This window comes from Vreelandella neptunia (assembly GCF_022489065.1).
In the GTDB taxonomy this organism is placed as follows: domain Bacteria; phylum Pseudomonadota; class Gammaproteobacteria; order Pseudomonadales; family Halomonadaceae; genus Vreelandella; species Vreelandella neptunia_A.
Genome location: NZ_JAKVTW010000002.1, coordinates 113,649 through 171,319 on the forward strand (window position 1 = coordinate 113,649; position 57,671 = coordinate 171,319).

The 57,671-nt window shown below is 55.6% G+C and carries 55 protein-coding genes (2 of these 55 cut by a window edge); 35 read left to right on the forward strand and 20 right to left on the reverse strand.

Annotated features, from left to right (window positions below):
- From mutM to ald, 4 genes are all read left to right on the forward strand, one after another.
- On the forward strand, positions 1–346 hold the 3' end of the coding sequence (mutM, locus tag MLE19_RS04710) for a bifunctional DNA-formamidopyrimidine glycosylase/DNA-(apurinic or apyrimidinic site) lyase (RefSeq protein ID WP_240716917.1). It extends 494 nt beyond the left edge of the window; only the last 346 of its 840 coding nucleotides appear in the window; its start codon lies off the left edge, out of view; it ends in the stop codon at positions 344–346.
- 60 nt (positions 347–406) lie between these two features.
- Positions 407–1,597, forward strand: coding sequence for a class I SAM-dependent rRNA methyltransferase (locus tag MLE19_RS04715; protein ID WP_240716918.1), 1,191 nt, complete (start codon positions 407–409; stop codon positions 1,595–1,597).
- Between the two features lie 46 nt (positions 1,598–1,643).
- Positions 1,644–2,078 (forward strand): acyl-CoA thioesterase, encoded by a 435-nt coding sequence (locus MLE19_RS04720; protein ID WP_240716919.1) that lies wholly within the window; start codon positions 1,644–1,646, stop codon positions 2,076–2,078.
- A gap of 175 nt (positions 2,079–2,253) precedes the next feature.
- Positions 2,254–3,372 carry an alanine dehydrogenase gene (ald, locus tag MLE19_RS04725; RefSeq protein ID WP_240716920.1) on the forward strand — a complete coding sequence of 373 codons (1,119 nt, stop codon included), beginning with the start codon at positions 2,254–2,256 and terminating at the stop codon, positions 3,370–3,372.
- A gap of 59 nt (positions 3,373–3,431) precedes the next feature.
- Here ald and MLE19_RS04730 read toward each other — a convergent pair whose 3' ends face one another.
- A complete protein-coding gene (locus tag MLE19_RS04730; RefSeq protein ID WP_240716921.1) occupies positions 3,432–3,680 on the reverse strand; it encodes a SlyX family protein in 249 nt (82 codons plus the stop codon).
- 112 nt (positions 3,681–3,792) lie between these two features.
- On the opposite strand from MLE19_RS04730, the gene MLE19_RS23005 reads away from it, so the two are divergent.
- Positions 3,793–4,338: a cold-shock protein gene (locus MLE19_RS23005; protein ID WP_276322333.1), complete on the forward strand. Its 546-nt coding sequence runs from the start codon at positions 3,793–3,795 to the stop codon at positions 4,336–4,338.
- A gap of 94 nt (positions 4,339–4,432) precedes the next feature.
- Here MLE19_RS23005 and MLE19_RS04740 read toward each other — a convergent pair whose 3' ends face one another.
- From MLE19_RS04740 to map, 7 genes are all read right to left on the reverse strand, one after another.
- The gene (locus MLE19_RS04740) at positions 4,433–4,822 is read right to left on the reverse strand and encodes a hypothetical protein (protein WP_240716922.1); all 390 of its coding nucleotides are present in this window, start codon (positions 4,820–4,822) and stop codon (positions 4,433–4,435) included.
- Positions 4,819–5,991: a succinyl-diaminopimelate desuccinylase gene (gene dapE / locus MLE19_RS04745; protein WP_240716923.1), complete on the reverse strand. Its 1,173-nt coding sequence runs from the start codon at positions 5,989–5,991 to the stop codon at positions 4,819–4,821. Before dapE ends, MLE19_RS04740 begins: the two co-directional genes overlap by 4 nt.
- Positions 5,978–7,003 carry a 2,3,4,5-tetrahydropyridine-2,6-dicarboxylate N-succinyltransferase gene (gene dapD, locus MLE19_RS04750; protein WP_240716924.1) on the reverse strand — a complete coding sequence of 342 codons (1,026 nt, stop codon included), beginning with the start codon at positions 7,001–7,003 and terminating at the stop codon, positions 5,978–5,980. Before dapD ends, dapE begins: the two co-directional genes overlap by 14 nt.
- 62 nt (positions 7,004–7,065) lie before the next feature.
- Positions 7,066–7,410: a Spx/MgsR family RNA polymerase-binding regulatory protein gene (locus tag MLE19_RS04755; protein ID WP_240716925.1), complete on the reverse strand. Its 345-nt coding sequence runs from the start codon at positions 7,408–7,410 to the stop codon at positions 7,066–7,068.
- A 26-nt stretch (positions 7,411–7,436) separates the two neighbouring features.
- The gene (gene dapC, locus MLE19_RS04760) at positions 7,437–8,633 is read right to left on the reverse strand and encodes a succinyldiaminopimelate transaminase (protein ID WP_240716926.1); all 1,197 of its coding nucleotides are present in this window, start codon (positions 8,631–8,633) and stop codon (positions 7,437–7,439) included.
- An 89-nt stretch (positions 8,634–8,722) separates the two neighbouring features.
- Positions 8,723–11,398 (reverse strand): [protein-PII] uridylyltransferase, encoded by a 2,676-nt coding sequence (locus MLE19_RS04765; RefSeq protein ID WP_240716927.1) that lies wholly within the window; start codon positions 11,396–11,398, stop codon positions 8,723–8,725.
- Positions 11,398–12,189 carry a type I methionyl aminopeptidase gene (gene map / locus MLE19_RS04770; RefSeq protein WP_240716928.1) on the reverse strand — a complete coding sequence of 264 codons (792 nt, stop codon included), beginning with the start codon at positions 12,187–12,189 and terminating at the stop codon, positions 11,398–11,400. The genes MLE19_RS04765 and map overlap by 1 nt, the downstream gene beginning before the upstream one ends.
- Before the next feature lie 2 nt (positions 12,190–12,191).
- Between map and MLE19_RS04775 the strand changes: the two genes are divergently transcribed.
- The 19 genes from MLE19_RS04775 to tilS all read left to right on the forward strand — a co-directional run bounded on the left by MLE19_RS04775 (position 12,192) and on the right by tilS (position 33,501).
- On the forward strand, positions 12,192–12,347 hold the full coding sequence (locus MLE19_RS04775) for a hypothetical protein (protein ID WP_240716929.1): 156 nt from the start codon (positions 12,192–12,194) through the stop codon (positions 12,345–12,347).
- 177 nt (positions 12,348–12,524) lie between these two features.
- Entirely contained in the window at positions 12,525–13,274 is a 750-nt protein-coding gene (gene rpsB, locus MLE19_RS04780) for a 30S ribosomal protein S2 (RefSeq protein ID WP_240716930.1), read from the forward strand.
- A gap of 276 nt (positions 13,275–13,550) precedes the next feature.
- Positions 13,551–14,420: a translation elongation factor Ts gene (tsf, locus tag MLE19_RS04785; protein ID WP_240716931.1), complete on the forward strand. Its 870-nt coding sequence runs from the start codon at positions 13,551–13,553 to the stop codon at positions 14,418–14,420.
- A gap of 121 nt (positions 14,421–14,541) precedes the next feature.
- Entirely contained in the window at positions 14,542–15,324 is a 783-nt protein-coding gene (gene pyrH, locus MLE19_RS04790) for a UMP kinase (RefSeq protein WP_240716932.1), read from the forward strand.
- Position 15,325: 1 nt separating this feature from the next.
- Positions 15,326–15,883, forward strand: a complete 558-nt coding sequence (gene frr, locus MLE19_RS04795; protein WP_240716933.1) for a ribosome recycling factor — start codon at positions 15,326–15,328, stop codon at positions 15,881–15,883.
- A 93-nt stretch (positions 15,884–15,976) separates the two neighbouring features.
- A complete protein-coding gene (uppS, locus tag MLE19_RS04800; RefSeq protein ID WP_240716934.1) occupies positions 15,977–16,765 on the forward strand; it encodes a polyprenyl diphosphate synthase in 789 nt (262 codons plus the stop codon).
- Complete coding sequence (locus MLE19_RS04805; RefSeq protein ID WP_240716935.1) at positions 16,758–17,588, forward strand: phosphatidate cytidylyltransferase; 831 nt, start codon at positions 16,758–16,760, stop codon at positions 17,586–17,588. The genes uppS and MLE19_RS04805 overlap by 8 nt, the downstream gene beginning before the upstream one ends.
- Positions 17,585–18,796 (forward strand): 1-deoxy-D-xylulose-5-phosphate reductoisomerase, encoded by a 1,212-nt coding sequence (gene ispC / locus MLE19_RS04810; RefSeq protein WP_240716936.1) that lies wholly within the window; start codon positions 17,585–17,587, stop codon positions 18,794–18,796. Before MLE19_RS04805 ends, ispC begins: the two co-directional genes overlap by 4 nt.
- Positions 18,797–18,843: 47 nt before the next feature.
- Positions 18,844–20,202, forward strand: a complete 1,359-nt coding sequence (gene rseP / locus MLE19_RS04815) for an RIP metalloprotease RseP (RefSeq protein WP_240716937.1) — start codon at positions 18,844–18,846, stop codon at positions 20,200–20,202.
- A gap of 100 nt (positions 20,203–20,302) precedes the next feature.
- Positions 20,303–22,654, forward strand: a complete 2,352-nt coding sequence (gene bamA / locus MLE19_RS04820; RefSeq protein ID WP_425356798.1) for an outer membrane protein assembly factor BamA — start codon at positions 20,303–20,305, stop codon at positions 22,652–22,654.
- 122 nt (positions 22,655–22,776) lie between these two features.
- Positions 22,777–23,277 (forward strand): OmpH family outer membrane protein, encoded by a 501-nt coding sequence (locus tag MLE19_RS04825; RefSeq protein WP_240716938.1) that lies wholly within the window; start codon positions 22,777–22,779, stop codon positions 23,275–23,277.
- Between the two features lie 53 nt (positions 23,278–23,330).
- Positions 23,331–24,365, forward strand: coding sequence for a UDP-3-O-(3-hydroxymyristoyl)glucosamine N-acyltransferase (gene lpxD, locus MLE19_RS04830; protein ID WP_240716939.1), 1,035 nt, complete (start codon positions 23,331–23,333; stop codon positions 24,363–24,365).
- A gap of 159 nt (positions 24,366–24,524) precedes the next feature.
- On the forward strand, positions 24,525–24,968 hold the full coding sequence (gene fabZ, locus MLE19_RS04835; RefSeq protein ID WP_240716940.1) for a 3-hydroxyacyl-ACP dehydratase FabZ: 444 nt from the start codon (positions 24,525–24,527) through the stop codon (positions 24,966–24,968).
- Complete coding sequence (lpxA, locus tag MLE19_RS04840) at positions 24,965–25,732, forward strand: acyl-ACP--UDP-N-acetylglucosamine O-acyltransferase (RefSeq protein WP_240716941.1); 768 nt, start codon at positions 24,965–24,967, stop codon at positions 25,730–25,732. The genes fabZ and lpxA overlap by 4 nt, the downstream gene beginning before the upstream one ends.
- A 17-nt stretch (positions 25,733–25,749) precedes the next feature.
- Complete coding sequence (gene lpxB / locus MLE19_RS04845; protein WP_240716942.1) at positions 25,750–26,922, forward strand: lipid-A-disaccharide synthase; 1,173 nt, start codon at positions 25,750–25,752, stop codon at positions 26,920–26,922.
- Positions 26,912–27,589, forward strand: coding sequence for a ribonuclease HII (gene rnhB / locus MLE19_RS04850; RefSeq protein ID WP_240716943.1), 678 nt, complete (start codon positions 26,912–26,914; stop codon positions 27,587–27,589). Before lpxB ends, rnhB begins: the two co-directional genes overlap by 11 nt.
- 37 nt (positions 27,590–27,626) lie before the next feature.
- Positions 27,627–31,133: a DNA polymerase III subunit alpha gene (gene dnaE, locus MLE19_RS04855; protein WP_240716944.1), complete on the forward strand. Its 3,507-nt coding sequence runs from the start codon at positions 27,627–27,629 to the stop codon at positions 31,131–31,133.
- Between the two features lie 120 nt (positions 31,134–31,253).
- A complete protein-coding gene (accA, locus tag MLE19_RS04860; RefSeq protein ID WP_240716945.1) occupies positions 31,254–32,210 on the forward strand; it encodes an acetyl-CoA carboxylase carboxyl transferase subunit alpha in 957 nt (318 codons plus the stop codon).
- Positions 32,191–33,501: a tRNA lysidine(34) synthetase TilS gene (gene tilS, locus MLE19_RS04865; protein WP_240716946.1), complete on the forward strand. Its 1,311-nt coding sequence runs from the start codon at positions 32,191–32,193 to the stop codon at positions 33,499–33,501. The genes accA and tilS overlap by 20 nt, the downstream gene beginning before the upstream one ends.
- Here the strand turns inward: tilS and ppx are convergent.
- Positions 33,464–35,017, reverse strand: coding sequence for an exopolyphosphatase (ppx, locus tag MLE19_RS04870; protein ID WP_240716947.1), 1,554 nt, complete (start codon positions 35,015–35,017; stop codon positions 33,464–33,466). The two genes, tilS and ppx, sit on opposite strands and share 38 nt — an antisense overlap.
- Positions 35,018–35,548: 531 nt before the next feature.
- Here ppx and rho point away from each other — a divergent pair.
- The 8 genes from rho (at position 35,549) to MLE19_RS04905 (ending at position 42,424) form a co-directional block, all read left to right on the forward strand.
- The gene (rho, locus tag MLE19_RS04875; protein ID WP_007111700.1) at positions 35,549–36,808 is read left to right on the forward strand and encodes a transcription termination factor Rho; all 1,260 of its coding nucleotides are present in this window, start codon (positions 35,549–35,551) and stop codon (positions 36,806–36,808) included.
- A gap of 100 nt (positions 36,809–36,908) precedes the next feature.
- Positions 36,909–38,399, forward strand: coding sequence for a 4-hydroxy-3-polyprenylbenzoate decarboxylase (gene ubiD / locus MLE19_RS04880; protein WP_240716948.1), 1,491 nt, complete (start codon positions 36,909–36,911; stop codon positions 38,397–38,399).
- 64 nt (positions 38,400–38,463) lie between these two features.
- Complete coding sequence (locus MLE19_RS04885) at positions 38,464–39,204, forward strand: NAD(P)H-flavin reductase (RefSeq protein WP_240716949.1); 741 nt, start codon at positions 38,464–38,466, stop codon at positions 39,202–39,204.
- 59 nt (positions 39,205–39,263) lie between these two features.
- On the forward strand, positions 39,264–39,392 hold the full coding sequence (locus tag MLE19_RS23010; RefSeq protein WP_276322334.1) for a hypothetical protein: 129 nt from the start codon (positions 39,264–39,266) through the stop codon (positions 39,390–39,392).
- Positions 39,393–39,779: 387 nt separating this feature from the next.
- Positions 39,780–39,941, forward strand: a complete 162-nt coding sequence (locus MLE19_RS04890; protein WP_240716950.1) for a hypothetical protein — start codon at positions 39,780–39,782, stop codon at positions 39,939–39,941.
- A 2-nt stretch (positions 39,942–39,943) separates the two neighbouring features.
- Complete coding sequence (locus MLE19_RS04895; protein WP_240716951.1) at positions 39,944–41,038, forward strand: 3-deoxy-7-phosphoheptulonate synthase; 1,095 nt, start codon at positions 39,944–39,946, stop codon at positions 41,036–41,038.
- Between the two features lie 78 nt (positions 41,039–41,116).
- Positions 41,117–41,629, forward strand: coding sequence for a DUF3087 family protein (locus MLE19_RS04900; RefSeq protein WP_240716952.1), 513 nt, complete (start codon positions 41,117–41,119; stop codon positions 41,627–41,629).
- Between the two features lie 63 nt (positions 41,630–41,692).
- Positions 41,693–42,424: an MliC family protein gene (locus tag MLE19_RS04905; protein ID WP_240716953.1), complete on the forward strand. Its 732-nt coding sequence runs from the start codon at positions 41,693–41,695 to the stop codon at positions 42,422–42,424.
- 20 nt (positions 42,425–42,444) lie between these two features.
- Here the strand turns inward: MLE19_RS04905 and MLE19_RS04910 are convergent, their stop codons facing one another.
- Positions 42,445–43,515 carry a metal-dependent hydrolase gene (locus tag MLE19_RS04910; RefSeq protein WP_240716954.1) on the reverse strand — a complete coding sequence of 357 codons (1,071 nt, stop codon included), beginning with the start codon at positions 43,513–43,515 and terminating at the stop codon, positions 42,445–42,447.
- Between the two features lie 127 nt (positions 43,516–43,642).
- Here MLE19_RS04910 and gloA point away from each other — a divergent pair, with 127 nt between their 5' ends.
- Both gloA and MLE19_RS04920 read left to right on the forward strand, forming a co-directional pair.
- On the forward strand, positions 43,643–44,083 hold the full coding sequence (gloA, locus tag MLE19_RS04915) for a lactoylglutathione lyase (protein ID WP_240716955.1): 441 nt from the start codon (positions 43,643–43,645) through the stop codon (positions 44,081–44,083).
- 92 nt (positions 44,084–44,175) lie between these two features.
- Positions 44,176–44,631: an META domain-containing protein gene (locus tag MLE19_RS04920; protein WP_240716956.1), complete on the forward strand. Its 456-nt coding sequence runs from the start codon at positions 44,176–44,178 to the stop codon at positions 44,629–44,631.
- A gap of 11 nt (positions 44,632–44,642) precedes the next feature.
- Here the strand turns inward: MLE19_RS04920 and MLE19_RS04925 are convergent, their stop codons facing one another.
- The 9 genes from MLE19_RS04925 to MLE19_RS04965 form a co-directional block, all read right to left on the reverse strand.
- Positions 44,643–45,782, reverse strand: coding sequence for an FAD-dependent oxidoreductase (locus MLE19_RS04925; protein ID WP_240716957.1), 1,140 nt, complete (start codon positions 45,780–45,782; stop codon positions 44,643–44,645).
- A gap of 32 nt (positions 45,783–45,814) precedes the next feature.
- Positions 45,815–47,215, reverse strand: a complete 1,401-nt coding sequence (locus MLE19_RS04930) for a GGDEF domain-containing protein (RefSeq protein WP_240716958.1) — start codon at positions 47,213–47,215, stop codon at positions 45,815–45,817.
- 167 nt (positions 47,216–47,382) lie between these two features.
- Positions 47,383–49,521: an FAD-dependent oxidoreductase gene (locus MLE19_RS04935; protein ID WP_240716959.1), complete on the reverse strand. Its 2,139-nt coding sequence runs from the start codon at positions 49,519–49,521 to the stop codon at positions 47,383–47,385.
- An 86-nt stretch (positions 49,522–49,607) separates the two neighbouring features.
- Positions 49,608–50,240 (reverse strand): TIGR04282 family arsenosugar biosynthesis glycosyltransferase, encoded by a 633-nt coding sequence (locus MLE19_RS04940; RefSeq protein ID WP_240716960.1) that lies wholly within the window; start codon positions 50,238–50,240, stop codon positions 49,608–49,610.
- Positions 50,230–50,955, reverse strand: a complete 726-nt coding sequence (locus MLE19_RS04945; RefSeq protein WP_240716961.1) for a TIGR04283 family arsenosugar biosynthesis glycosyltransferase — start codon at positions 50,953–50,955, stop codon at positions 50,230–50,232. The genes MLE19_RS04940 and MLE19_RS04945 overlap by 11 nt, the downstream gene beginning before the upstream one ends.
- A complete protein-coding gene (locus MLE19_RS04950; RefSeq protein ID WP_240716962.1) occupies positions 50,915–51,553 on the reverse strand; it encodes an ATP-binding cassette domain-containing protein in 639 nt (212 codons plus the stop codon). The genes MLE19_RS04945 and MLE19_RS04950 overlap by 41 nt, the downstream gene beginning before the upstream one ends.
- A gap of 11 nt (positions 51,554–51,564) precedes the next feature.
- Positions 51,565–53,238 carry an ABC transporter permease gene (locus tag MLE19_RS04955; RefSeq protein ID WP_240716963.1) on the reverse strand — a complete coding sequence of 558 codons (1,674 nt, stop codon included), beginning with the start codon at positions 53,236–53,238 and terminating at the stop codon, positions 51,565–51,567.
- Positions 53,239–53,241: 3 nt separating this feature from the next.
- Positions 53,242–54,474 carry an ABC transporter substrate-binding protein gene (locus MLE19_RS04960; RefSeq protein WP_240716964.1) on the reverse strand — a complete coding sequence of 411 codons (1,233 nt, stop codon included), beginning with the start codon at positions 54,472–54,474 and terminating at the stop codon, positions 53,242–53,244.
- A 29-nt stretch (positions 54,475–54,503) separates the two neighbouring features.
- Positions 54,504–55,547: an aminoglycoside phosphotransferase family protein gene (locus MLE19_RS04965; protein WP_240716965.1), complete on the reverse strand. Its 1,044-nt coding sequence runs from the start codon at positions 55,545–55,547 to the stop codon at positions 54,504–54,506.
- Between the two features lie 314 nt (positions 55,548–55,861).
- Here MLE19_RS04965 and MLE19_RS04970 point away from each other — a divergent pair, with 314 nt between their 5' ends.
- Positions 55,862–56,140: a hypothetical protein gene (locus MLE19_RS04970; RefSeq protein ID WP_240716966.1), complete on the forward strand. Its 279-nt coding sequence runs from the start codon at positions 55,862–55,864 to the stop codon at positions 56,138–56,140.
- Between the two features lie 64 nt (positions 56,141–56,204).
- Here MLE19_RS04970 and MLE19_RS04975 read toward each other — a convergent pair whose 3' ends face one another.
- Positions 56,205–57,671 carry the 3' portion of a valine--tRNA ligase gene (locus MLE19_RS04975; RefSeq protein ID WP_240716967.1) on the reverse strand. It continues 1,380 nt past the right edge of the window, so the window shows 1,467 of its 2,847 coding nt (coding positions 1,381–2,847); its start codon lies off the right edge, out of view; the stop codon is at positions 56,205–56,207.

Here is a 57,671-nt window from a genome sequence, read left to right on the forward strand (position 1 = left end):
GCCCTTTCTGATGGATAACCAGGTAGTAGTGGGGGCCGGTAATATTTATGCTGCAGAAGCGCTGTTTATGGCGGGCATTGATCCGCGCCGTGCGGCGGGCAGAGTTTCCCGTGCTCGCTATGACGCCCTAGCCCTTGCCGTGAAAGAGGTGCTCGCGGCGGCCATTACCCAAGGTGGGACAACGCTGCGGGATTTTGTCAGTGGCCAGGGAGAGCCCGGTTATTTTGCTCAGCGCCTTAATGTTTATGGCCGCCACGGTCAGCCCTGCTTGCGCTGTGGCACGGAGCTTCGCCGTATTACGCTTGGCCAGCGCGCCAGCGTGTTCTGCCCCGGCTGTCAGCGCTGATGCCTACCGATAAGTGCTAACGTTTTACTTAAGTTTTGCTTACGATTTTTGGAGATTGCTGTGACCCAACGCCTGCGCCTGAATAAGAATGCTGACCGCCGCCTCAAAGCGGGCCATCTCTGGATCTACTCCAATGAGGTAGATATCAAAGAGACGCCGCTTAAAAACTTCGCGGCAGGCGAAACCGCCCTGGTAGAAGCCTCCAACGGAAAAGTCATGGCGGTGGCTTACGTTAATCCCCATTCACTAATTGCGGCCCGGGTCATGTCTCGCGACCCCGAAATGCGTTTGGATCGTTCGCTGTTTGTGCACCGCTTTAATCAAGCGTTGGCACTGCGCCAGCGCCTCTATGCGCAGCCGTTCTACCGCTTGATTCACGGTGAAGGTGACTTGCTGCCGGGTCTGGTGATTGACCGCTTTGGCGATGTATTAGTGGTGCAGCTCAATACGGCGGGTATGCAGGCGTTGGCGGATGAAATTGTTGATGCCTTGGAAAAAGTCATCAAGCCGGAAGTGATCGTCTTCCGTAACGATACCGGTGGTCGTCGTCAGGAGGGGCTTGAGGCTCACATTGAGGTCATCAAAGGCACGCTGCCCGACGAAGTAGTGCTCGAAGAGAACGGCGCTCGCTTTGTGGTGCCGGTGCTTAACGGTCAAAAAACCGGCTGGTTCTTTGATCATCGCGTTAATCGCGAATGGATCAATCGTCAGGTGGAAGGTAAACGCGTGCTGGACGTATTCAGCTACGTGGGTGGCTGGGGCGTGCAGGCGGCCGTTCATGGTGCGAAAGAGGTGCTGTGCCTGGACTCTTCAGGCCCGGCGCTGGATCAAGTAGCCCGCAACGCCGAGCTGAATGGCGTGCAGGATAAGGTGGCGGTTAGCGAGGGTGATGCGTTTGAAGCGTTAGCAGCATTGAAGGCAGAGGGTGAGGAGTTCGACGTGATCATTCTTGATCCGCCTGCCTTCATCAAAAAGCGCAAAGATATTCCTAACGGCGAGCGTGCCTATGCCCGTTTGAACCGCGAAGCCATGCGACTGCTGGGTCGTGATGGTCTGCTACTGTCAGCCTCTTGCTCCATGCACCTAGCGCCCGAGCGGCTAATGGATGTCGTACGTGGTGCGGTTCGTCACCAGGATCGTCACGGTCAGGTGATTTTCCAAGGCCACCAAGGCCCCGACCACCCGGTGCACCCGGCTATCCCGGAAACGTCTTACCTGAAGGCGTTGGGTATGCGTGTGTTCCGTGACTAGCTCACGGGTAGAGTAGAGAGTAAGCAGGGTACTGAGGAGCTAAGCGATGGAGTGGGTGCTGCCCGAGCCTTTTGTGATCGATATCCGCGTAGGCGATGAGTCGATAGATGCGTATCACCACGTTAACAACAGCGAGTACCTGCGCTGGGTTGAGCAGATTAGCTGGGCGCACTCTGAAGTCCTCGGCTTGTCAATTGAGCGTTACCGCGAGCTTGATCGCGCCATGGTGGTGCACCGTCACGAGCTGGATTACCTCGCGCCCGCTTTTGTGGGTGATGAGCTGCAGTTGGCGACCTGGATTGTCGATTGTGATGAGCGTTTCAGTTTAACGCGGCGTTTTCAGCTAATACGCGTAAGCGATGCGAAAACGCTGCTGAATGCGCGCACTCGCTTTGCCTGTGTGGCGCTCACCTCGGGGCGCCCCAAGCGCTTACCTGAGGAGTATCGGCGCATTTACGGCGGCGCGGTTGTTGTGGAGTGACATAGTATGAAGTGGAATTTTTCGTGCAGAACCGGCAGTCGCTAGATTTTTCTCCTAAAAAACGCCTTAACCGGCGTTTTTTTTGTTTTGCGTTTCTGGGGTGGTGGTCAACGTTCGCTGTGCTGTAATTTGCGTAACAAGACTGCTGACCTTTTAAAAGCACAGGAAAAAAGCAATGAAAATCGCCGTCCCCAAAGAGATTAAAAACCACGAATATCGCGTAGCCTTAACGCCGACCGGCGCCCGGGAGTTAGCCGGGCGTGGCCATCAGGTAAGCGTTCAGGCGGGCGCCGGTGAAGGTGCTGGCTTTGATGATGCTGACTACCAAGCCGCCGGTGCGCAGATAGAAGCCGATGTAGAGGTTTTGTGGCGCAATGCCGAGCTAATCCTCAAGGTAAAAGAGCCGCAGCCGGATGAGGTGGCGCGCCTCACCCCGCAGCACACGCTGTTTACCTATCTGCATCTGGCCGCCGAAGAGCCCCTAACCCGTGGGCTGATGGAGAGCGGTGCCACCTGCATCGCCTATGAAACGGTGACCGATGCCCGCGGCGGCTTGCCGCTTCTGGCCCCTATGAGCACCGTAGCCGGTCGAATGGCTGTTCAAGCCGGTGCTCACAGCCTGGAGAAAGCCCAGGGCGGGGCAGGCGTGCTGCTGCCCGGCGTGCCCGGTGTGGCGCCGGGTAAAGTCACTGTCATTGGTGGCGGTGTGGTAGGTGAAAATGCGGCTCGTATGGCGCTGGGGTTAGGCGCAGAGGTCACCATTCTGGATAAATCCCTGGCGCGGTTGGAAGTGTTGGATGATCGCTATCAGGGGCGCATCAAGACGGTGTACTCCACCGCTGACGCGCTGGAAATTGCCACCCGCGAATCGGATATGATTATTGGTGCAGTGCTGGTGCCCGGTGCCGCTGCGCCTAAATTAATCACCCGCGCCATGCTGGCGGATATGAAGCCTGGCAGCGTGCTGGTCGATGTAGCGATAGATCAGGGCGGCTGTTTTGAAACCAGCAAGCCCACCACTCACGCCGAGCCGACCTATATCGTCGATGGGGTGGTGTACTACTGCGTGGCCAATATGCCCGGCGCGGTCGCGCGTACGTCTACCCAGGGACTGACCAACGCTACGCTGCCGTTTGTGCTCGCGCTGGCGGATAAAGGCTGGCAGCAGGCGTTACGTGACGATCCGCACTTTCTACCGGGCCTTAACGTGCACGCAGGCCAAGTGACTTATCAAGCAGTGGCAGACGCCTTTGGGTTGGAAAGTAACGACCCTGCGAGCGTTGTTGGCAGCTAAGCGTTTGAATGCTCGTTGCTGGCGGCTAATCAATTAGTCGCATTGGGGCTATCGCCAGCTCAGTAGTGGGGTGGTAGTTCATCCTCAGGGCGCTGGCCGCCCTGAGTCTCGTTTGATTGCAGTGCCTGGTGCTGCTCACGCAGGCGTTCGCGCATCAGGCCACTAAGTTGCTCAAGTTTTTCCAGGCGGCGCTCCTGCTGAACCACTGCTTGATCCAGGGTGTCCAGCCAGTGCTCTTGATGGGCTAAGCGGCTCTCTAAAGATTCAAGACGTTGAGCCAGGTCAGCAGGCGATAATTCGTGGGTCATGATATCATTGCAACCTTATGTAGTAGTATGCCGGTGCTATTGGGAATGGGCCTGATAGTGCAGGTATTGTCCTTCGTCTGTTACCCATACAACAAGAGAGCTTTTTTTTTCTATGAATCCAAAAGTTGTGTTTCGCTGTTTCTTAATCAGTGTATTACTAGCCGCCCCTACGCCACTTCTGTTGGCGGGGATTGTTCATTTAACCGATAGTGCCCTCGCCGAGCTGTGGATGGCCGAGTTGGCAATCAGCGGTGTTAGTGGTGTCTATATTGCCGTGGCCATAGGGTGTTTTATTGTTCTTTGTATTGGCACATTAGCATCTGCTGCTTTTGCGCCCTCAGTAGTTGTGGCGCCTGATGTGGTGGCGCGTCCTAAGCCAGCATCGCGTCAACCTCAAGCCGCGGCTCCTATGGATGATGATGAGGAAGAAGACATCATCGATCCCAATGATGGCCGTGAAGAGGGTGAAGTAAAGTGGTTCAATACCAACAAAGGCTACGGTTTTATAACCCGCGATAATGGCGAAGATGTGTTTGTACACTTTCGCGCCATCCGTGGTCGTGGCCCGCGTATGCTAGCAGAAGGCCAAATTGTGCGTTATCACGTGATTAAAAATGAGCGTGGTTTGCAGGCCGATGATGTGAGCATTATTGAGTAAGCTTAAGGGCTGACATGGTATCGTCAGCCTAGTAGTGACTGTTGATAGTAAACGACCCCGCCTTGGCGGGGTCGTTTGCGTTATAAGGAGCGTGTTAGCGGCCAGAATCTGGCCACTCTATTGCACCCTCTTTGCCGTCGGGAAATACCTGCCAGAAACGGTCAGGGTCATCGCCGGGATGCCAGCCGCCTAACGAACAACGCACCTCGGTCTGAAGGGCTTCCGCTGCTTGCTGGGCGCAATCCTGGTCCGTTATCCAAGGAGTGTGATTACTATCAAACCATAGGCTGGCAAAGCCATCGGCGGCCTTGTCTACCAGCAATACCGGCACGCAGTCACCCTGGTATTGGCCTCGGGTTTTCCATTGCCCTTTACCAGCGGGGCTAAGCGGGGGCGCTATTAGTGTGTTTTTTAGCCACTCATTGAGGGCATCAAGCGAGACGCTGGCCAAGTAAATCTCAATATCGGGATAACGCTCCATCATACGTTTACCTCGCCGGGTGTGAATAACGCTTGCAGCGTCGCTTCATAAATCCGGCTTAAGTCGTCCAGGTCGCTTGCGCGAACGCGCTCATTGACCTTATGGATGGTGTCGTTGAGAGGGCCTAGTTCAACTACCTGGGCGCCCAGTGTGGCAATAAAGCGGCCATCCGAGGTGCCGCCGCTGGTAGAGAGCGTCGGGCGCTCGCCGGTAACCGCTTGAACGCCTTTAATGGCGGCATCAACAAGCGCGCCTTCCGCGGTCAAAAACGGCTCACCGTTGAGCGTCCAATCTACCTGATACTCCAATTCATGCCGGTCTAAAATGGCCTCCGTGCGCGCTTTGAGCTCATCAGAGGTCACCTCGGTGGAGAAACGAAAGTTAAACACCACTTCCACATCGCCAGGAATCACGTTGGTGGCGCCCGTTCCCGCGCGTAGATTGGAAATCTGAAAGCTGGTGGCCGGGAAAAAGTCGTTGCCCGCGTCCCAGTGCTCGTTGACTAGCGCATCCAGCGCTGGCATCGCCTGATGAATGGGGTTGCGGGCTAAGTGCGGGTAGGCCACGTGGCCCTGCACGCCCTTAATATGCAGGGTAGCCCCCAGCGAGCCGCGGCGTCCGTTTTTGATCACATCGCCTAGGCGCGTGGTCGAAGATGGCTCGCCGACAATGCAGTAGTCGAGACGCTCATTGCGCTCGCGCAGATGCTCCACCACCGCGCGAGTGCCGTCCACCGCAGGGCCCTCTTCATCGGAGGTAATAAGAAAGGCGATGCGCCCATCATGCTCTGGGTGATTAGCCACAAAGCGCTCAACGGCAGTCAGCATTGATGCCAGACTACCTTTCATATCCGCAGCGCCGCGTCCGCACAGCATGCCCTCATCATCAATGCAGGGCTCGAACGGTGGGTACTGCCAGTTGGTATAGGGGCCGCTGGGCACTACGTCGGTGTGGCCAGCAAAGGCCACCACGGGGCCATGATGGCCACGTATGGCCCAAAAATTCTTCACATCGCCAAACGGCAGTCGCTCAATATGAAAGTCGAGCGCTGTTAAGCGCTCGATCATGAGTTCCTGGCAGCCTTCGTCGTCCGGCGTTACCGAGGCCCGGCTGAGCAGCTCAAAGGCGAGCGTGAGCGTTGGCGATAGCTCTTCAGGCTCAGTTGTGCGCATGCAGCGCCTCGTTCAGGGCGATAGCGCTTTTATTGGTCAAGCACTCAATGCGGCCATTCTGGGAATTGCGGCGCCACAGCTGATCGTCTTGGCCGGCCAGCTCGCGGGCGGCGACTGTGTTCACTTCCTGGCCTTGATCGTCGAGCAGGGTCACTTTGGAGCCAGCGGTGATATAAAGCCCTGCTTCTACCGTGCAGCGGTCACCCAGCGGAATGCCGATACCCGCGTTGGCGCCGATCAAGCAACCTTCACCCACTTTAATAACGATATTGCCACCCCCGGAGAGCGTGCCCATGGTTGAACAGCCACCGCCCAAGTCGGAGCCTTTGCCAACCATCACACCCGCCGAGATGCGGCCTTCAATCATGCCGGGGCCTTCAGCACCCGCATTGAAGTTGACGAAGCCTTCGTGCATCACGGTCGTCCCTTCGCCCAGGTAAGCGCCTAGACGTACCCGTGCTGTGTCAGCAATACGGATGCCGGTAGGTACCACGTAGTCGGTCATCTTGGGGAATTTGTCGACGCAGTCCACGGAGAGTGCGCGGCCCGCCATACGCGCTTTCAGCCGGCGTGCGGGTAGCTCTTCAATATCGATCGCGCCTTCGTTGGTCCAGGCAATATTGCGCAGTAGGCCAAACATGCCAGTAAGGTCGAGGCCGTGGGGCTTGACCAGTCGGTGCGACAGCAGGTGCAGTTTTAAGTACACCTCTGGCGCGGTTTGCGGTGGCTGGTCGGTGTCCAGAAACATGGCAACCAGCGGGCGTTGGCTAGCGGAAAGTGCTTCAGCAAGCTCTGCCTGGGTAGAGTGCCCCGCAGCTTCTAACGCTTTGGCCAGGCGTGTGCAGTCTTCCGGCAAAAAGCTAATCGCGGCGTTGCCTTGGGGGGCGTCCAGGGCCTGTTGGGCAGCTTCCACTAGGCTTGCTGGTGGGTTGAGCAGCGGGGCTGGATAATAGATTTCCAACCAGTCGCCCTGAGTGTTTTGGGTGCCGATTCCAAGTGCAAAGCTCAGCATAAGAGGGTGTCCTGTGGTGATAGGTTCTAGATAAAAGCGATAAAGAAAGAGGGAGTAATAGTCTACCCGCTCAGTTTGTCGTAATCGCCATCTCGATAGCCGACTAAAATGGTTGATTCGCTGACTTCCAGCAGTGGTCGCTTAAGCAGCGTGGGGTGCTTCATCAGCAGTTGGCGGGCCGAGTTGGCGTCGTAATCTTTTTCGCCATCAGAAAGCTCGCGCCAGGTTTTGCTGCGTTTGTTAATGACCTCCACCAGCGGCACGCGATTTAAAATATGCTCCAACAGCGCAGCAGAGAGACCATCTTTGCGCAGATCGTGGGTTTTATACAGCAGCGCTTTCTCATCCAATGCTTTACGCGCTTTGCGGCAGGTATCGCAGGTATCGATGATATACAGCGTCAGCATACGACCTCCATGGAGTGTTGGTTAAGTTAACCGCGCTCGACGAGATGACGGATTCGCTGGGCGGCTTCAAGGGTGGGTGCTAATTCAGCCACTAACGCTAGACGCAAACGCCCAGCGCCGGGGTTAACGCCATTTTTACCCGTGCGGCCCATTAGGCTGCCGGGCAGTACGCTAACGTGCTGCTCGGCAAACAGTCTCTGCATGAAGGCGATATCGTCGCCACCCGGCACTGCAGGCCACAAGTAGAAACTCGCCTCAGGGTTGGGAAAATCCATAACGGGGGCAAGCACATCGGTGACCGCACTGAATTTTTCCCGATAGGCGTCGCGATTGGCGCGCACATGCTGCTCATCCTGCCAGGCAGCGATAGAAGCGTGCTGCAGTGGTAGCGACATGGCGCAGCCGTGGTAGGTGCGGTAGCGCTTAAACGGCGTCAGCAGGCTTGCATCGCCCGCCACAAAGCCAGAGCGCAGCCCCGGAAGGTTGGAGCGCTTGGAAAGCGAGTGAAACACCACGCAACGGCGGTAGTCGTCGCGGCCCAGCTCGGCGCAGGCTTGCAGCAGCCCAGGTGGTGGGGCTGTTTCGTTGAGGTAGAGCTCCGAGTAGCACTCGTCCGAGGCGATAATGAAGTCATGTTCGTCAGCAAGCGCAATCAGTTGCTTAAACTCATCAAGGGGTGTGACCGCGCCGGTGGGGTTGCCTGGAGAGCAGATAAAGACGATTTGCACATCGCGCCACGTCGCACTGGGCACGGCGCTAAAGTCGGGACGAAAATCGTTTTCCGCAGTGCAATCTAAATAGAGCGGCTGTCCGCCTGCCAGCAGCGTCGCGCCTTCATAAATCTGATAAAACGGATTGGGTACCGCGACTTTCGCCGGCCGAGTCCGATCCAGAGCTGCCTGTACAAAGGCGAAAATCGCTTCCCGAGTGCCGTTGACCGGCACCACGTGGCGTTCGCTGTCGAGGTCGCGCAGTTGGAAGCGTTGGCTTGCCCAGCTGGCGATGGTTTGGCGCAGCGCGGGCAGGCCATTGGTCGCCGGGTAGCGGGCCATTTCCAATTGGTGCGCTACTAAGGCCTCAAGCGCCGCAGGGTAGGGCGCGTGCTGGGGCTCGCCAATAGTCAGCGGAATGTGGGTGAGCTCCGAGGGTGGTGTGAGCTCTGCCTTTAGCGCGGCCAGCTTTTCAAACGGGTAGGGATGCAGGGCGTCAAGGTCGGCGTTCATGATGTGTCCGTTGATGGCTGGCGGCGGAAACCGTCGATTATAGGCAAGCCCCGGTGTAGGCTCAAACCTAACCGAGACTGTGGAAAGGCTTAAACCCCCAATACCTCTATCAAGCGTTCACGCAGCTGCTGTTGACGCTCGGGGTCGGTCAGCGGTTCGCCTGCCTTGGTAGTGATGAAAAAGACGTCTTCTACCCGCTCGCCGAGGGTGGCGATCTTTGCTGCTGAAAGCGAGATATCCTGCTCCATGAAGATACGCCCGACCCGGGCCAGCAGGCCGGGGCGGTCGGGGGCCGTTAGCTCCAGCAGCGTGCGCTCATTGGCCGGATCCTGCTCAATCAGCACTTCCGTGGGCACCTTGAAGTGCTTGAGCTGTCGCGGCGTATGGCGCGTAACGATATTCGGGTAGTCGTCCGGGTCATCAAGCTCTTCGACCAAGTGCTGGCGCATCTCTTCAATGTGGCCCGGGTCACGTATAGGCTGGCCGTGGCTGTCGAGCACAATAAAGGTGTTGAGCGTCCAGTCGTTGTGGGAAGTGGCGATGCGAGCATCGTGGATAGAAAGGCCCAACTGCTCCATGGCGGCCGCCGTTGCAGCGAAAAGATCATCCACCGAGCGGGTATGGATAAATACCTTGGTGCCGCCTTCGGCCATGTCGGCGGTGGGGGCACTGATCAGTACCAGGGGCAGTGGCGACTGGTTGTGTTTGAGTATGCCCTGGGTCTGCCAGACGATTTCACTGGGGGCGTACTGGAGAAAGTAGTCTTCTCCCAATGACTCCCAGAGATGGTCAATCTGCTCCCTGTTGACGCCAATGGTTTGCAGTAGAGAGCGAGCTTCCGTACGCGTTTCGCGCACCCAGTCGTCACGGTCGGGCGGATTATTCAAGCCGCGGCGCAATGCACGTTTGGTCTCGGCATGCAGCTGGCGCAGCAGCGATGCCCGCCAGCCGTTCCATAGGGTTGGATTGGTCGCGTTGATATCGGCGACGGTGAGCACGTAAAGGTAGTCCAGGCGGGTTTCATTGCGCACGACCAGGGCGAAGTCACGAATCACGTCGGGGTCGCTGATATCGCGCTTTTGTGCTGTCATCGACATCAGCAGATGGTGCTCCACCAGCCAACTGACCAGGTTGGTGTCGTGGGGCGAGATATGGTGGCGGTGGCAAAACTGTTCAACGTCCCGGGCGCCGATTTCCGAGTGGTCACCGCCGCGGCCCTTGCCAATATCGTGAAACAGCCCCGCCATCCACAGCAGATCCAGCTTGGGTAACTGTTGCATCAGCGCTGCCGCCACTGGGAAGTCGCCTTTAGCTTCTGGTTTGCGGAACCCGTGTAGAAACTTAAGCAGCCGCAGGGTGTGGGCATCGACGGTATAGATGTGGAACAGATCGTGCTGCATCAATCCTACGGCGCGGCCAAACTCGGGCAGGTATTTGCCCAGAATGCCGTAGCGATTCATGCGCCTCAGCTGGCGCGGTACGTTGCCAGGGGCGCGCATAATGGCCATGAACAACCGCTGGTGGCGTGGGTCTTCCCGATAGTGATCGTCAATCTGATGGCGGTGGTCACGAATCAGTCGGATGGTGTCGGCGCGTACCCCTTCAATTTCGGGATGCTTGGCCATCAACAGAAATAGCTCCAGCATCGCTGCCGGTCGCTCGCGGAACAGGTTGCGCGAGCGCACTTGAATATAGCCGCCCTTGGTTTCAAAGCGCTCGTTCAATTTAACGGTGGTCAGCGCCTCTTTGCCGCGCAGAATCACTTCATCGAAATGCTGCAGCAGCATATCGTTAAGGCCCGCGAGCGCGGTGACGTGGCGGTAGTAGCGCTTCATGAACTGCTCAACCGCGAGGCGCTCAGGCGTATCGCGGAAGCCAAACATTTCGGCAATGGTGCGCTGATGATCAAACAGTAGGCGGTCTTCGGCGCGGTCGGTGAGCATATGCAGGGCATAGCGTACCTGCCATAAAAACGCCTGCCCCTGGCTTAAAATGCGCAGTTCGGCGTCGTTCATAAAGCCGTTGGCGACGATGTCGGTGTACTGCTCGGTGCCGAAGTGACGCTTGGCGACCCAACCAATCATCTGGATATCGCGCAGACCGCCGGGGGAGCTTTTAAGATTCGGCTCCAGGTGATACTCGGAGTTGTTGTAACGGTAGTGGCGGGCGATCTGCTCCTGCCACTTGGCCTCAAAGAAGCGGTCGGCAGGCCAGATGTGCGCGGCGCTGAGACGCTCGCGCATCGCTTCGCGCAGCGTCTCCGGCCCTGCAATCAGGCGAGATTCGAGCAGGTTGGTGATCACCGTCACATCTGCTTCAGCTTCCCGTTCGCAGTCGTTGAGCGAACGCACGCTGTGGCCAATCTCTAAGCCAATATCCCATAAAAAAGTAATAAAGGCGGTCAGTGGCTCACGATAAGCGGTGTCGTCATCCTGCTCCAATAGCAGCAGCAGATCGATATCCGAGTGAGGGTGTAATTCACCACGGCCGTAGCCGCCCACCGCCACCAGTGCGATGCCGTCATCGGGCCATTCGTGCTGCGCCCAGGCAATGGCCAATAGCTGATCCAGGTACCAGGCGCGACCACGCACGAGATCGCGAATATCCGCTCCGGCGCGAAACTGATCGTCCAGTCGCGCCTGTAACTCGCGCAGGGCGGCTTTAAAGGGGGCCACCGGGGAGCGCGAACCGGCAAGCTCAGCGCGAAAAGCGTCCAAATCGTAAAGCGAGGTGTCCGGCTCAAACCGGTAGTGGTGAAGGAGCATCAGTTGGGCAAAAAACTGAAGTCTTCATCGCTGCGCGCTGTCAGCACTTCAACGCCAGTCTCGGTGACCAGCAGCGTATGTTCCCACTGGGCGGAAAGCGAGCGGTCTTTGGTGACGGCAGTCCAACCATCGCGCAGTACTTTGGTTTTATAGCCGCCCACGTTAATCATCGGTTCGATGGTGAAGCACATGCCTGCTGCGAGCTTAATGTCGGCATCCGGCGCGTAGCCATCGTAGTGTAGAAACTGAGGTTCCTCGTGAAACTCGGCGCCAATGCCATGGCCGCAGAAGTCTCGAACCACGGAGTAGCCGTGCTCTTCGGCGTGCTTTTGGATCACCCGGGCGAGTTCAGACAGGCGCACGCCAGGCTTCACCAGCTCGATGCTTTTATACAGGCACTCTTGGGTGATGCGGCACAGACGTTCGCCCTGAATCGTCTCTCCTACCACGAACATGACACTGGAGTCGCCGTGGTAGCCCGCAGTCGTCTTAACGGTGATATCCAAATTCATGATATCGCCTTTTTTAAGCAACTTTTCATCGTCGGGGATGCCATGGCACACCACATGGTTAAGTGAGGTGCAGGTCGCTTTGGGAAAGCCATGGTAATTCAGTGGCGCCGGGGTTGAGCCCAGCTCATTAACAATATAGTCGTGGCAGAGCCGGTCAATTTCACCCGTGCTGATCCCCGCCTGCACATGAGGAGTGATCATTTCGATGACGCTAGCCGCTTGGCGCCCGGCTTCGCGCATGTGTTCGATTTCAGAAGGCGTCTTGATAGGAACGTTCATGAATGCTCGATATGGATGCAGAATGGAAAATTGAATGGCGCAATTTAAGACCGTCAAACGGGGTGCGACTTCATCTTGGCAATGATCTATGGTATAAAGCCGCGCGCTTTCCTGCAATCGTGATTCCGAGCTTCTTTGTTGGCTGGGGAGCACGCTGAAGGGCGGGGCGATGAATCTGTAGTGTGCCACTAAGGGGCGCACCACTTAACTACCAAGCCTTAAAAACACACATGCACCGGCACATGGTCCCGGGTGCCGCTGGCAGCGTCTAACGTCGTCAACGGTCGGATCCATGGGGTGCGTGGAGGCCTAACCCGAGTTTGAGGAGTTTTACCATGTCTCACGTTAATATGCGTGACCTGCTTAAAGCAGGCGCTCACTTCGGCCACCAGACCAAGTACTGGAACCCGAAAATGAGCAAATTTATCTTCGGCGCGCGCAACAAAATTCACATCATCAACCTTGAGCACACCCTTCCGGCGCTGAACGAAGCGATCGATGTGGTCGAGAAGATGGCGGCATCCAACAACAAGATTTTGTTTGTTGGCACCAAGCGCAGCGCGAGCAAGGTAATTAAAGAAGAAGCTAACCGTGCTGGTCAGCCCTTCGTCAACCATCGCTGGTTGGGCGGCATGTTGACCAACTTCAAGACCATCCGTCAGTCGATTAAGCGTCTGCGTGATCTTGAAACCATGCGCGAAGATGGCACCTTCGAGAAGCTAACCAAGAAAGAAGTCTTGATGGCGACTCGTGAGCAAGACAAGCTTGAGCGTTCTATCGGCGGTATCAAGAACATGGGCGGTCTCCCGGACGCGCTGTTCGTTATCGACGTTGACCACGAGCGTATTGCGATCAACGAAGCCAACAAACTGGGCATTCCGGTTATCGGCGTGGTGGATACTAACTCCAACCCCGATGGCGTTGATTACGTAATCCCAGGCAACGATGACTCTATCCGCGCTATCCAGATTTACGTTAAAGCAATTGCGGATGCGTGTGGTCGTGCCAAAGAAGGTAACGCGCAAGAGTTTGTTGAAGTGACCGAAGAGGCCGCTGCAGCTGAAGACAACACTGCCGCCGAGTAATCGCAGCAGTGGATGCGGTGAGCAGGTCTGCCGCATCATGATATAAAGAGAGGGGGCTATGCCCCCTTTTTCCCGCTACAGGTTTCTAACAGTGAATTTCTAGCGATAGATAACTCACGACAGATGAAGCCTCTAGTCGGGACGAATTAGCCGGCAGCGTGATACCGGCACCGCAATACAGAGACATAGGGCAGAGTGATACATGATGGTCATTTATCAAGCCTATACTCTGTGTTGCGTCTAACTCTCATAGAACCATTTCAGAGGTGAATTCTCATGGCAGCTATTAGCGCCTCTCAGGTCAAGGAACTTCGCGAACGTACCGGTCTCGGCATGATGGAGTGTAAAAAAGCACTCACCGAAACCGATGGTGATATCGAAGTTGCAATCGAAAACCTGCGCAAAAATTCAGGCCTTAAAGCGGCGAAGAAAGCTGATCGCGTTGCCGCGGAAGGTGTTGTTGTTACCCGTGTTGCCGAAGATGGCAGCTACGGTGTGATGGTTGAAATCAACTCCGAGACCGACTTTGTCGCTCGTGATGACAACTTCATTGCGTTTGCTGACAAAATCGCCGGTGCTTTCTTCACTGCTAAAAGCGAAGATGTTGCCGCCGTTATGGCTGGCGAGCTGGAAACTGCTCGTGAGCAGTTGGTTCAGAAAATTGGTGAGAACATCGGCGTGCGTCGTGCTGTCGTTGTAACCGCTGCTGACGGTGGCTTGGTAGGTGAGTACGTCCACGGTGGTCGTATTGGCGTTCTAACCGTGTTGACTGGTGGTACTTCGCAAGTGGCGAAAGACGTTGCGATGCACGTAGCGGCGATCAACCCTGCGGTTGCGCACCCTGCCGATATGCCCCAAGAGCAGCTTGATGAGGAAAAAGCGATTATCCTGGCCCAGCCGGATATGGCGGGTAAGCCGGAGCAGATCGCTGAGAAAATGGTTCAGGGCCGCTTGAAAAAGTACCTGGCAGAAAACAGCCTGACCGAGCAGCCGTTTGTTAAAGACCCGAACCAGACCGTTGCTGAGTTCGTCAAAGCAGCGGGCGGCGAAGTGGTTGGCTTTACGCGCTTTGAAGTTGGCGAAGGCATCGAGAAAGAAGAAGTCGACTTTGCTAAAGAAGTTATGGAACAGGCTGGCCGTCGCTGAGGTCAGAGGTTTCAGAAAGAAGATGGCGTGCGCGCGAGCGCACGCCTTCGCGTATCCGGCCCCTGTATAAAATGGGGCTACCCCGCCTGCCTGTGTTCAGGTCTGCCTCAGGAGAGATGCCATGTCACGTGATGTTGAAGAGCCTACCCCCCACGTAGCACCCAGCAAAGGCAAAGCTGAGAGTTCAAAGTCAAAATACAAACGTATTTTGCTTAAGCTTTCTGGCGAAGCATTAATGGGTGAACACGATTTTGGTATTGACCCTAAGGTGCTTGACCGCATGGCGCTGGAGATTGGTCAGTTAGTCGGCATTGGGGTGCAGGTGGGTATCGTCATTGGCGGTGGCAATCTATTCCGCGGTGCGGCACTCAATGAAGCAGGCATGGATCGCGTGACCGGTGACCATATGGGTATGCTGGCCACCGTGATGAATGCGCTGGCAATGCGAGATGCCTTAGAGCGTTCCAATATTCGTTCGCGGGTGATGTCTGCTATTCCGATGAGCGGCGTGGTAGAGCATTATGATCGGCGCACCGCGATTCGCTATTTAACCTCAGGGGATGTGGTGCTGTTCTCTGCAGGAACCGGGAATCCTTTCTTTACCACCGACTCTGCTGCTTGTTTGCGTGGCATTGAAGTGGACGCCGACGTGGTTATCAAGGCGACCAAGGTGGATGGTGTCTACAATAAAGACCCAGTGAAGCACCCTGATGCTGTGAAGTATGACCAGCTCTCTTACGATGACGCCCTGGATCAAAAGTTGGGCGTTATGGATTTGACCGCTATCTGCCTGGTACGTGACCATAATATGCCGGTGCGGGTATTTGATATGAATAAGCCTGGTGCCCTGCTGAATATGGTAGTAGGGGGTAAGGAAGGCACGCTGATATACAGAGGGGAATGACGTGATCAACGATATTAAGAAAGATGCCGAATCGCGCATGAAAAAAAGCGTTGAGGCGCTGAACAGTAATTTTAATAAGATTCGCACCGGTCGTGCTCACCCAAGCATTCTGGACGCCGTGACGGTGGACTATTACGGCAGCCAAGTGCCGCTGAGCCAAGTAGCGTCGGTCAACGTTGAAGATGCTCGCACGCTAACGATTGCGCCTTGGGAGCAAGGCATGGTGCAAAAGATCGAAAAGGCCATCATGACCTCTGATCTTGGCCTCAATCCAGCCAGTGCGGGTAACGTGATCCGTGTGCCGATGCCGATGCTCACTGAAGAGACGCGCAAGGGTTACATCAAGCAGGCGCGCAGCGAAGCCGAGAATGCCCGCGTTGCTATTCGCAACGTACGCCGTGACGCTAATGGTGATTTCAAATCGTTGTTAAAAGATAAAGATATTACCGAAGACGATCAGCGTGAAGGTGAAGACGCAATTCAAAAGTTGACCGACAAGTATATCGCCGAGATCGACAAGGCGTTGGTCGCGAAAGAGCAGGATTTGATGCAGGTATAAACCTGTGTTTTATGCAGCCGCGGGCAGCTTATGCTGCCCGTTTTGCCACACTCAGGCTGGTTTTTTTATGACTGATTTTTGGTGCGAGAATCCATGACGCCACCGCAGCTTCCTGAAGAGCAGCCAGACGACGCTTGCGCGCCTTCATCGGCCGGGGATGCTCCGCCATCTCACGTTGCTATCATCATGGATGGCAATAATCGTTGGGCCCGCGCACGCGGGCTTTCAGGCGTTCGTGGTCATCGCGCGGGCGTAGAAACCGTTCGTGCGGTGATTCAGCGGGCCGCCGAGCGGGAAGTGAAAACGCTGAGTCTGTTCGCCTTCTCCAGTGAGAACTGGAAGCGCCCGGCGGCGGAGGTCAACGCGCTGATGGAGCTGTTTTTGATGGCGCTCAAGCGCGAAGTCAAAAAGCTCAATGAGCGTAATGTTCGTCTCTCGATTATTGGCGAGCAGCGCGGCTTTTCCCACGCCATACAAAAGCATATTCAGCGTGCAGAAGCCTTAACCGCGCATAATACCGGTATGCACTTGGTGATTGCCGCCAACTATGGCGGGCAATGGGACATCGCCCGTGCGGCGCGTACCCTGGCTGAACAGGTGGCGGCTGGTGAGTTATCGCCTGCCGCGATTGACGAGGAGTGCTTTGACACCGCAATGGGAGTTGCTGATGTGCCGCCAGTGGATCTGTGTATTCGTACCAGTGGTGAGCAGCGGCTGTCTAATTTCATGCTTTGGCAATTGGCCTATGCTGAGCTGCATTTTTCACCGTTGCTATGGCCCGATTTCGGTGCGGAAGCGTTTGATGCAGCATTAGACGACTTTTGTCGGCGCCGTCGTCGCTTTGGTATGACGGACGAACAAATAGAGGCGCAAGGTGCTTAAACAGCGGATTATCACCGCAGCCTGGCTGGCACCGCTGGTGTTGGCTGGCCTGTTTGGATTAGACGGCGGCGCCTTTGCGCTCTTTACGGCCCTGATGGTACTACTCGCCACCTGGGAGTGGGCTAATCTGGCCAGCGTTACCCGGACGTTGCAACGTGCCCAGTTAGTGGCCGTGATGGCGGCATTAATGCTGGCCATGTGGCTGACCGGTGCCGCCACGTCGATATGGCCGCTTTGGCTGGCTGCTGCAGGCTGGCTGGCCAATCTCTACTGGGTAACCCGCTACCCTGCTGCAGGTCATCAGTGGCAAGCAACCACGCGACGACTGGCGATGGGGTTATGGGTGCTGTTGCCCTGCTGGGTGGGCTTTAACGTTCTACGTGATATCGGTATGGCTTGGTTACTGTTTGTGCTGCTGCTGGTGTGGTGTGCGGATATCGGCGCCTATTTTGTAGGGCGCAACTGGGGGAAGCGTAAATTGGCGCCCCATGTAAGCCCTGGCAAATCCTGGGAGGGCGTTTATGGCGGCTTAGCGGCGACTGCTATTCTGGCCATACTGTTTGCGCTGTGGTTGCCGCTGGGCCTAGTGGGCGGCATTACCCTGATGCTGGTCACCGCTGTGGTCACGTTGGCCTCTGTGCTGGGGGATCTTCTCGAGAGCATGCTTAAGCGCTACCGCAATATCAAAGACTCAAGCCAGCTGCTTCCCGGCCATGGTGGGGTGCTTGATCGCATGGATAGTCTCACTGCGGCAATTCCATTGTTTGCGCTGTTCTATGTGGAAGTGCTTGTTGAGGTATTTGCTCAGGTGCAACCGCTATGAGCCAGTCCGTCCATCAACAAGCGGCAATGCAGCGCGTGACGGTGCTTGGGTCGACGGGCTCGATCGGCACCAGTACATTGGATGTGATTGGCCGCCACCCTAACCGCTATAGCGTCCACGCGCTTACCGCGCACACCTCGAAAGAGGCTTTGTTAGCGCAGTGTTTAACGCACCGTCCAGCGGTCGCCGTTCTGGATGATGAAGCTGATGCCGCTTGGCTGCGCCAGGAGCTCAAGCGTGTCGGCCAACAAACCGAGGTTAACGCAGGTCCAGAGGCACTGTGTGAGGTTTCCCGAGACGCGAGCGTAGATTGTGTGATGGCGGCCATTGTAGGTGCTGCGGGATTGCTCCCTACGCTGGCAGCTGCTGAGGCTGGGAAGCGGGTGCTGCTGGCCAACAAAGAGGCGTTAGTGATGAGCGGCGCGCTGTTTATGGACGCCGTTTCAAGGGCGGGCGCAACACTATTACCGATTGATTCCGAACATAATGCTATCTATCAGTGTCTACCAGCGGAGCATCGCGGTGGCTTGGCGCGCCACGGTATTAGCCAACTGATGCTGACAGCCTCTGGCGGGCCGTTTCGTACCTGGAGTCAAGCTGATATTGATAAGGTTACTCCCGAGCAGGCCTGTGCGCACCCAAACTGGTCAATGGGACGTAAAATTTCAGTAGATAGCGCCACGTTGATGAATAAAGGGCTGGAGCTTATAGAGGCATGCTGGTTGTTTGATGCTAAGCCCGAACAGATTCAAGTGGTGGTGCACCCACAAAGCGTGATTCACTCCATGGCGGCGTATCATGATGGTTCGGTGATTGCGCAGTTAGGTAATCCTGATATGCGCACCCCCATTGCGTATGGGCTAGCGTGGCCTGAACGGATTGATGCTGGGGTCGAAACACTCGATCTTTTTCAAGTGGCGCGGCTCGATTTTGAAGCGCCTGATGAAGACCGTTTTCCTTGTCTGAGGCTTGCTCGTCAAGCGATGCAGCAGGGCGGGATGGCGCCTGTTGTGTTAAACGCGGCTAACGAAGTTGCGGTTGAAGCATTCCTGCAGCGTCAGTTGGGTTTTACGGCGATTGGACAGCTGGTAGCCGATATTTTATCGCGTCCCTACGAAGGGCAGGTCGACAATCTTGCAAGCGTTTTAGCTACCGATCGATGGGCACGGCATCAGGCGTTGGAACTGGTAACTAGGTGGTCCGCTTAAGCATTCGCTGGGCTGGTCGTTAAGAGCGGGGCGTTAAGGAGTGCAGTGTGGGCCTGATACAGAATATTTTAGCGGTCATTGTGGTGCTGGGCCTGTTGGTAACCTTTCATGAGTTTGGTCACTTTTGGGTGGCAAGACGCTGTGGGGTGAAAGTGCTGCGTTTTTCGGTAGGGTTTGGCAAGCCGCTATGGTCGCGGGTTGACCGCCAAGGTACCGAGTATGCGATCGCCGCGATTCCGCTGGGCGGCTATGTCAAAATGCTTGATGAGCGCGAGGCGCCGGTACCAGAAGATCAGCTCGACCAAGCGTTTAATCGCAAGACAGTTTGGCAGCGCATTGCTATTGTGGCTGCGGGGCCAATCGCTAATTTTCTGCTGGCGATTGTTGCCTACTGGGCGTTGTTTGTGGCGGGTACCACCGTGGTTTCGCCAATGGTAGGCAGCATTGTGCCTGATTCGCCTGCCGCCGAGGCAGGGCTTGCCAATGGTGATGAAATTGTCGCCATTCAGGGCGATGAGATGCGCTCTTGGGAAGATGTAAATCTAAAGCTAGTGTCTATTATTGGCTTCAGTGGCGAGTTGGCTTTCGAGGCACGCTCTGAAGGCGCCACTGACGTGCAGCGCTTTGTACTACCTGTTACCGATTATTTGGTTCGCCAAGATCCCCCGCAGCCGCTGCAAACACTGGGAATTACCCCTTGGCAACCGGAGTTTCCGGCAATATTAGGCCAAGTGGTCAGTGGAGAAGCAGCGGAACAAGCCGGCCTAATGGCGGGTGACACAATGGTCGCCGTCAATGGCGAGCCAGTAGATGATTGGATGCACTTTGTTAATATTGTGCGCGGTAATCCTAACGAGACCCTGCAGCTTACCTACGAGCGTAATGGTGCACAGGCAACCGTTGATTTAACCCCAGGGCGTAACAGCCTGGATACTGGGGTGGAGATTGGTTATATCGGTGCCGGTGCTCAGCAAGTCGAGTGGCCAGCAGCGTTTCAGCGTGAGATCCGTTATGGCCCTATCGAAGCGGTAGGCCAAGCATTATCACGCACAGGTGAGATGACGTTACTGACCGTTGACGCTATTCGGAAGATGTTGGTGGGGCTTATTTCGCCTTCCAATCTTTCAGGGCCAATCACCATTGCTCAGGTCTCTGGTGATTCAGCCCGTGCTGGGATGGAAGCGTTTGTCGGCTTTCTAGCGTATCTTTCTATCAGCCTTGGGGTGCTTAACTTACTGCCCATCCCAGTGCTCGATGGTGGTCACTTGCTTTATTATTTTATGGAGGTCGTACGTGGACGGCCAGTATCTGAAAAAACCCAAGCTGTTGGATTGCGCATTGGGCTTGCCATGGTCGGCACCCTGATGTTGATGGCCCTCTATTTTGATCTGATGCGCCTGTGGTAATGACGCGTGTAGCGCGCAGGATGCCTTGTCATCTGCCTGCACAAATGTATATGGTGCCTCTCTGGAATGATTGGCAGACCAACGCGAGCGAATTGACTGCATGAAAATCAAGACCCTTGGAATGGCGGCACTCTTGCTGGCAGGCGCCAGCGGCGCCCAAGCACAATCCTTTGATGTTTCTGACATTCGAGTGGAAGGACTGCAGCGGGTATCTGCCGCCTCGGTCTTCAATGCATTTCCGGTAAGTGCCAACGAGCGCGTTAGCGAAGCGCAGTTGGCCGCTGCTGCCCGTGACTTGTTTGCCACAGGGCTATTTGACGATGTCTCCCTGGCACGCGAAGGCGATGTACTGGTTATTCAAGTCGTCGAGCGCCCGACCATCGCGCGGCTAGATATTAGCGGCAACGATCAGATATCCGAAGAAGACTTGCGCAATGGCTTGCGTGAATCGGGGCTCTCTGAAGGCCAAGTGCTGGAGCTCTCCACGCTTGAAGAGATTCAGCGCGAGCTGGAAGCGGTATATCAGTCTCAAGGCCGCTACAGTGCCAGCATCGACACCGAAGTTGAGGAAGTTGATGAGGGGCGGGTTCAGGTCAATATTAATATCAACGAAGGTGAAGTGGCCAAGATTCGACAGATTAACATTGTCGGCAACGAAGCCTTTGATGATGAAACGTTGCGCGAAGTGTTCGAGCTAAATGACCGGCCAGGACGTATTTTCGGCTGGTTCTCTAGCGATGAGTACTCCCGTGAAGCGCTTTCCGGTGATATTGAGCGACTGCGTTCGTTCTACCTGGATCGTGGTTACGTCAATTTCGATGTAACGTCGACCCAGGTGTCGATTGGCCCGGAAAAATCCGAAATCTTTATTACTCTGAACGTCGATGAAGGGACCCAGTATCGCGTTGGCAATATTCGTTTCGCAGGCGATCTTCAGATCAGCGAAAATGAAGCCCGCCAACTGCTGACCGTTGAAGAGGGTGAGATTTTCTCCCGCGGCGATGTCAATACGTCTACGGAAGCGCTACGCCAGCGTCTAGGTGCTGAGGGTTTTGCGTTCGCTGATATTCAGGGCGTGCCTGAAATGGCTGACGATGGTGAAACGGTTGATCTGGTCATTGCCGTTAATCCTGGCGAGCGTGCCTACGTGCGTCGTATCGAGTTCTTCGGCAACACCACTACTCAAGATGAAGTTCTGCGCCGCGAAATGACGCAGTTAGAAGGCGCGCCGGCTTCCACCGAAGCCATTACTCAATCGCGTCAGCGTCTAGAGCGACTGGGTTTCTTTAGCCAGGTAGAGGTGGACACTCAGCCTGTACCCGGTGAGCCTGATTTGCTGGATGTAACCTACAATGTCGAAGAGCAGCCCTCTGGCTCGGTCTCTGCCAGCGTTGGTTTCTCGCAAAGTGCCGGCGTTATTTACGGCGTAGGCCTATCGCAGAATAACTTCCTGGGCACGGGTAACCGGGTCAACGTGGGTGCTCAGCGCAGTGACACCTTTACCAGCGTCAACTTCGGCTTTACCGACCCCTACTGGACGCTGGACGGAATTTCTCGCGGTTACAATGTTTTCTATCGCGAAACCGATTATGCCGACTCGGATATCTCGACGTTTTCGACGGATGCTTATGGTGCTGGAATTAACTTCGGCTACCCTGTTAGCGAGCTGTCGCGGCTTAACTTCGGTGCCAGCCTTGAAGATCTTACGGTGAAAACTTACTTCGATACAGCCTCGGAAATTCGCCGTTACGTAGAAGATCAGGGCGAAGATGCACAAAGTCTTAAGTTGACCGCTAGCTGGACGCGTAACAACCTCAACCGCGGCATCATGCCAACGGACGGCAGCTATCAGCGTCTATCGTTAGAAACGGGTGTGCCGGGCAGCGATGCCGAGTATTACAAACTGCGCGCGCGGGCTCAGCAGCTTTTCCCGATCAATAATGATGAGACCTGGGCGTTCAAATTTACCGGCAATGTCGGCTATGCCGATACATTGGGCGGGAATGATCCTTACCCGTTCTATGAAAACTTCTACGCGGGCGGCCTTGGCTCAGTACGTGGCTTCACATCGAATACCCTTGGACAGCGCACCACGCCAGCAACCGAAGGCGGTCGGGATCGCACCCTGGGTGGTAACATTTCAATAGAAGGTAGCGCCGAGATCATTTTCCCGATGCCGTTTGTTGAAGATCAGCGTGCGCTGCAAACATCGCTCTTCCTGGATGGCGGTAACACTTTCTTGAGTTCGTGCTACGACGTGCTTGCAGAAGACGCAGGCCGCCAGCAGTGTAACTCCGGTGTTGATCTTGGTGATTTACGCTACAGCGCGGGTATTGGCCTCTCTTGGTTGACGCCAGTGGGCCCGCTGACCTTTAGCGTCGCCGAGCCTCTGAACGATGAGAGCGGAGACGATACCCAGTTCTTCCAGTTCTCACTCGGGCAAACGTTCTAAGGAATGATTGCTCTAAGAGACAATTGTTCTACAGGCAAACGTTCAAAAGAGCTGTCGTTTTAAAATTGCTAGACCGCGTGCCATGGTGGCGCGCGGCTGGCGTGACCTGAGGAGTTAACACAATGCGTAAACTGACAGCGGTTGTATGCCTGTTGGGCGCGATGATTTTGCCTGCCCACGCCGCAGAAGTCGCCGTATTGGACTGGCGCGCGGCGCTAATGAATACTCAGTCTGCACAGGCATCACTGAGCAGCCTTGAAGGGCAAATTGGGAATCAACAGCGTGAAGCACAGAACCTGGGCAATGAGCTGCAGCAACTTCAGCAACGTCTTCAGAACGAAGGCGAAACCATGGCACAGTCCCAGCGCGAATCATTGATTAGTGAGCTACAGCAAAAAGGCGGCCGCTTTGAACAGCTGCGCCAGGAAGTGATGCAGGCACAGCAGCGCTCTGAACAGCAGTTTTTAGAAGGCGCTGAGGCGAAGCTGGAACAGGCGGTTGCGCAGGTGCTTGAGCGCCACAGTATTGATGTGTTGGTCGAGCCCCAGGGCGTACTGCACTCAGGGGTGGATCTACCGAATGTGACTGATGAAGTCACACAGATTTTCGACACCTTGAACTAATTTTAAACGATGATTGGTGTGGTCAAGCCACACCAAAGCTTCCCTGGGCTCCCATGACGCACGCTTCTCATCATCTTACCCTCGCAGACATTGCACGCCACCTGGACATTGCCATTAGCGGTAATGGCCAGCAGCCGATACGTGGTCTGGCGACGCTAAAAGAAGCGCAGCCTGATCAAGTGGCTTTTTTAGCCAATCGCGCCTATTTAAAAGATTTGGCGACGACGAAGGCAGCAGCAGTGTTATTACACCCTGAGTATGGCAAACACTGCCCGGTTTCGCGTCTTGAAATCGATAATCCTTATTTGGGTTACGCCAAGCTATCGCAGCTGTTTGATCCATTACCGGCACGCGACGTCATTGGCGTTCACCCAACCGCAGTAGTGGGTGAAAACGTAACGTTAGGCACCGATGTCTCCATCCAGGCTCATGCTGTGATTGAAGCCGGCGTGGTGCTGGGTGACCGCGTAGTGATTGGGGCAGGGAGCGTCATAGGGGCCGACAGCATTATCGGTGAAGCAACGCGCTTGCATGCCAATGTCACACTCTGCCATGGCGTAGTAATTGGTAAACGAGGCATCTTGCAAAGCGGTTGTGTGATTGGTGGCGACGGCTTTGGTTTTGCTCACGACGGCGCTGGCTGGCATAAAATTGCCCAGTTGGGGGGCGTTGTGCTTGGTGATGACGTGGAAGTCGGTAGTTGCTCCAGCATTGATCGCGGTGCGTTAGGCGACACGGTAATTGGTGATGACGTCAAAATTGATAGTCAGGTACAAATTGCTCATAACGTCATCATAGGCGACCACAGCGCTCTAGCGGGCTGTGTGGGCATTGCGGGCTCTACCAAGGTGGGTAAACACTGCATGCTGGGCGGTGGTGTCGGTTTATCTGGCCATTTGACCATCTGCGATGGTGTGCAGGTAACGGGGATGAGCTTGGTAACGAACTCAATCCATGAACCAGGGGTCTACTCCTCTGGAACTGGGGCCATGCCCAATACTCAGTGGCGAAAAAATGCCGTACGCTTTAAACAGCTCGATGACATCGCTAAACGGCTAGCGAGACTGGAAAAAAAGCAACGTGATTAATAATCGGGCTGAGCCGTCGCGCAATGATTTACCCGCTGTTGGCTTGAGGCTGGGTAGCAGCGCGGTATAATCCTCAGCCTTTTAACCAGCACGCGTGCTGGTATTTGCCTGACTCTCCTCAGGAGTTCCAGGTTTTTTGTCATTTTAGAGGTCGCTACGATGGTTATGGATATTAATGAAATTCGCGAATACTTGCCCCACCGTTACCCTTTTTTATTGGTGGATCGAGTAACGCAGTTAACCACCGGCGAATCCATCGTTGCGTATAAAAACGTTAGCATTAATGAACCGTTCTTTAATGGTCATTTTCCCCATCACCCGATTATGCCCGGTGTGTTAGTGCTTGAAGCGCTTGCCCAGGTATGTGGCATTCTTGGTTTTAAAACGGTCAATAAACTGCCTGCTGATGGCTACGTTTATTATCTGGTCGGCAGTGATAATGTGCGTTTCAAGCGTCCGGTAATGCCGGGTGACAAGCTCACCTTGGAAGCTAACGTTATTAAAGGTAAAAGGGGCATCTGGAAGTTTGCATGTCGAGCCACCGTTGATGGTGAGTTGGCCTGTGAAGCGGAAATTATTTGTGCCGAGAGGAAGGTGGCTTGATACATCCTACTGCACTGGTCGACCCAACGGCCCGTCTTGCTGACGACGTTGAGGTAGGCCCGTTTAGCATCATTGGGGCAGACGTCACTATCGGCGCTGGTTCGGTGATTGGCCCGCACGTGGTGGTTAAAGGCCCCACCACGCTGGGCGAGCGTACGCGTATCTTTCAGTTTGCCTCGGTGGGCGAAGACTGCCAGGACAAAAAATACGCAGGCGAACCGACGCGACTGGTAATGGGCGACGATAACGTCATTCGTGAAGGGGCCACTATTCACAGAGGCACCGTTCAGGATCGCAGTGAAACCACCATTGGCTCCCGCAATTTGTTTATGGCCTATGTCCATGTTGGCCATGACTGTGTCATTGGCAGCGACTGCATTTTAGCCAATCAGGTCACCCTGGCTGGCCATGTCACTATAGGTGATCATGTCATTCTCGGTGGCTTGGCGGCGGTGCATCAGTTCTGCCACTTTGGCGATCACGCTATGGCCGGTGGTGGTTCGATTATCACTAAAGATACGCCCGCCTATATCATGATTAATGGCAACCCTGCTGAAGCCCGAGGCCTCAATTTAGTTGGCTTGAAGCGGCGTGGCTTTAGCCGCGAAGCAATTAGTGCATTAACCGCCGCCTATAAAATGGTCTATCGTCAGGGGCTGACTACTGAACAGGCGTTGGCCGAAATGCGCAGTTGTTTTGACCTGCCCGAAATCGCGCATTTTGCCGCCTCTATTGAGCGTTCGACCCGCGGCATCACCCGCTAACTCATGCTGATCTGCCTATGACCCTGCAACGCGTCTACCTCGTGGCCGGGGAGCTCTCTGGCGATATTCTTGGTGCTGGGCTGATGCGTGAGCTCAAAGCACGCCATCCCCACGTAGAGTTCCGTGGTATCGGCGGGCCGCGCATGCAAGTGGAGGGCATGGAGAGTCGCTTTCCTTTAGAGACCCTCGCGGTGATGGGGCTGGTTGAAGTGCTTAAACACCTCCCCGAACTAATCCGTGTGCGCCGCATCCTGAAAGCCGAAGCCTTGGCGTGGAAGCCGGACATAATGCTCGGCATCGATGCGCCCGATTTTAACTTAGGCCTGGAGCGCCAGCTTCTCGAAGCGGGCATTACCACCGCCCACTACGTGAGTCCTTCCGTATGGGCATGGCGCCAGGGGCGGGTAAAAGGCATCGCCAAATCGGTAGACGGCATGCTGACACTGCTACCCTTTGAGGCTGCTTTTTACCGTGAACATCATGTTCCCGTTGCCTTTGTGGGGCACCCCCTGGCAGACGAAATGCCGCTGGAAAATGACCGTGTTGCCACCCGCCAAGCGCTGGAGCTGGCGCCTGATAGCCAGGTTTTGGCGCTGTTACCGGGGTCTCGGGCCAATGAAATTCGCTTTTTGGGTGATACATTTCTAAACGCTGCCGAACAGCTTTGCCAGCGCCACCCCACGCTGCAAGTGTTGATTCCTGCGGCTACCGCTGATCGCCACCAGGAAATCAGCACACTGCTTGCCCATTACTCCTTGCTTGCCGAGCGAACTACGCTACTGGATGGTCAGGCCCGCGAAGCGATGGTGGCGAGTGATGTGGTACTGCTGGCCTCTGGCACCGCAGCCTTGGAAGCCATGCTGTGCCACCGCGCGATGCTGGTAGCTTACAAAATGGCGCCAACCACTCACTGGCTGGCCAAGCGACTGGTGAAAACCCAGTGGGTGTCGCTACCCAATCTGATTGCTCAGGAAACGCTAGTGCCAGAACTGATTCAAGACGCCGCCTCGCCTGAAGCGATTGCCGACCAGCTCAGCGCCATGCTAGCGGACGAGGCTAGCCGACACGCCTTGGAGTCACGCTTTGCCGAGATGCACGCCACCCTGCAACGTAACGCCAGCCGCCGTGCGGCTGAGGCGATTAGCCTGCTAGCGGCGGGTCAGCCGCTGGAGACTGTTGATGACCAATAAAGGCGTGGCGATTAATAGCACCTCTGCGGAGCGCTGGACATTAGCGCACTGGATTATTGAGCACGTCGATTATCCAACGCTTGAGATTGCTTATGGTGGCGAGCGATTGGCGGGGGTCGATGAAGTAGGGCGTGGCCCGCTAATCGGCAGTGTAGTCGCCGCCGCGGTGATTCTTGATCCAACAAAGCCGATTGATGGACTCACTGACTCCAAAAAACTGAGCGCTCGCAAGCGTGAAAAGTTGGATGCCCAGATTCGCGAGCGGGCGCTGGCCTTTGCCGTGGCAGAAGCCAGCGCGGCGGAAGTGGATTCGTTGAATATTTACCACGCCACCCACTTAGCTATGCGAAGAGCTATCGATGCACTGGCACCGGCGGCGGAATATTTACTCGTGGATGGCAACAAATTACCTGGCCATCTGCTGCCAGGCCAGGCCGTGGTAAAGGGCGATTCACGCCACTGTGCCATTGCTGCAGCGTCGATTTTGGCCAAGGTTGCTCGCGACGCCCAGATGGTCGCCTTGGATGAGTGCTATCCTGAGTATGGTTTTGCGCGCCATAAAGGCTACCCGACCAAAGAGCACCTGACGGCGCTAGCAGCACACGGGCCACTGGCCGAGCATCGCCGTAGCTTCGCGCCGGTGCAGCGGCAGTTGGCGCTGCTTTAACGTATTTTTCCTCACCTAGCGTTTTGCTGAGAGTCCCATGACGGTACCGTTTGTTCATCTACGTTTACACAGTGAATACTCCCTGGTCGACGGCTTGGTTAAGCTCAAATCGCTGGTCAGTACCACCGCTGAACGGGCGATGCCGGCGCTGGCTTTGACCGATGAAACCAATCTGTTTGGTTTGGTAAAGTTTTATAAAGCTGCCCAAGGGGCGGGCTTGAAGCCGATCATTGGCAGCGATTTATGGCTGCAAAACCCTCACGACGAATCCCATCCCTACCGGTTAACGCTGCTGGCCATGAACGATGTTGGCTACCGCAACCTGACCGAGCTGATTTCTAAAGGCTGGACACACGGCCAGCGCCAGGGGCGCGCCATTCTTGATAAGCAGTGGGTGCTTGAGCAGAGCGAAGGACTGATCGCGCTTTCAGGGGCGCGAGAGGGTGAAATTGGCCGGCACCTGCTCTCTGATCATGAGCCTGAAGCACGCCAGTTACTTGAAGAGTGGCAGGCTGCGTTTCCCGAACGTTTTTATTTAGAGCTGGTTCGTACAGGGCGCCCGTTGGAAGAGGCCTGCGTTCACGCCAGCGTCAAGCTGGCCATTGAGACAGGCACACCGGTGGTGGCGACCAACGACGTGCGCTTTTTAGAGCGTGACGATTATTGGGCCCATGAGACACGTGTCGCGATTGGCGAGGGCAAAGCGCTGGATGACCCACGCCGTGAGCGCCGCTACACCGAAGAACAATACCTAAAAAGCCCCGACGAGATGGCGGCGCTGTTCGCTGATATTCCCGAAGCGCTGGAAAACAGCGTGATGATCGCCGAGCGCTGCAGCGTGAACGTGCGATTGGGCGAGATTTTCCTGCCCGAGTTCGGCATCCCAGAAGGGATGACTCAGGATGAGTTCTTCCGCAAGGTCTCCCATGACGGTTTAACCGAGCGGCTGGATTTTCTGTTTCCCGCCGAGCGCTACCCTCGTGACAGCGAAGAGTACCAGGCGATCGATCAGCGCTACCGCGACCGGCTGGAGTTTGAGCTCAACGTTATTATCCAGATGGGCTTTCCAGGCTACTTCTTGATCGTGATGGACTTTATCCAGTGGGCCAAGGACAACAATGTGCCGGTTGGTCCAGGACGGGGCTCTGGTGCTGGTTCGCTAGTAGCCTACGCGCAAAAAATCACCGATTTGGATCCGATTGGCTACGACCTGCTCTTCGAGCGCTTTTTGAACCCTGAACGTGTCTCGATGCCTGACTTTGACGTCGATTTCTGCATGGAGAAACGCGACAAAGTCATTGAGTACGTGGCCGAGCGCTACGGGCGTAACGCGGTTTCTCAGATTGTGACCTTTGGCACCATGGCAGCCAAGGCGGTGGTGCGTGACGTGGCCCGTGCCCAGGGGCGCCCCTATTCGCTGGGTGACAAGCTCTCCAAGCTGATCCCCTTTGAAGTGGGCATGACCCTGGCCAAAGCCATTGAGCAGGAGCCCGCGCTCAAAGAGTTTATCGGTAACGATGAAGAAGCTGAGGAGATCTGGGAGATGGCCCTCAAGCTCGAGGGCACCACCCGGGGTACCGGTAAGCACGCCGGGGGCGTGGTCATTGCGCCGACCAAACTGACGGACTTCTCGCCGCTGTTATGCGACGAAGACGGTTCAGGCCTGGTGGTGCAATTCGACAAAAACGATATCGAAGAGGCTGGGCTGGTCAAGTTTGACTTCCTGGGTCTGCGCACGCTGACGATTATCGATTGGGCGCTGGAGATGGTCGACAAAGTCCGCAGCGTTAATGGTCAGGGGGCGCTCAATATTGACAGCATCCCACTGGACGACGCACCGACGTTTGAGATGCTCAAGCGCGCCGAAACCACCGCGGTATTCCAGCTCGAATCCCGCGGCATGAAGGAGTTGATCAAGCGCCTATTGCCCGACTCCCTGGACGATATGATCGCCCTGGTGGCACTGTTCCGCCCAGGCCCCTTGCAGTCGGGCATGGTAGATGACTTTATCAACCGTAAGCACGGCCGGGCCGAAGTCTCTTATCCCCACCCGGATTATCAGCATGAGCTGCTGAAGCCGGTGCTGTCGCCCACCTACGGCATTATTCTTTACCAAGAGCAGGTCATGCAGATCGCCCAGGTCATGGCGGGCTACAGCCTGGGTCAGGCCGATATGCTACGCCGGGCCATGGGTAAGAAAAAGCCCGAAGAGATGGCCAAGCAGCGTGACGGCTTTATGGAGGGTTGTGCCGCCAATGGCATCGATAAAGATTTGGCCGGTAACATCTTTGACCTGGTAGAAAAATTCGCCGGTTACGGTTTTAACAAGTCGCACTCGGCCGCCTACGCATTGGTTTCTTACCAAACCGCGTGGCTAAAAGCCCACTATCCGGGGCCCTTTATGGCTGCCGTTATGTCCACGGAAATGGACAACCTGGATAAAGTGGTACCACTGATTGAGGAGTGTCGCAACCTCAAACTCACCGTGACGCCGCCGGATGTCAACGTGGGTGGCTACAAGTTCACCGTCGATACCGATGCCCGCGTGGTGTACGGCCTGGGCGCAATTCGTGGCGTAGGTGAAGGGCCGATTGGTGCCATTGTGGAAGCCCGCGAGGCAGACGGCCCGTTTGAGGATATTTTCGATTTCTGTCGCCGTATGGATCCTAAACGGATGAATAAGCGCACCCTGGAAGCGCTGATTCGCTCCGGTGCGCTGGATACCATAGGCCCCAACCGGGCGGTGCTGTTTGCCGCCATGGAAGACGCGCTAAAAGCCGCCGCGCAGAACCACACCAATCAGAATCTAGGCATGCTGGATATGTTTGGTGATGCATTCGCCGAGGCCGAAGAGGGCGACAGCGACGTTTACGCCGAGTATATCAACGCCCGTGAATGGACCGACCGCGAGCGGCTCTCAGGAGAGAAAGATACCCTGGGGCTCTATCTCACGGGTCACCCGATCGATGAGTACGAGCGTGAGTTAAAGCGCTTTGTGTCGACCCGAATCAGTGATTTAAAACCTTCTCGCGACCCTCAGCGGGTGGCGGGGTTGGTGGTCGGCGTGCGCACCATGAAGTCAAAGCGCGGCGATACCATGGCGTTTATCACCCTGGATGACCGCACCGGGCGTATTGAAGCCTCGTTGTTTGGTGAGCTGTTCGAGCAGTTGCGCGGTCAAATTGAGGCCGATCAAGTGCTCATCGTCGAGGGCGAGGTCTCCAGTGATGAATTTTCCGGTGGCCTGCGTCTGCGCGGTAAAGACGTCACGCCAATGGTGACGGCGCGCATTCGATACGGCCAAGCGGTTGAGCTGGCGCTGGATGCGGGGCAGATCAATGGTCGCTTAATTGAAACCCTGCGCGACAGCCTGACGCCTTATCGCGACCAAGAAGGTTTGCCGGTACGCCTGCAGTATCGCCACCCTGCAGCCGTCGCGTGGCTGGAGCTTGCCGATGAGTGGAAAGTCGCGCCAAGCGACGATTTACTGCTGGCGCTGCGGGATGTTCAGGGCCAGGCGGGCGTACAGCTACGTTATCGTTAGAAGACGATAGGGCAGGCACTCAACTTGCGTGGCTGGTTCAGGGTGCGATAATGCGCTTTATTCTCTTTAATTACGTATCAATGCATATTTTGATCAGGCTACTTTTTATAGGCAGCGCCGATGAATCCTAATTATCTCGATTTTGAACAGCCGATTGCCGAACTTCAGGCAAAAATTGAGGAGCTGCGTTTGGTCAGCTCTGATAGCCAAGTCAACCTTTCCGACGAGATATCTCGGCTGGAAGAGAAAAGCCGTAAACTGACGGAATCGATCTTCAAGGATTTGACTCCCTGGCAGGTTTCTCAGATTTCACGGCACCCCCAGCGCCCCTATACGCTGGACTATCTCGGGCATATCTTCACCGATTTTGACGAGCTACACGGTGACCGTAACTTCGCCGATGATGCTGCGCTAGTCGGTGGCATTGCGCGCTTGAATGATGCACCTGTGATGGTGATTGGTCATCAAAAAGGCCGCGATGTAAAAGAGAAAGTACGTCGCAACTTCGGTATGCCGCGCCCTGAGGGCTACCGTAAAGCGTGCCGCTTAATGGAAATGGCTGAGCGCTTCAAAATGCCGATTCTGACCTTTATCGATACCCCAGGCGCTTACCCCGGCATCGACGCGGAAGAGCGCGGCCAGTCAGAAGCGATTGCTTACAACCTGGCGGTGATGTCGCGGCTGAAAACGCCAATTATCTCGACGGTAGTAGGCGAGGGTGGCTCCGGCGGCGCGTTAGCCATTGGCGTCTGTGATGAGCTGCAAATGCTGCAGTACTCCACCTACTCGGTGATCTCACCGGAAGGCTGCGCCTCGATTCTGTGGAAGAGCGCCACCAAAGCCTCTGACGCCGCCCAAGCGATGGGGATTACCGCTGAACGCCTAAAAGAACTGGGCTTCGTCGATTCACTGATCAAAGAGCCGCTCGGGGGTTCACACCGCCATCCGCTCACCACCGCTGAGCGGGTTAAAGAAGCACTTACCGCCAGCCTGGAGCGTTTACAGGCGATGGACACCGATGCTCTGCTAGAGCGTCGCTACAAGCGTTTAATGAGCTATGGCGCCCCAGCCGCGTAATTTACTGCAAGGCTTACTAGATGACGCCCTGGCGGAAACCCCGCCGGGGCGCTCTATTTGGGTGGCCCTCTCGGGCGGTTTGGACTCCTCTCTGCTGCTCGCGTTGGCCGCACAGGTCTGCGCACAAGCAGACCGACCTTTGCAGGCTATTCACATTAATCACGGCCTACAGGCGGCGGCAGAGACCTTCGAAGAGCACTGTAAAATACTCTGCGAACAATGGAACGTCCCGTTAACGGTGGTCGATGTAAGGGTAAATGCCCACGGTGAGGGCATCGAAGGCGCCGCCCGCAACGCCCGCTATGAGGCTTTTTTTGTCACCCTGCCCGAAGGCGATACGCTCTGGCTGGCCCAACACCAGGACGATCAGGCGGAAACTTTTCTGCTGGCCGCCCTGCGTGGCAGCGGTGTGCGTGGGTTGGCGAGTATGCCCTTTCGACGTGATGTCGAAGGTGTCACGCTGGTGCGCCCGTGGCTAAGCGTGAAGCGAGCACAGCTTGAAGCAGCAGCGCGTTTGCTAGCGCTTACATGGTGCGAAGACCCAACCAATAGCGATATCGCGCTTGATCGCAACCGTCTGCGCCATGACATATTGCCGGCAATGGAAATGCGCTGGTCCAATGCAGCTCGTTCATTGGCGCAAAGCGCACGGCACGCCGGGGAAGCAGATCGTTTGCTACTTGAATACGCTAGGGATGAACTGCAAACCTTACTTACTGATAGCCAACATATTAATGCCGCTGCGCTGAGCGCACGTTCACCCTCTCGCCAACGCTTGCTAATACGCACGCTTTGCCAACAGCTAGGCTTGCCAACGCCACCGCAGAAGCGCTTAGAGAGTTTGTTGGAACAACTGACAGCTAAATCCGATGCCAAAGTATGCGTGGAGTGGCCGGGCTGCCAGGCCCGTGTATGGCGTCAGCGGCTCTATCTGAGGGCGCCGCGTGAAGCGCTTCCCCCTTGGGAGGCTAGTTGGGACGGAGAAGCACCACTTGAAACGCCGCTAGGTCCGCTCGGCTTGCAGGTAACCTCATCACAAACGCTATCTCAACCTCTGATGGTAACGTGGCGGCAAGGAGGTGAGGTGATGCAACTGCCCAAGCGAGGGCGGCGTGACTTGAAGCGACTGCTCCAAGAGGCTGATGTGCCGCCTTGGGAGCGCGAATGGCTGGTGGTCATCATGCAGGCTGAAGCGTGTATCGGGGTGGTGAACCCCCCAGCCAAGCTACTATGGCAGGCCGAGGGGGTTGTCTTTACCCGTACGACTTCGTTTGTTGAATCAAAAGTTTGAACCCTGCGGCTTCCATAAATGCCTGCTCTTGCTCCAGATCGGTGCTCAGCAGGGTGGGCTCATCGCTTTCAGGTAGCGTGATGGTCAGGCTGTCGCTATCGGCGCTTAGCTGTGGCAGCGTCGGAGCTGTTTCAGGACGCGAATGATTAATCAGCACTGCCAACCGAAGCAGTCGGGCAAGTTTCTGAGACACCGCTCGTTGTGACTCAGGCAGTGCCTGCCACTCCTTAAGCGGAAACTTGCGCCGATGGGCGCGCACCAAAAACGCCAGCTGACGCTGTTCGGGGCGAGAAAAGCCCGCCAGATCAGAGTGTTCCAGCAGGTAAGCGCCGTGGCGATGAAACTGGCTATGGGAGATCGCCAAGCCGATTTCATGGACGTGGCTGGCCCACTGCAAATAGCGTGCTTGATCAGGGTTCAGCGACCATTCATGGCGTACCTGCTTAAATAAACGCTCAGCGGTGTCAGCAACATTAAGCCCTTGGCGGGTATCAACATCGTAGGTGCGCTTCAGTGATTCCAGGGTTTTCGAGCGTGAATCTTCCGCACTGTTACGTCCTGCCATGTCATAGAGCACGCCTTCACGCAGGGCACCGTCCGCGAAGCGCATCTGGGTTAAGTCAAAGGCTTCGAAAATCGCCCCGAGGATGGCGATCCCAGCCGGGAAGACCTTGGCACGGTCGGCCTTGAGGCCGTCCAGCTCTACTTTATCTAACTGTTTGCACTTTAGCAGGCGCTCGCGCAGCTTCTTCAAGCCACTGCGGGTGATAACGCCTTCGTGGGGGGTGTCACCATACGCATGGAGAACGCTGGCAGCGGCCTTGATGGTGCCACTGGAGCCGACTGGGTCGTCCCAGCCTAGGCGCTGATAAGGACGCTGGATATTGGCAAGCTCGGAAAGAGCGGCTAACTCGGCGCGGCGCATGCGTTTTTCATTTAACTCACCGTCGGGAAAGAAGCGCCGAGAGTAGGTAACGCAGCCCATGCGCAGGCTTTCCAGCGCCTTGGGTTCAAACGCTTCGCCGATGATAAATTCGGTTGAGCCGCCGCCAATGTCGACGATTAATCGACGGCCATTTTCTGCCAGCGCGTGGGCAGCTCCTAAATAAATCAGCCGAGCCTCTTCGCGGCCGGCAATAATTTCGATGGCGTGACCTAGCTGCGCCTCGGCACGCTCGATAAAGGCTTGGCTATTATCGGCGTCACGCAGCGCGTTAGTGCCTACAATGCGCAAATTAGCACTTGTAATGTCGCTTAAAAACGGTGCAAAGCGGCCCAGGCAATCTAGCGCACGCTGCATCGCCTCTTCGCTAAGCAGGCCGTTATCGTCTAAACCCGCGGCGAGCTGCACTTTTTCACCTAAACGAGCGACCACCTGGAGACGTTCGTGCTGGTAGTTGGCCACCAGTAGGTGAAAGCTATTAGAGCCCAGATCTATAGCGGCGAAGCGCTGCGGCGCACCGCTGTCTACCTCGTTGTTGGAGGCGGCAATGGGGAGCGAAATGTCCTTGGGCATGAGCTTTCCTTCGTGTTGGCTGTGCCAAGGTTGCGGTGACCTTTATCTATTGTCAATTGCAAAGACTTGCGTTTGTCGCAGCGCTTGACTACCATCGAGCTACTGGCCTGATCTGACCTGATTAGTTAGTGTGTCAATATGCCTTGATGATATGTTTAGATGCATTGCCTAGATAATCCATCTTGCATCCGTTGTTTACATACGGCACCTTGGTCGCCCCAGACGTTACTGACTGTTTATCCTGTGAGCGTCAGCCAGAATTCCAAGTCGTCAGATAGCCCACTGGTTCAACCACTCTCCTGTGGGGATCAGATTAAGCAAGTGTTTGCACCCTCGAGTTGAGTCTTAATGATGACAAGTACTGGTGTTATAAGTACTCAGGTTGTTAGTTAAGTCCAATCCCGTTCCTTTCATCTTCGAGCGCGTGCCTTTACCGGGGTCTGAACGCATCACACGGCGTCACTTTCACGCCTCCTGTCATACTCCCGGCGCTTGGCGCCCAGCTTCCATGAGCAACTTTCTAACACACCGATGAATCTCACTGAACTCAAGCAAAAAACCGTTCCCGAGCTCCTCGATATCGCCCGTGAAATGGGTATTGATAACTTGGCCCGTTCGCGCAAGCAGGACATCATTTTCGCCATCCTCAAGAAACACGCCAAAAGTGGCGAGGATATTTACGGCGACGGTGTGCTGGAAATTCTTCAGGATGGCTTCGGCTTCCTGCGTAGCGCTGACAGCTCCTATCTCGCCGGTCCCGACGATATTTACATATCGCCTTCGCAGATTCGCCGTTTCAATCTGCGCAAGGGTGACTCCATTTCCGGTAAAATCCGTCCGCCTAAGGAGGGTGAGCGTTACTTCGCCCTGCTAAAGGTCAGTCAAATCAACTTTGACCGTCCGGAAAATGCCAAGCATAAGATTCTATTTGAGAACTTAACGCCGCTGTTCCCAGACGACCGTATGCGTATGGAGATCGGTAACGGCTCCACGGAAGACCTTACCGCGCGGATCATCGATCTAACCGCGCCAATTGGTAAAGGCCAACGTGGTTTGCTGGTGTCGCCGCCGAAAGCGGGTAAAACGCTGATGTTGCAAAACATCGCGACCTCCATCACGCGCAACAACCCAGAGTGCCATCTGATCGTACTGCTGATCGATGAGCGCCCTGAAGAAGTGACCGAAATGTCACGAACCGTGCGTGGCGAAGTGGTGGCGTCGACCTTCGATGAGCCGCCTGCGCGTCACGTGCAAGTGGCCGAAATGGTAATCGAGAAAGCCAAGCGCCTGGTTGAGCACAAGAAAGATGTGGTCATCCTGCTTGACTCGATTACCCGCTTGGCGCGTGCTTACAACACCGTGGTACCGAGCTCTGGCAAAGTACTGACGGGTGGTGTCGATGCACACGCGCTCGAGAAGCCAAAACGCTTCTTCGGTGCGGCGCGTAATATCGAAGAGGGCGGCAGCCTGACGATTATCGCCACGGCACTGGTCGATACCGGCTCCAAGATGGACGAAGTCATCTTCGAAGAGTTCAAGGGTACCGGCAACATGGAAGCCCACCTGGACCGTAAACTGGCCGAGCGTCGCGTCTTCCCGGCGATCAATATCCGTCGCAGTGGCACCCGTCGTGAAGACCTGCTGGCCTCTGAGGATGAAATGCAGCGCATGTGGATTCTGCGCAAGCTGCTCAACCCGATGGAAGATACCGCCGCGACTGAATTCCTGATTGACCGTCTGAAAGATACCAAGACCAATCTTGAGTTCTTTGAAGCGATGAAGCGCCGCTAATTGACAGCGTAAGTGCGGCGCTAGCGGGTTGCAGAACCGCCGCTATGATCATCGCCGCTAATGCCATCTAGCGGCGCATTCGCCAGCCAGGGAGCGTTCCTTGAAGTATAAAGACCTGCGCGAGTTCATCACGGCGCTTGAAGCCCAGGGTGAACTCAAGCGTATCTCCGTCGAAGTCGATCCTTATCTGGAAATCACCGAAATCTGCGACCGCACGCTGCGTGCCGGTGGCCCGGCGTTGCTGTTTGAAAACGTTAAAGGTCACTCCATGCCGCTGCTGGGCAATCTGTTTGGTACCCCCAAACGGGTCGCGCTCGGTATGGGGCAGGACTCGGTTGAAGCGCTAAGAGAAGTCGGCAAGCTGTTGGCGTTTTTAAAAGAACCTGATCCGCCTAAAGGCTTGAAAGACGCCTGGGACAAGCTGCCGATCTTCAAGCAAGTACTCAGCATGGGACCGAAAAACGTCAAACATGCACCTGTTCAAGAGGTGGTGTATGAAGACGACGAGGTCGATCTTGGCCTGCTGCCGATTCAGCACTGCTGGCCGGGCGATGCGGGGCCTCTGGTGACCTGGCCGCTAGTGATTACCAAAGGACCGAACAAGAAGCGCCAAAACTTGGGTATCTATCGCCAGCAGAAAATCGGCAAAAATCGCCTGATTATGCGCTGGCTCTCCCATCGCGGCGGTGCCTTGGATTTTCTGGAGTTTCAAAAAGCCCACCCTGGCGAGCCGTTCCCCGTTGCGGTAGCGCTCGGCGCCGACCCGGCAACGATCTTGGGCGCTGTGACGCCCGTGCCAGACTCACTTTCCGAGTACGCCTTTGCAGGCCTGCTGCGCGGTTCGCGTACGGAGCTTGTGAAGTGCGGTCATGCGGATCTGGATGTGCCCGCGTCCAGCGAGATTATTCTCGAAGGCTTTATCTATCCTGACGACATGGCAGCGGAAGGCCCCTTTGGTGACCACACCGGTTACTACAATGAAGTCGACCACTTCCCGGTGTTTACCATCACGCGGATGACCATGCGCCGTGACGCTATCTATCACTCCACCTACACCGGTCGGCCCCCGGATGAGCCTGCGATCCTTGGATTGGCGTTGAACGAAGTGTTCGTGCCGATCCTTTGTAAGCAGTTCCCCGAAATTGTCGACTTTTATCTGCCGCCTGAGGGCTGCTCTTATCGTATGGCGGTAGTGACGATGAAGAAGCAGTACCCTGGCCACGCCAAGCGCGTGATGATGGGAGTGTGGAGCTTCCTGCGCCAGTTTATGTATACCAAGTTTGTGATCGTGCTGGATGACGATGTGGACGCGCGCAATTGGGAAGATGTGATCTGGGCGATTACCACGCGTATGGACCCCGCACGGGACACCGTTATGGTCGAAAATACGCCGATCGATTATCTCGATTTCGCTTCCCCTGTTTCAGGCCTTGGCTCGAAAATGGGACTTGATGCTACTAATAAGTGGCCGGGCGAAACCGACCGGGAGTGGGGCACTCCCATCGTTATGGATGAAGCGGTTAAAGCGCGCGTCGATGAACGTTGGGAAGCGCTGGGGATTGGCCTTGAATTACCGGCCTCCCGCCTTTGATGCGGTTAATTCAGTAGTTGATCATGCAACATATCGCTGACCGAATTTGTTAAAAGAGGCTTTCATGAGTGCAAGGACGTTGACTTGCCAAGTCACCGAGGTTGAAAATTTAAACCCCGATGTATTTGGCGTAACGCTAACCGGGCGCGCCGAAGCCATGCAGCATGCCCCGGGGCAGTACTTAGAACTTAAAATAGACGAGTCGACATGGGTGCCGTTTTCGATCGCCAGTGCAGATCGTAGTAATGGCGTTATCGAACTGCATATTCAGCACTGGCCTGAGCGGGATAACTCCGCGCGGCTGCGGGAACTGCTTCAGGTAGCCAACCAGCTTACGCTGCGTTTGCCCGGCGGGGAATGCGTGCTGGATAACGAGAGCGAAAGGCCGCTGCTACTGATTGCGGCGGGGACGGGGTTTTCGCAGATGAAAGCCATTATCGAAGCAGTCCTCCATGAACAGCCTACGCGAGAAATATCGCTGTGGTGGGCTGCCCGTGAGCATCGTGATCTCTATTTGGAGCAACTGGCCTGTCAGTGGGCGCAGACCCACGCTAACGTCGCGTTTCATGCAGTGACGGAGCTGCCGTTAGAAGAACCGCTAGCAGCGGGGGAGCGGATTAGCCACCATCAGGGGCGTATCGATCAAGTCTTAAAAGCCGCAGAGATTACCCCGGACACCCATGATGTCTATTTATCAGGCTCACCGGGGATGGTATATGCTTGCCTGGATGTACTCGACGCTAAAGGCGTGCCGTTAGAGCGGGTGTTCTCGGATGTGTTTGCCTACGCACCCCGAACTACTTAATATGGCCGCAGACTGTTGATACTCCCCCTGATATAGCATGGATAAACAAGGAGGCTTACATGGCCCATCATGACGAAGATTTCAAAGATGATTCTGGCTTCCTGGCCATTTTCCTGGGCGTAGTGGTGCTGGTAAGTATGAGTGCGCTGCCTGCCACCATTGGCGTGATCCAAGCTTTTGGCGGTTGAGTATTGCCATTTGCAGGGCTTGCAGGCAGGATAAAACCATAACGCCACGGCGGCGACCCTAATACCTCGTATTCGATAAGCCTGATTCCACTAACGGAAAATAACGATGCAAAAGATAGCGTGCCCACTAACTGCGAAGACTCTGCCTGCAATGGCTGAGCTTAGTGGTGCGTGCGCTGCATCTTATTGGTATTGGTTTAGCCACGGTGTGCCCTTGGCCGACGCTTAACTGTCGCGTCAGCAGGCACACCACTCGGTTGCCTGCCGCAAGCATCAAGCCCCGGTCGGTAACCCCGCCGGGGCTTTTGGCGTTTTGGCCCGGCGATTTTTATGTCCAGCGAATTTCGGAAACCGTTATTCATCACTATTTCATCAAGGAGCAGCATCATGATCTATCGCGCACTGACTAACGCTATCGCCACCGGCTTTTTGGGCTATTGCTATGGCTGGCGATTTAGCGACGCGCGGTCGGTGCTAGCTGCCACCTCCGACCGTGTGCAATTGGGTGGTCACCTAATTAAACGATGTCATACGCTTACGGAGAGTTAACCATGAATGCGCCTATCAGCCCTGTTGCAAATAGCCCTGCTGTCAACACTGCCCACGTCAACTTGCCGCACACCACGGCAGCCGTCTCTACCTCACAGAAACTGCCTACGCCCGCTGAACTTCGTCAGCGTTTTTCGCTTAGCGACGCATTGAGCGCGCAAATTGCCCGTCAGCGTCACGCCATACAGCAAATTTTAAGCGGTCACGATGACCGTCTGCTTGTCGTGGTTGGCCCCTGTTCCGTACATGACCCCGATGCAGCGCTTGAGTATGCCGACCGTCTGGCTGCATTAAGTGAAGAGGTGAGCGAACATATTTTACCGGTGATGCGTGTCTATGTTGAAAAGCCGCGCACCACCGTGGGTTGGAAAGGACTGGCTTACGATCCTGGGTTGAACGGCAGTGGTGATATGTCCCGCGGTTTGGGGCTCTCTCGTGAGTTGATGCACGCGGTAGCGGCGCGCGGCCTGCCGGTGGCCACTGAGCTTTTACAGCCGATGCTGGCGTCTTACTTGGACGATTTACTGAGCTGGGTAGCGATTGGCGCACGCACCACCGAATCGCAGCTGCACCGTGAACTTGCCAGCGATTTGTCAGCGGCGGTGGGATTCAAAAATGCCACCAGCGGCGATGTACAAGTGGCGATTGATGCCATGAGCGCGGCGGCCCACCCACACCAGCGTTTTGCAGTGGATGCTCACGGCCACCCAATCGTTCAGCAAACCGCGGGTAACCCGCACACCCACGTGGTGCTGCGCGGCGGACACGGTGAGCCCAACTACCAGAGTCACCATGTGCAGGCAGCCACTACTGCGCTGCGTAATGCCGGGCAAAATCCACGGCTGATGGTCGATTGCAGCCATGCCAATGCGCGTAAAGATCATCGCCGCCAGAGTGAAGTGATGCTGGATGTATTGGCCCAGCGACAAGCGGGCGAAGCCAACTTGGCCGCGCTGATGCTGGAAAGCCACCTGTTCGAAGGCAAGCAGCCGCTCAAACCTGGCGCCATGCGCTACGGCGTATCAGTTACCGACGCCTGTGTAGGCTGGGAAACCACAGAACACTTACTTAAAACGGCTGCGGAGCGTTTGAGTTAGTTCATTGCTACTACTATTACTTGTTTGCCTTGGCCAGCCCCGTATCATAGAGCCTTTGCGGAAATAATGAGGCTGGCCATGGTATTTACCCTAGAGCATCACGACCCCGACACCTACCGCCGGAAAGCCCGCATGATCAGCTTTGCTATGGCGGGGCAGCTGATTATTTTTGGCCTCCTGTTCTCAATGCTCCTTACCTCCACCTTTGGCAGCAGCCTATGGCTCAATGCCCTAGGCGTGCTGCTTGGGTTATTGGCCACTAGCGCACTATTTGCCGTTTTACGTGAGCGTCCCTGGATGACGGAAGTCCGCTACGTTTGGCAGCTCAAACATCATCTGTCGCAAGTCAGTGGCTACCTTTCACAACTACGCAAAGCGGTGGAAGAGAACAACCGCACGGCGCTGGATCTGCTCACTTTCTACCATCAGGGTATGGCGCAGTTGGCGGAGCTTAATGGACGCACCACCGATGACGACTCGGAGCGGCTAGCTGAAAAAATGCAGGTGAAAATTAAACGCGAAGAGCAGGGGCTGCCCCCTCAAGTTGAGAGCATCGATACACATGACCTGCAGGCATTCAAACGCGGGTAATGATTACGGGCAATCATAAAAATACGGGCAATCACAGAAATGGTCATACAGGGAGCGCGGTGAATGAATACGTTAAGAGTATTGAGTGGTGCTGTTTTCGCAGCAGGCGTGATGGTAGTGCTAGGAGGGTGTGCAGCGACGCCCAACGCCGAAACAGCAGTTGCCAATCAAGCTACGCTAGATAACCGGGCTCCCTTCCTGCCTTCAGCGCTATTTCCTGGCTCCGCTGAACAATTTGCTGCATGGCACTGCGAGCCTGCGAAACAAAACTTAGTGACCGCGACCAATACCAACGACCTGCGCCTATGGTCGCTGCATGGCGCCTGGCGGCTACCTCAAGCGGTCGTCGCCAGCGGTGCACGCTATCAAGATGGCGAAATCAGCTTTTGGAATCGGGGTGACAAAGCGCTGGTAGAAACACCGCGGGGGCAACTGCAGTGCTCTCTGGCCGAACAGCGTGACGCCTTAACCCGGGCGGTGAAGCCTGGCGTGATGTTCTTTGGCCAGGGTAACGAGCCGGGTTGGAGCGTTGCGTTAGCGCATGATACGCCTACGCTGACCATGGAGACGAACTATGGAGATGAGCGCCTCGAATTACCTTATATGGTCAGCGTGATGGACAATGAAGCGGGACGAGTGGTTATCGAAAATGCCGACGTTGAGCCGTTTTTCCGCGTGCGTATCGACGCTGGTGCCTGCTTTGACAACATGAGCGGCGAGCCTTTTCCTGCCAGGGTCACCCTAACCTACGGCGGCGAGCAGTATAGCGGCTGTGGCCAGGGTATTGCCCCCTAGGCGTCCTTAAAAGAGGTAGATCAGCAGCGATAGACAACACGCTCGGCCCGCCACTCTTGCGCTACAAAGTCGCTGGCGCATAGGGCTGAGGTGTTGCCAGCAGCACGAGCAGCCAGTCGCGATAGCGTTGCCATGTTAAGACCGCGAGTACTCTCTACCTGCTCGCTTACCGCGAGCGGCACCCAGCGTTCATCCTCTAACGTTGCCAGGGTGAAGCTAAAAGGGTGAAAGCCTGGAAAGCCAAGCCGAATATCGGTGGCAACCAGCGTCTCATTGCCGTTCAACCAGCGCGTTTCATAGCGCAGGAAAGGCCCCGCAAACCACCTTAAACGCTGCCCTTGCAAGCTGGCCAATGCGAACTCCTCTAACTCGGCATTGCGTATCAGAGGTTCCAGGCGCGGTTGACGGTCGCCGTCGAATAGGCCGACTAAACTTTCATAGTAACGGTCGCCATCCACCACTGTGGCGCGCCACAGTGCAATATTAAAGGGCGTTGGTTGTATCAGCAGGGGGGCGTCTTCCAAGCCCCGCTCCGCTAGCACCGGGGCAAGGCGCTGCTCAATCGTTAGCTTTGCCCCAGCGGCCATGGCTAAATAAACGCAGGTAATCGCTAACCCCCAGGTGCACGCTTTTTTAACCCGCAAAGATACCAGACCTACCCCTAAAGCAATCAGTAAAGGGATGGAGTAAAACGGATCAATGATAAAAATAATGGGTAAGGCAACCGGGGGACGTTCAATGGGCCAAAATAGCTGGGTACCGTAAGTGGTCAGCGCATCGAGTAGCGGGTGAGTAATTAATATGAGCGCGAAGAAGCACCACCAGCGAGGTAGGTTAATGTCCTTCGCGGGAGAAAAGCGCGCGCACAGTAATGCCAATAACGTCGCTAAACCGGTGAGTACAAAAAGGGAGTGGCTAAAGCCGCGGTGTTCGGTAACGTTAGCCACGGCGTCCCCGTAATCCAGCGCCACATCGAGATCGGGAAGGGTGCCCAGCACGGCACCCATCACAATGGCCTTACGGCCTAAGCGTCGGCCCAAAACGGCCCCGCCAATGGCTGCGCCTAGCGCGGCTTGTGTAATTGAATCCACAGGTTTCTCCGACGGGTAAACCCAGCTAAGATAAACGTTATAGATTAATTGTACAGCATTGTCGTGCGCTCTGTGCGCTGTCACGCTTTTGTAACGTATAGCTAAAGTCGTGCTTAAAGGAGTAAATATGCAATATCTTCACACCATGGTTCGTGTAAGTGACCTAGATGCTTCACTGCGTTTTTACTGCGATCTTCTGGGGCTTAAGGAAGTTCGTCGCAAAGAGAATGAGAAAGGCCGGTTCACACTGGTCTTTTTGGCCGCACCAGAGGACGAACCACGTTCAGAAAGGTTAACGGCACCCGAACTTGAACTGACCTATAACTGGGACCCTGAAGAGTATTCTGGTGGCCGCAACTTCGGCCATTTGGCCTACCGGGTGGATGATATTTATGCCCTCTGTCATCACCTGCAGGACAACGGCGTCACGATTAATCGTCCTCCCCGTGATGGTCATATGGCGTTTGTAAAATCACCCGACGGTATCTCAATCGAGTTACTCCAAAAAGGTGATGCTTTAGCGCCAAAAGAACCCTGGGCTTCAATGGAAAACAGCGGTAGCTGGTAAGTGAAAATTGGAAAAAATGGTTGGAAAAAGCGGTTGAGAAGATATAACTGGAAAGTGTTAGTAAGTAACCGTTAAACAAGGGAAAGATTATCATGACCAAGAAAGGTTGGCGTTTACTGCCACTGTTGGCTTCGGCCGCTCTACTGTTAAGTGCCTGTAGCAGCGCGCCCCAGCAAGGGCGGGTTGAAGCGCCGCAAGGCTCTTCATTATCAGGGCCTATTGTTGAGCAGCGTTGGGACTTGCTGCTGGTGGGAACTGATGAGCGGCTCAACATGCCGGAAACGCCTTTTTTCCAGATTGCAAAAGATGGCAAAGTTAGCGGTCACGACGGCTGTAACCGTTTTACCGGCGAGGTGAAGCTTGGCGATAACCAGCGTATTGAGTTTGGTGAGTTAGCCACCACACGCATGGCGTGCCCGCAAATGGCCGATGCCAACCGGGTCACCTATATGATGGAGACGGCCTACCGCTACTTGATTGACCATGATCGATTGGTGTTTTTTGGCCCGGATAGTCGGGTGCTAGGCGGCTGGCGCGAGTCGAACTAACACAATCAGTGTTATTGCTTAAAAGGCGGATTGAAGCGGTCGATAAAGCGCGCATCAATCCGCTTCTTCCATGCCCATACCCACTTGCCTGAGAAACCAATGGCACCACGACTGGCAATTGCATGGCCGTCACCTGTGCCAATGAGTGCCAACACTCGTTTGGGTGGTTGCCAGGGAGCTAACGGTTGGCTGCGACAGGCACGGCGTAAGTTGTCTGCTAAGTGTGGCCCCATACGCACCGCATAAACCCCCGCGTTAGGCAACGGTGGTGTAAATGCTGCGCAGTCTCCGGCGGCAAAGATACCCGGCTGACCAGAGACTTCCAGCGTGTTATCGACGTAAATGAAGTTGCGCTTATCCAGTGGCAGCGTAGTCTCTGCCAGCCAAGGGTGGCCGACAGCCCCCGTTGCCCACATGACGATATCAGCCTCAATATGTTGTCCGTTCTGGGTTGATATCCCGCCCTTAACCAGTGATTCCCCGCGTAGCGGAGAGCGAACGGTAATACCCGCCTTTGAGAGTGCGCGTCGAGTTAGCCAGCGGGGTAAATGCCCGGCACCAGGTAACAGCTCATTGGATGCGCTCAACAGATGCCCCTGCCACTCAATATCTGGCCGCTGCTGGCGTAGTTGGGTCAATACGCTCATAAGCGTTTCACAGCCAGCAGCGCCGCCACCTACGCCCACAATGCGTTTTTTTCCGCCACTGTGGAAGTGGCTAATGTCATTTTTTAGCGCCTGCCAGCGCTGGTGCAACGAGCTTAAAGGGCGCATAGAGAGTAGCCTGGGCAACTGCTCCCCTAGCTTCTGGGGGAGGCTTAGCGTCGAGCCAATATTGAACGAGGCAACATCAAAATTAAGGCGTTGATCATTGGCAAGTTCGGCATAACGCGCATGGGTATTGAGCGCGCGCGCTGGTGAAAGAATCAACCGGGCATTGGCGCGATGGCACAGCGCTGCTACATCGATCTGTGTCTCGCGTAGGGTGCATTCGCCTGCCAACCACGCCGGTACGCTGCCCGAATAAGCCGCTAAAGGACTATCGCTAACGACGGTAATCGCAATGTCAGGATCAGGCTGCCGAGCAAAGGCTTCGAGGACAAAGGCGTGGGCATGGCCTGCGCCAATGAGTAACAACTGCTGCATGGGCATGGCCTATGGAAGTGAAACGTGCAGGCGAAGGGTTAGCAAATCACGACTTGGTTTTTACCCGCCATTTTGGCCAGATACATACCTTGCTCTGCCCGCTCAAGTAACTGACGAGGTTGGTCATTGGGTTTCGCAAGGGTCAGGCCAATACTGATCGTCACTGGGTCGGCGATGGAGAAAATATGCTTCTCAACATGGTGGCAAAGCTGGTTGGCAAGCTTAAGGCTGACGTCTTCATCAAGCCCTTTCGTGATAACAACGAACTCTTCACCACCCCAGCGGCCAAGATGGTCTCCTCCTTTCAGCGTCTTCTGCGCTAAATGAGCAATATCACGCAAGATGTCATCGCCCACCGCATGCCCGTAGGTATCGTTGATGTTTTTAAAGTCATCAATATCAAACATCAGCACGGCAAAGCTTACAGACGAGTGGCTTAAATCCTCAATAACCAGTTCGGTATAGTAGCGATTCCAGCATTTCGTTAAAGGATCAGTGTGAGCCAGGCCTTCCAACCGCTGGTTGGTCTTGGTCAATTGACGATTGAGGTGGACGACTTCCTGGGCCGTAATAGCCACTGCTAAATCATCGGCCAGTTCAATGATCATGGAGGCTTCCAGGGGCATCCAGTAGCTCAGCGACGCTTGCAATGTCGAATCGGCGACCAGGGCAGGGAGCAGTGGCTGCTGGCGAAACATCAGTAACCAGCCTAGAGAGGCATTGGCGACGCTTAGTGGGGCGGCCAGACCACCTTGGCAACTGCCATTCAGCTCGATGATCTCCTCTTGGACGTTCTGCTGGTTCAACTGCTGCAACTGATGAAACAGCTGATGTTTGGACGGGCATTCGCCGTAGCAGTGGAGGTCACCTTGATAAGCCAACGCGATGCCTTCTGCCTGGAAAATTTCACACCAGCTGGCACCGTGATGCTGCAAAATGTCATCAATGGAGGTAAGCCGTTTAATATCTCTGGAGAGCAGTTTGCGACGCGACTTTAACCCTGATTGTCGAGTGGCCATGCGTTCCGCTTTCAGCAGGCGCAATCGCTGAGAGGCAATATCGATGAGCAGTTGAATCCATTGAGTAGGGCCGATATAGGCAGCCGGCGGATGGCCAATATATCCCCACACGCCCTGTTCGCCATTGAGTTCATACAACTGAAGTTCAGATGCCACCAAGTCGTCGTAGCAACGAATGGCAGCCAGTGTGTGGTGAGTTGTCAGGGTGCCGTCTACAGGGTAGCAGTAAGCCAAGCGCAGATTACCTGTGCTCAAACGTCGATAAAGCGCTACCGGTTGGCCCTGGGTGAGCGCATGGAGCGTTTTAGCCAGCAGCTCAAACAACTCGAGAGGAGTGGCCGAGCTGCACAGCAAGGCCAGCTCATGACACAGATTGTCGAGATGTTGAATTGATGAAGATGAAGGTAGTGTGCCACTCATCCTGAATGACTCCTCACAGCCCACGCTTTAGCGCCCAAAGTGACTTTTTAGCTAGCAATGTAATAAAGGAAATAAAATTTAGTTAATCATACAAACAAAACAAGCGCGACTATTCAACGACTGTCGCAGCGCTTCAGTGATTTTAATGAGTATGATTGTTTTAAGGTTTATTTACCTCGTCGCCAGTTGAAGTAACGTTTCAGTAGTGACAGCACTCGATCAGGCTTATGGGCGTTTTTCCATACCCCAGCTGTGGCTTTGGCTGCTTCGCCCAGCGTGGGGTAGGGGTGAATGGTACCCAGTAGCTTATTGAGCCCCAGACCGTGTTTCATAGCGATAGTAAATTCACCCAGCCATTCACCGGCGTTTTCTGCCACAACCGTTGCGCCAAGGATTTTGTCTTTGCCGGGCACGGTTAGCACTTTGATAAAGCCTGCGGTTGTGCCTTCGGCAATGGCGCGATCGCTCTCACTCATGGCGTAGCGGGTGACTTCAAATGCGATCCCTTTGGCGTTGGCCTCTTTTTCATTCAAGCCGACACGCGCAACTTCCGGCTGAACGTAGGTAACCGCAGGCATAAACCGATAATCCACGGCAAAACTCTTTAGCTCGCCAAACAGGGCATTGACTGCTGCGTGCCATGCCTGATGGGCTGCTGCGTGGGTCAGTTGATAAGGACCGGCCAAATCACCGCAGGCCCAGATATTGGGTAGGCGGGTTTGCAGCCGCTCGTTAAGTTCTAACGTGCCCGCTTGGGTGGTTGTAATACCCAGCGCATCAAGCCCTAGGCCTTCCACATTGGCTTGGCGACCGGCGCTAACTAGCAGGTAGTCAAAGGGCTGGAGCGTGCGTTCACCGTGATGCTCCACGACCAGTTGGTAGCCTGCTTCGTCGTTGAGCACTTCTAGCGCCTTGGCATCGGTCATTACCATCACACCTTCGCTAGCCAAGGTGTTCTCGACCAGCTCGCCGACCTCTTGATCTTCCCGGCTCAGCAACTGGGAAACACCTTCTACTAACGTCACGTGGCTGCCCAGACGGGCAAAGCTTTGGCTTAGCTCACAGCCAATCGCACCGCCGCCGAGCACCACTAAGCGTTTAGGCAGCGCCGTTAGCGACCAAAGGTTTTCAGAGGTTAAAACGGGTGCACACTCAATCCCCAGGAGGGGAGGCACTCGAGGGCGTGCGCCGGTGGCCAGTACGATATGGCGAGCGGTGAGGGTTTTATTCCCCACCTGAACTTCCCAGGGTGAGGTAAGTTTGGCGTGATCTTGGTACACCTCAACGCCCAGGCGGTTATAGCGCTCTACGCTGTCGTGGGGTTCGATATCCTTAATCGCCTGATGGACGTGCCCCATCACCTTGGAAAAATCGACCTGCGGTTTGCTGGCAGAAACACCAAAGCGGTGAGCGGTGCGAATCTCATGGGCAGCGCGAGCAGCGCGGATCAGAGCCTTGGAGGGTACGCAGCCCGTGTTCAGGCAGTCGCCGCCCATTTTGTGCTTTTCCACCAGCGCTACCTTGGCGTTAACGGCGCTAGCGATATAGCTGGTGACCAAGCCCGCTGAGCCGCCTCCGATCACTACAATGTCATAATCAAAGTATTGGGGGCGGGTAAAACCTTTGTAGACCTTACGGCGCTGTACGAGCAAGACGATGCGTCGTGCAATCCAGGGGAAAACCGCCAGCAATGCAAACGAGGCTAACAGCACGGGTGAAACGATACCCCCGACGCTCTCAAGTTCACCCAACTGTCCACCTGCATTCACGAAAACGGCCGTGCCGGGCAGCATCGCTAGTTGGCTCACCCAGTAGAACGTCACGGTTTTAATCCTCGTCAGCCCCATCACTAAGTTGATGATAAAAAATGGGAATACGGGTACTAAACGCAGCATGAATAGATAAAAAGCGCCTTCGCGCTCTACGCCGTGATTAACCGCTTCAAACTGGCGCGGAAAGCGCTTCTCAATCGGATGGCGAAACAGAAATCGTGAGAGTAAAAACGCTAATGTCGCGCCCAGCGTGCTGGCGAAAGAGATAATCAACAGCCCCCAGCCGAGGCCAAACAGCGCGCCACCTAGGAGTGTTAACAGCGTTGCACCTGGCAGGGAAAGAGCGGTCATCACCACATAGACGGCGAAAAAAATGCCCGCCACCTGCCACGGATTTTGGTTAAACGCCGCTTGAAAATCGTTTTGGTAAGCCTTGAGGGTCTCAAGCGTGAACCACTGGTGGGCACCGCTGAGGAAAAACACGCCAATAGCAATGACCAGTAGCGCTGCAATAAATACACGTTGTCGGGTCACGGTAAGCTCCAGCGCCAGGGGGTAAACAAGTGAATGATGCTCACTGAGTGTTAAGAGAGTCAGTTTCCTTACACTGAAAGGTGGAATCAGGGGGTTTCTAGGGCTTTCCAGCGCTGCCAATCCTCGGGTCGATCCACATCCCAGATGGTCGCTGGGTAATCCGCGTTGAGCCCTAAAGCCTCAATACGCTGCCGCGTGGTAGTTAGCACGCTTTTGGTGCCCCAGGGAATGTCTTCGAAGAGGGTAGGGTAGTCTTGCTGGGTGCCAATAAAACCGTAGCCGCCGTCTTCAGCGGGCAAAATGACTACGTGGTAGCTGGCTAATTTTTCTGCGCAGGTGGTGATCAGCGTGCTGGTAATGCTTGGGCAGTCACTACCCATCAGCATGGCAGGGCCCGGCGTACTGTTGAGGGCGTAGCGAACTCGAGCCCCTAAGTCGCCATCCGGTTGGGCGTTTAATACCAAACCAAACTGATCACGCAGCTCGATAAACAGAGGATGTTCGTGATCAAGCGCGGTCCAAAGCGTGACGTGTTCGGCAGGTAGCGCTGTGCAAGCAGTGGCGACGCAGTGGCGCAGCAGCTCGGCATGAGCGTTCGCGGCGCCCTCTATTCCCAATAGTGGTGCCAGACGCGTTTTGGCCTGCCCGGCAAGCGGCGCCTTGGCCAGTAGATGGAGGTGGGGCAGCATCCTGCTCTTAACCAGCGTTTCAGCGGGCATCGTGATACTCCTTAACGAGTTGGGTTGCGCTAACGCCGCGCCAGTAGCGGTAGCGCAGCCGCCACATCAGGCGGATCGTTTTCCAAGCACCGAACTCATCCCAGCGCCTTCCTGAGCTTATCACTTGTGTTCGCAAGCAGGCGGGAGGCGAGCGCTTTTTGAGACGTTTCGATAACTCAATATCTTCCATTAGCGGCTGCTCAGGAAAGCCGCCGACCTCCTTGAAGGCGCTTGCGCGCATAAACATACCCTGGTCACCCGTAGCGATATGGGTGAGGCGTGAACGCTGATTCATCATCCAGCTAACCACGGGCAGCCATCCACTGCGGCCTGAAAGCTTAATATCAAAGCGCCCCCAAGCGTAGCTGTTGAGTGCTTGGGTTATCTCTTTAACAGCGCCAGTGGGCAAGCGGGTATCCGCGTGCAGAAACAGTAGCATAGGCGCGCAGGCTTGCTGCGCGCCCAGGTTCATTTGCAGTGCCCTTCCGGCTGGGCTGCTGAGGACTCGATCAGCGAGTGGTTTGGCAACGCGAACGCTGTCGTCACAGCTTTCGCCATCCACCACGATGACTTCTACCCCTTGGGCGCGCAGCGGCTGCAATTGCAATAAATGGTGTGCCAACGTTGGCGCCTCATTAAGAACCGGTATCACAATACTAATACGCGGAGTTTTTTCAGCCGAGCGCAATAACCTGCCCTCCCGCTGCGTTGGCATCCGCATGGTCGTGGGTGACCAGCAGCGCAGGCAGGCCAGCATCGCGCAGTTGGCTAAACACGAGTGAGCGCATTTCCTGACGAAGCGCGGTATCCAATTTGGAAAACGGTTCGTCCATCAGTACCGCTTGGGGCTTGGAAAGCAGTAGGCGCATTAACGCTACACGCGCTTTTTGACCACCGGATAGCGTTGCCGGGTCACGCTCTTCAAACCCCGCCAGTCCTACCTGTTCTAGGGCATTGGTGACCTGCTGGCGCTTATTTTTAATACGACGAGGTAGTCCAAAGCACACATTGCCCTCCACGCTTAGATGGGGAAACAGCAGTGGGTCTTGAAATAGAAGGCCAATGCCACGCTCCTCTGCAGGTAGGTTAAGCAGGTCGCGCTCACCCAGCCATACGCCGCCGCTGGCCGTAAAAGCTGGGTCAAGAAAGCCCGCAATATATGCCAATAGCGTCGATTTTCCCGAGCCGGATGGGCCCATCACCGTCAGTACTTCGCCAGGGGCAATGGTGGCGTCCACCGCTAATAATTCGCGTCCTGTCAGGGCTATCTGTATCTGATCCAGCCACAGCCGCTCGGTACAGCAAGCATTCATATCATCCCCTTTTATGTGGCGAATTCACGGCGTTGGGCGCTCAGCAGGCGGGGTATTGCCAGGGCGAGCATAAAGCCAATCAGCGGTAGCACTGCTTGCATTAGCGCCCAGACGCCGATTAAGCGTCGGTTGCTGCCTGCGGCAAGCGCTACTGCCTCAGTCGTGACGGTGGTTACACGCCCGGCACCGAGTAGTTGAGTGGGCAAATACTGGCCAATACTGATGGCCAACCCAACGGCAAAAGCAGTTAACAGCGGCGCGAGCAGTAACGGCAAGCGGACACGCCAAAAGGCGGCATGACGAGAAACACCCAGTGAACGTGCCACTTGCAGCCATCGTGGGTCTAGGCGTCGATACGCCTCGGCCAAAGAGAGGTAGACGTAAGGCAGCACAAACAGCAGATGACCTGCGATCACTAAGCTTAGCTGAGGACGAATGCTTAAGCTTTCAGCCGCGACAATCAGACCAAACAGAAAGGCAATTTGTGGCACCAGTAGGGGTAAATAGAGCAGCCATAGAGCGCGTTTTGGCTGAAGGTGCTGGCGGTGCTCGTTCTCAAGCGTAGCGAGTACCAGTGCGGTAGCCAGTGTCGTAGAAATAAGCCCAATCAGCGCCGTGTTGAGCAGTGGTGTCACCAGCATAGGGCCGCTACGCTGCCAATGATCCAGCGTTAGCATCTGCGGCAACAGTTCTGGAAAGCGCCAAAAACCCGCTACCGAGAACAGCCCCAGGCCGACGAGGGCTGCCAGTGCTGTAGTGCTGGACATCAGTAATGCCGAGCGGCCTACCCGTCTTAGCATAATTTCACCCTGCTGGCGGCTGCCGTTGGTCAGCCAGTTTCGCGCCAGCAGGCGGGTTAACTGTTCCAGCAGCCACCAACTCAGCAGTGCTGCCAGCGTAACGCCAAGTTGCAGCACCGCTGCCGCCGAGGCCATAAAGCGGCGGCTAATATCCGGGTCGTTGAACCAGCTCAGAATCGACACGCTAAGTGTGGGCGGCAGCGTGGGGCCAAGAATCATCGCCATGTCCACCACCGAGGTAGCGTAGGCGATCACCGCGTACACCGGTAGGCGAATCAGCGGATAGAGTGATGGCAGTACCGTTTTTAACCAAGCAACAGTGGGCGCATAGCCCAGCGACCGCGCCAGCATCAAACACTTCTCAGGGGCCAACTGCGGCAGTGCCGCCAGGCTCATCAGCAGCAGAAAAGGCACCTCTTTCAGCACCAGACCCGCCATCAGCGACACTCCCCAGGGATCGTTGACGATCAGCGCATCCGGCGGGCGCTCCCACCCCGTCAGAGAGGGCGATACCAACCGCGCCACCAGGCCTGAAGGCGCAATCAAAAACGCAAATCCAAAGGCAACAGCGGCATGAGGAACGGCGAGCAATGGTGAGACCAACCGACGAATGCCTCGGTCTAACCAAGTGCCCCGACTAGCCGCCAAAAACAGCACCACCATCATTAGCGCAATGGCGGTGCTCACCAACCCGCTGGCAAAGCTCACGGCGACTGAACGGCCAAGGCCTGGTTGAGCAAACAGCATATGCCAAGGTGTTAGGCTGATACCGTGGCCGCCCAGCGCGGGCAAATAGCCGAATGCAGGCAGAATAACCATCATCAGCCCTGCGCCTACCGGCAGTACGAGCAGGGCAATGATCATCGCGGGCGCCAGTCTTAGCATGGCCTAGTTAACGCCGTATCGCTCAAGCCACGCCTCTTGCAGAGCGGTCATCCAGCTAGGGTGGGGCTCGGGTAAGGTGTTCGAGAGGGCGTCTGCCGGTAGCTCTGACGGATGGCGATCCCCCTGCTGAAACAGTGCCTGATCATCACTATTCAACTGCTCGATATCCAGCACGCTGCGGTCACCCCACATTGCCAGCGACTGCTTTTGGGCTTGGGCTTGCGGTGAAAGCAGAAAGTCGGCGAGCACCATGGCGCCCGCTTTATGGGGCGAGTTGTAGGGGATCGCCACAAAGTGGACGTTACCCAACGTACCGCCTTTCAGCACGTAACTGCGCACGCTTTCCGGCAGTTCATACTCCATTACGGCCACGGCCGCATCAGTGGGGTAGAACGAAAACCCCAGGCTCAGCTCGCCATCGCTCATCAGCGTGCTCAGGTTAGGGCCTGAATCAGGAAAGGTGCGACCGCTGCGCCACAGGTGCGGATGCAGCGCATCCAGATACGCCCACAGCGGCGCTGTTACGGCCTCAAAATCGCCCTTCGAAACCGGCTGATAAAGCGCCTCGTCCTGCTCGGTCAGCTCAATCAGCGCCTGCTTCAAGAACGTGCTACCCGTGAAGTCGGGGATGCGTGGATAGCTGAACTGGCCGGGATTGGCTTCAGCCCAGTTAAGTAGCGCTGGCATGTCCTGAGGTGGTATTTCGGTTTGGGCGCTGTCGTAATAGAAGGTGATCTGCGCCTTGCCCCACGGCGACTCATAGCCCTCGGTGGGCAGCGTGAAGTCGGTGACTACCTCGGGATTTTCCGTCGCGTTGGTGAGGGCAAAGTTGGGCAGTGATTCGGCGAAGGGGCCAAACAACAGGTCGCTTTCGCGCATCGCCGCAAAGTTTTCGCCGTTGATCCAAATCACATCAATGCTGCCATCATTATCATTGCCCGCCTGTTTCTCCCCCAGCACCCTCGCCACCGCACTGCCGGTATCATCAAGCTTGACGTGCTCCACATCGACGCCGTACTGCGCCTGCATCTGCCCCGCTACCCAGTCGATATAGCGATTGGTACGCGTATCGCCACCCCAGGCGTTCCAGTAAACGGTTTGGCCTTCGGCTTCTGCCACGACGCTTTGCCAATCACTAGGGTCAGGAGTCGCCATGGCAGGGAGGGAAAAGGCAAGCAGCGTAGCGGTGATTGACGTGGTAAGAGCGCCACGCAAGGGGTTACGGTTAGTTGACATCGCGCACCTCGGTATTTGGTAATAAGACGCTATAGGGAGGCTTGTAAACACTGCAGCTCACTGTGAACGTGATCAATGATTGGTAGCGAGAGGTAGTGCTCCACGCGGTCACGCACGTGGTCGATGACTGCTGGGTCAGTGAGCTCCGCCGACCAGTCTTCACCACGCTGCTGGGCATCCTTGGCATTTAAGTGCTGGGCGCGCCATTTAGCGCACCAGGTCAGCGACCAGAGCCAAGTCGCGCGGCGGCAGGCGACCAACGTGTCGGTATTGGGCGTTTCACCCATGGCCAACTGCCAGCGGCGATAGAAGTTAATCACCTCGCTCAGCGATAGCACGGCTTGGCTGTTGAGATCCCAGGTGGTCGAGGTGTAAAGCGATGTGTGGGCAAGGTCGATGCCCGGCAGGCCATAACGGCACTTCTCAAGATCCACCAGCACCGCGCGACCATCGTCACGGATCAAAAAATTGCCGGGATGCGTATCAAAACTAATCAGGGTCGGTGTGTCATCGCTCAAGCGGGGAGGGAGAAGATCCAGCTCCTGCTTAATACGCAGTGTGACCTTACTCGCCAATTGAGCGTCGGCTAACCAGTTGGCCTGCTGGCGTACTTCATCCACCATTGCCTGCCACGGGTCATCAGGAGCAAGCAGTGGCGCTCGCCCTGCGACCCCGGGCAGCGGTTGACGGTGCAGGCTGGCCAGGGCATCCGCGATGGCGGGGAGGTCTTCCGGCAGTTTGGCTAGGCGACCACGGATAGCCTCAACCACTAATCCACCGCGTGGCAGTGATTCGTTTGGCGGCAGCGTTTCAAACAGTTTGGGCGTGTGCCCGCCTGGGCTGGAGCGTTGATAGCAGGCTGCCTGATAAGCAAGATTGGCTTCCGGCGGCAGGTTCATCTGGCTCTGCTTAGGTAGCCGTGCCACCCAGTCATCGCCCTCGCTGCGATGAACCCATACGTGGTCATGGGCCAGCCCGGTATCCGCCATCGGCGTAAGCGTACGATACACAATTCCGGCCCGCTTAAGCTCAGTCGCCAGCGCCTCTAAACGCGCCTCAATAGGTGTCGGCATAGCGCAGTCCGTGTCGTTGCTGAATCAGCGATGCCACTTAGTGGCTGTTCTTGTACCAACCTTACACGTTTCGTAAGAAAATGTGGTTATGAGAGAGTCCTGGATTCATAGAATCAGTTATTGTCGGTAAAAGGTTAGGAAATGATAGAGGAGCCTTTTTTTGCTAATCTTCTCGGTAAAAGATTAATTTAATTTTGCGAGAGGCAGCATGAAAAATATCATTATCTTGATAGTTATTGTCGGTATAGCTGGCTACACTGCGAACCATTACTTTACTGTTACTGGATGTCGCGACGTCACGAATTTTGCTATATATGAGGGGGAATCATAATGGCGTAGGGCTGAGTGAGCAGGAAGCTTTTCAGCTTACTAACATTGCAGAATATGCTTTGAAACATGAAGTCACCACCGAACAATTAATGCAAGCAACGGCAACAGCAATTCAAGTTGATTCTGGAAGTATGCCGTTGGCTGATGACTATGTTGCGGAAATTGTTTTTGATGAATGTATGCAATCATCCAAAGTGCAAACATGGTCGGAAAAACTGGGGTTTTCAAAAGCAATAGGCAGTGTCAACGATGCAATAAGATAAATTTTAAAAAAAACGGCACTTTTTTATTAGTGCCGTTTGTGTCAGCTATCTTAACTAACTGATCCTACAAAGCCTCAATCTTCGCCTTTTGCTCTTCCAGCAACTGCTTGGTCGCTTGGAAATCGGCGAGTTTGGCACGCTCTTTTTCGACCACGGCGACCGGGGCTTTGGCGATAAAGCCGTCGTTGCTGAGTTTCTTCTCGATGCCACCGATGAGCTTATCCTGCTTGTCGATTTCTTTGTTGAGGCGGGCGATTTCGGCGTCTTTGTCGATCAGGTCTGCCATTGGCACCAGCACTTCCATATCGCCAACCAGTTGAGTGGCGGAGAGCGGGGCGGCGTCTGGGTTTTCAAGCCAGGTTACGCTTTCCAGCTTGGCAAGTTTAGACAGGAAGCGGCGGTTGTTCTCCAGACGCTCGGCGTCTTCAGGCTTGCCTTTGGTCAGTAGCACATCGAGCAGTTTGCCGGGGGCGATGTTCATCTCGGCGCGGATATTGCGCACAGCAACAATCACACCTTTGAGCCACTCGATATCCAGGCTGGCCTGCTCGTCGATTTTGCTCTCGTCGGCCTCTGGCCAGGCTTGCAGCATGATTGAAGCGCCGTCACCCATGTAGACACCAGCCAATGGCGAAACGCGCTGCCAAATTTCTTCGGTGATGTAGGGCATCATAGGATGGGCAAGGCGTAGCGTCGCTTCTAGCACGCGCACCAGCGTGCGGCGGGTGCCACGTTTTGCTTCTGCCGTGGCGTTCTCGTCCCATAAAACAGGCTTAGAAAGCTCCAGATACCAGTCGCAATACTCGTTCCAAACGAATTCATACAGCGCTTGAGAGGCATGGTCGAAGCGGTACTCGTCCATCGCCTTGGTGACCTGGGCTTCGGTCTTTTGTAGCTGGGAGATAATCCAACGGTCGGCCAGGGAGAGCTCAATTTCGTCTCCGCCGGTACCGCAATCTTCGCCTTCGGCGTTCATCAGCACATAGCGCGAGGCATTCCACAGCTTGTTGCAGAAGTTGCGGTAGCCATCCAGACGGTTCATATCAAACTTGATATCACGCCCGGTGGTCGCTTGGGAGAGGAACGTAAAGCGCAGGGCATCCGTACCGTGGGCCTCTATCCCGTCTTTAAACTCATCCTTGGTCGCTTTGGCGATCGCCTTGGCCTGTTTCGGCTGCATCATATTGCCGGTGCGCTTTTCGAGCAGCTCATCCAGGGTGATGCCGTCGATCAGGTCGATGGGGTCAAGCACATTGCCCTTGGATTTGGACATCTTCTGACCCTGACCGTCGCGCACCAAACCGTGCACGTAAACCGTTTTGAACGGTACTTGCTTGGTGAACTTCAGGGTCATCATGATCATCCGGGCAACCCAGAAGAAGATGATGTCAAAACCGGTCACCAGCACGCTGCTGGGGTGGAAGGTCTCCAGCTCCGGCGTCTGTTCCGGCCAGCCGAGGGTGCCAAAGGTCCACAGGCCTGAGCTAAACCAGGTGTCGAGGACGTCTTCGTCCTGAGTCAGTATGACATC

Coding starts and splice junctions, on each gene's coding strand:
- MLE19_RS04720 (WP_240716919.1), top strand. CDS start 1,644: ATGGAGTGGGTGCTGCCCGAGCCTTTTGTGATCGATATCCGCGTAGGC.
- ald (WP_240716920.1), top strand. CDS start 2,254: ATGAAAATCGCCGTCCCCAAAGAGATTAAAAACCACGAATATCGCGTA.
- MLE19_RS04730 (WP_240716921.1), bottom strand. CDS start 3,680: ATGACCCACGAATTATCGCCTGCTGACCTGGCTCAACGTCTTGAATCT.
- MLE19_RS23005 (WP_276322333.1), top strand. CDS start 3,793: ATGAATCCAAAAGTTGTGTTTCGCTGTTTCTTAATCAGTGTATTACTA.
- MLE19_RS04740 (WP_240716922.1), bottom strand. CDS start 4,822: ATGATGGAGCGTTATCCCGATATTGAGATTTACTTGGCCAGCGTCTCG.
- dapE (WP_240716923.1), bottom strand. CDS start 5,991: ATGCGCACAACTGAGCCTGAAGAGCTATCGCCAACGCTCACGCTCGCC.
- dapD (WP_240716924.1), bottom strand. CDS start 7,003: ATGCTGAGCTTTGCACTTGGAATCGGCACCCAAAACACTCAGGGCGAC.
- MLE19_RS04755 (WP_240716925.1), bottom strand. CDS start 7,410: ATGCTGACGCTGTATATCATCGATACCTGCGATACCTGCCGCAAAGCG.
- dapC (WP_240716926.1), bottom strand. CDS start 8,633: ATGAACGCCGACCTTGACGCCCTGCATCCCTACCCGTTTGAAAAGCTG.
- MLE19_RS04765 (WP_240716927.1), bottom strand. CDS start 11,398: ATGCTCCTTCACCACTACCGGTTTGAGCCGGACACCTCGCTTTACGAT.
- map (WP_240716928.1), bottom strand. CDS start 12,189: ATGAACGTTCCTATCAAGACGCCTTCTGAAATCGAACACATGCGCGAA.
- MLE19_RS04775 (WP_240716929.1), top strand. CDS start 12,192: ATGCTCGATATGGATGCAGAATGGAAAATTGAATGGCGCAATTTAAGA.
- rpsB (WP_240716930.1), top strand. CDS start 12,525: ATGTCTCACGTTAATATGCGTGACCTGCTTAAAGCAGGCGCTCACTTC.
- tsf (WP_240716931.1), top strand. CDS start 13,551: ATGGCAGCTATTAGCGCCTCTCAGGTCAAGGAACTTCGCGAACGTACC.
- pyrH (WP_240716932.1), top strand. CDS start 14,542: ATGTCACGTGATGTTGAAGAGCCTACCCCCCACGTAGCACCCAGCAAA.
- uppS (WP_240716934.1), top strand. CDS start 15,977: ATGACGCCACCGCAGCTTCCTGAAGAGCAGCCAGACGACGCTTGCGCG.
- ispC (WP_240716936.1), top strand. CDS start 17,585: ATGAGCCAGTCCGTCCATCAACAAGCGGCAATGCAGCGCGTGACGGTG.
- bamA (WP_425356798.1), top strand. CDS start 20,303: ATGAAAATCAAGACCCTTGGAATGGCGGCACTCTTGCTGGCAGGCGCC.
- MLE19_RS04825 (WP_240716938.1), top strand. CDS start 22,777: ATGCGTAAACTGACAGCGGTTGTATGCCTGTTGGGCGCGATGATTTTG.
- lpxD (WP_240716939.1), top strand. CDS start 23,331: ATGACGCACGCTTCTCATCATCTTACCCTCGCAGACATTGCACGCCAC.
- fabZ (WP_240716940.1), top strand. CDS start 24,525: ATGGTTATGGATATTAATGAAATTCGCGAATACTTGCCCCACCGTTAC.
- lpxB (WP_240716942.1), top strand. CDS start 25,750: ATGACCCTGCAACGCGTCTACCTCGTGGCCGGGGAGCTCTCTGGCGAT.
- rnhB (WP_240716943.1), top strand. CDS start 26,912: ATGACCAATAAAGGCGTGGCGATTAATAGCACCTCTGCGGAGCGCTGG.
- dnaE (WP_240716944.1), top strand. CDS start 27,627: ATGACGGTACCGTTTGTTCATCTACGTTTACACAGTGAATACTCCCTG.
- accA (WP_240716945.1), top strand. CDS start 31,254: ATGAATCCTAATTATCTCGATTTTGAACAGCCGATTGCCGAACTTCAG.
- tilS (WP_240716946.1), top strand. CDS start 32,191: ATGGCGCCCCAGCCGCGTAATTTACTGCAAGGCTTACTAGATGACGCC.
- ppx (WP_240716947.1), bottom strand. CDS start 35,017: ATGCCCAAGGACATTTCGCTCCCCATTGCCGCCTCCAACAACGAGGTA.
- rho (WP_007111700.1), top strand. CDS start 35,549: ATGAATCTCACTGAACTCAAGCAAAAAACCGTTCCCGAGCTCCTCGAT.
- MLE19_RS04885 (WP_240716949.1), top strand. CDS start 38,464: ATGAGTGCAAGGACGTTGACTTGCCAAGTCACCGAGGTTGAAAATTTA.
- MLE19_RS23010 (WP_276322334.1), top strand. CDS start 39,264: ATGGCCCATCATGACGAAGATTTCAAAGATGATTCTGGCTTCCTGGCC.
- MLE19_RS04890 (WP_240716950.1), top strand. CDS start 39,780: ATGATCTATCGCGCACTGACTAACGCTATCGCCACCGGCTTTTTGGGC.
- MLE19_RS04895 (WP_240716951.1), top strand. CDS start 39,944: ATGAATGCGCCTATCAGCCCTGTTGCAAATAGCCCTGCTGTCAACACT.
- MLE19_RS04900 (WP_240716952.1), top strand. CDS start 41,117: ATGGTATTTACCCTAGAGCATCACGACCCCGACACCTACCGCCGGAAA.
- MLE19_RS04905 (WP_240716953.1), top strand. CDS start 41,693: ATGAATACGTTAAGAGTATTGAGTGGTGCTGTTTTCGCAGCAGGCGTG.
- gloA (WP_240716955.1), top strand. CDS start 43,643: ATGCAATATCTTCACACCATGGTTCGTGTAAGTGACCTAGATGCTTCA.
- MLE19_RS04920 (WP_240716956.1), top strand. CDS start 44,176: ATGACCAAGAAAGGTTGGCGTTTACTGCCACTGTTGGCTTCGGCCGCT.
- MLE19_RS04925 (WP_240716957.1), bottom strand. CDS start 45,782: ATGCCCATGCAGCAGTTGTTACTCATTGGCGCAGGCCATGCCCACGCC.
- MLE19_RS04930 (WP_240716958.1), bottom strand. CDS start 47,215: ATGAGTGGCACACTACCTTCATCTTCATCAATTCAACATCTCGACAAT.
- MLE19_RS04940 (WP_240716960.1), bottom strand. CDS start 50,240: ATGCCCGCTGAAACGCTGGTTAAGAGCAGGATGCTGCCCCACCTCCAT.
- MLE19_RS04945 (WP_240716961.1), bottom strand. CDS start 50,955: ATGCCAACGCAGCGGGAGGGCAGGTTATTGCGCTCGGCTGAAAAAACT.
- MLE19_RS04950 (WP_240716962.1), bottom strand. CDS start 51,553: ATGAATGCTTGCTGTACCGAGCGGCTGTGGCTGGATCAGATACAGATA.
- MLE19_RS04955 (WP_240716963.1), bottom strand. CDS start 53,238: ATGCTAAGACTGGCGCCCGCGATGATCATTGCCCTGCTCGTACTGCCG.
- MLE19_RS04960 (WP_240716964.1), bottom strand. CDS start 54,474: ATGTCAACTAACCGTAACCCCTTGCGTGGCGCTCTTACCACGTCAATC.
- MLE19_RS04965 (WP_240716965.1), bottom strand. CDS start 55,547: ATGCCGACACCTATTGAGGCGCGTTTAGAGGCGCTGGCGACTGAGCTT.
- MLE19_RS04970 (WP_240716966.1), top strand. CDS start 55,862: ATGAGGGGGAATCATAATGGCGTAGGGCTGAGTGAGCAGGAAGCTTTT.